Consider the following 56,174-nt stretch of genomic DNA (forward strand, 5'->3'; position numbering starts at 1 on the left):
CGCTGGAAACAATCGGCTCGGTGAGCCATAACCCAATCGTCAGCCTGCCAGCTCTGGCCGCCTGACCCGAACCCGATCCTGCCGTGGATCGACGGTTCCTACACCACCCCGTGGGACACGACCGAAATATCAACTCACGATTTGCAGATTGAACTGCAGAAACTTGAAGAAAAACTAGGGATTTTGAGGCGGCTTGAGCTTTTGAAGCAATTTGAGGACGAAGAAAGTCTCCAAAATCACAATGTCCTGAATATACATAGAAAAAATGATGGATCTTTAGAACTCGAAGTATTGCCTTTCAAAACGGCGGCCTTAGCAATTGCGAAAGCGAGCGAACTTGAAGCACGCGACGATAGTGTCAATGCCGTTTATGTTCGCTCAGATAATCCCAAGCAGCTTAGGTCAGCTTACCGAAACTACTTCTATGACCCCGTGGATTTCGTGAAAATAATTCAGGCAGAAGGAGGCCTTTAGAATAAATATGGAGAATTGGGTACGGCATCTCTCTAATGCCGCACCTCAATCCCGCTCTCTGTCCCCAGCGCCCATATACAGCTCGCTGCCGGTTTCCCTGAACACCCGGCTCATTTCCGCCATGCCCTGTTCGGCGGCGACTGCGTCCAGCGGCGCACCCCCTCCACCGTTCGGCTGCGCCGATCGGTCCCCCTCCCCGTGCCGGGGAGGATTGGCCGCGATGAACGAATCGGCGTCCTGATTCTGCTTTGCGGCGAAATCGCGCACTTCCTGCGTGATCTTCATCGAGCAGAATTTCGGGCCGCACATCGAGCAGAAATGCGCCGACTTCGCGCCTTCGGCGGGGAGCGTCTGGTCGTGATATTGTTCGGCCGTGTCGGGATCGAGGCTCAAGTTGAACTGGTCGCGCCAGCGGAATTCGAAGCGGGCGCGGCTCAGTGCGTCGTCGCGGACCTTGGCGGCGGGGTAGCCCTTGGCCAGATCAGCCGCGTGGGCGGCCAGTTTGTAGGTGACCACGCCGACCTTTACGTCGTCGCGGTCGGGCAGGCCCAGATGCTCCTTGGGCGTGACATAGCAAAGCATCGCCGTGCCATACCAGCCGATCATGGCTGCGCCGATGCCGCTGGTGATATGGTCGTAGCCTGGCGCGATGTCGGTGGTGAGCGGCCCCAGCGTGTAGAAGGGGGCTTCGCCGCAGGCCTCGAGCTGCTTGTCCATATTCTGCTTGATCTTGTGCATGGGGACATGGCCCGGCCCCTCGATCATCACCTGCACATCCTGCGCCCAGGCGCGCTTGGTGAGTTCGCCCAGCGTGTAAAGTTCGCTGAACTGCGCTTCGTCATTGGCGTCGGCGATCGAGCCGGGGCGCAGGCCGTCGCCCAGGCTGTAGGCGATGTCATAGGCTTTGCAGATTTCGGTGATCTCGTCGAAATGCTCGTAGAGGAAGCTTTCCTTGTGATGGCTGAGGCACCATTTCGCCATGATGGAGCCACCGCGCGAGACGATGCCGGTGACGCGCTTGGCGGTCATCGGAATATAGGCCAGCCGCACGCCCGCATGGATGGTGAAATAGTCGACGCCCTGTTCGGCCTGCTCGATCAGCGTGTCGCGGAAAATGTCCCAGGTCAGATCCTCGGCCACGCCGCCGACCTTTTCCAGTGCCTGATAGATGGGAACGGTGCCGATCGGTACGGGCGAGTTGCGCAAGATCCATTCGCGCGTGTCGTGGATGTTGCGGCCGGTGGACAGGTCCATCACCGTGTCCGCGCCCCAACGGATCGACCAGACCAGCTTGTCGACTTCGGACGCGACGTCGCTGGCGACGGCGGAGTTGCCGATATTGGCGTTGATCTTGACCAGGAAATTGCGACCGATCGCCATCGGTTCGGATTCGGGGTGGTTGATGTTGCTGGGGATGATCGCCCGGCCGCGCGCCACTTCGTCACGGACGAATTCGGGCGTCACATAATCGGGAATTTCCGCGCCCCAATCCTGCCCGTCGCGGATATATTCGGCAAGGCGCGCGCGGCCGAGATTTTCACGCTCGGCGACATATTCCATTTCCGGGGTGATGATGCCGCGGCGGGCATAATGCATCTGGCTGACATTCGCGCCGGGCTTGGCGCGCAGGGGGCGACGGTGATGGCCGGGAAATTGCGCGACACCGCCCGAACGATCCGGGCCTTTGAGGCCGTTATCTTCGGGCTTTACTGCGCGCGGATCATATTCCTCCACATCGCCGCGCGCCATAATCCAGTCGCGGCGCAGTTGCGGCAGGCCCGCCATGATGTCGATCTGCGCATCGGGATCAGTATAGGGACCGGACGTGTCGTATACTCGCACCGGCGGTTCACCGCTGCCCGGCTCCAGCGTGATTTCGCGCATCGCGACCTTGAGCGGGCCGACATGGATTTTCTTCGATCCACGGATGGGACCGGTAGTCACGCGCATTTCGGTACGGGCGGGGACGTCTGCCATAAGTCACTCTCCTTGCAGCGAAAGAGAGAGAATGCGGGCGGTGTGAGTGCGCGCTTGCCCTCCCTACGCCGGTGTTAGCCGGATCAGGTTCAGCGGGTCGCGGCCACAAAGCCGCCTCTCAACCGTCTGCGGACGGTCCCCCGGGGATGGCGGGGACGGTAAGGACTTTGGCGCGCGGGGTCCAGTGGCTTGTCGCTGCATCGCCGGGGCGGGCCGTGTCCGCGCAGATTCTTTGTCCGCCAAACCATTTGCATATTGCATTGCAACAGGGGGTAGCGTTTGATCCGCGCCATGCTCAAAGCCGCGCTCCACCACCGCACCGCCTATCGCTACAGCCGTCCGATCCGGCTTGGCCCACAGGTTATCCGCCTGCGCCCCGCGCCGCACAGCCGGACCAAGGTGCCCAATTATGCGCTGAAGATCGAGCCGGCGGGGCATTTCCTGAACTGGCAGCAGGACCCGCACGGCAACTGGCTGGCGCGGGTCGTCTTTCCCGATCCGGTCGATCATTTCAGTATTGAGGTCGACCTGCTGGCCGATCTGGACATCATCAACCCGTTCGATTTCTTCGTGGAGCCCTATGCGGAAAATTATCCCTTCGCCTATGACGATCAGCTGAAAACCGATCTGGCCGCCTATTTCGATGTGGAGCCGCAAGGGCCGCTGTTCGAGACGATGGTGGATCAATATGCCGGTTACCAGAGCCGCACCGTGGACTTTCTGGTCGAGGTGAACCGCCGCCTGCAACAACAGGTCGGCTATGTCATCCGCATGGAGGCGGGCGTGCAGACGCCAGAGGAGACGCTGGAAATCGGGACGGGATCGTGCCGCGATTCGGCCTGGCTGTTGGTGCAGTTGCTGCGGCGGCTGGGCTTTGCCGCACGCTTCGTATCGGGATACTCGATCCAGCTGGTCGCGGACGTCGAGCCGATCGAGGGGCCGAAGGGCGTGACGCAGGACGTCGTTGACCTGCACGCCTGGGCGGAGGCCTATGTGCCGGGCGCGGGCTGGGTGGCGCTGGACGCGACCAGCGGCATGTTTGCAGGCGAAGGGCATATCCCGCTCTGCGCGACGCCGCACTACAAGTCCGCGGCGCCGATCAGCGGCATGGCCGAACCCGCCGAGGTCGATTTCGATTTCGCGATGACGGTGTCCCGCATTGCCGAGGCGGTGCGGATCACCAAACCCTTCACCGACAAGCGCTGGGACGCGGTGATGGCGCTGGGGGCGAAGGTCGACGCCGATTTGGCCGCGCAGGATATGCGGCTGACCATTGGTGGCGAGCCGACCTTCGTGGCGGTGGATGGCGGCGATGCGGGCGAGTGGAATGGCGATGCGGTCGGCCCGACCAAGGCCGCCTATGCCGACCGGCTGATCCGCAAGCTGCGCGCGTCCTTTGCGCCGGGCGGCCTGCTGCATCATGGGCAGGGCAAATGGTATCCGGGCGAAAGCCTGCCGCGCTGGGCCTATGCGGTTTATTGGCGGACCGATGGCACGCCGATCTGGCACGATGAAAGCCTGATCGCGCCAGACGATGCGCCCGATGGCGCGCGCGCCGTCACACCGGACGACGCCCGCGCGTTCCTGGGCCATATGGCCGCCAATATGGGCTTTTCCGACGAATATACCCATGCGGTGTTCGAGGATCCGGCGGTCTGGTCGATCAAGGAATCGGAACTGCCGATCAACGCCACCACCGACGATCCCAAGATCAGCGACCCCGAAGCGCGCGCGCGGATGGTCAAGACGTTCGAGCGTGGGCTGGACCAGCCAGTCGGCTATGTGCTGCCGGTGCAGCGCTGGCAGTCGCAGGTCGCAAAGCCGCGCTGGCAGAGCGAAATCTGGCAATTGCGGCGCGGCAAGCTGTTCGCGGTGCCGGGTGATTCGGCGCTGGGATACCGCCTGCCGCTCGGCTCCCTGCCCTATGTGCCGCCATCGGACTATCCCTATATCCACCCGCGCGACACCAGCGAACCGCGCGAGCCGCTGCCCGATTTTCGCGCGCAGGTGGTGCAGCAGGCCAATGTCGAGGAAGTGCGCGCGCAACAGTCGCAACGGGTCGCGGGGCCAGAGGGCGGCGTGGCCGCGCAGGACCGGGTCGAGCAGGTCATCATCGAAGGCGCCGTCCGCACCGCCGTAACGGTCGAGCCGCGCGGCCATTATCTGTCGGTATTCCTGCCGCCGGTGCAGGCGCTGGAAGATTATCTGGAGCTGATCGCGGAGGTTGAGGCGGCAGCAGAAGCACTGCGGATTCCGGTACGGATCGAAGGCTATTCGCCCCCGCCCGACCCGCGCATCGCGGTGCTCAAGGCCACGCCCGACCCCGGCGTGATCGAGGTGAACGTCCATCCCGCCTCCAGCTGGGACGAGACGGTCGCGATCACCGAACAGCTTTACGCCTATGCCCGCGAATGTGATCTGACCGCCGACAAATTCATGGTCGATGGTCGATCGGTCGGCACCGGCGGGGGCAATCATATCGTGCTGGGCGGGCCGACATTGACCGATTCGCCCTTCATCCGGCGGCCCGACCTGCTCAAAAGCTTCGTCCTCTACTGGCAGCGGCACCCCTCGCTCTCCTACCTCTTCTCCGGCTTGTGCATCGGCCCGACGAGCCAGGCACCGCGCATCGACGAGGCGCGGCATGATGGCCTCTATGAGCTGGAGATCGCACTGGCGCAGGTGCCCAACCCGATCCGCGAGGGCGAGGACAAGCTGCCGCCCCCATGGCTGGTCGACCGGCTGTTCCGCAACCTGCTGGTCGATGTGACGGGCAACACCCACCGCACCGAAATCTGCATCGACAAGATGTTTTCGCCCGATGGCCCGACCGGGCGACTGGGCCTGCTGGAGTTTCGCGGCTTTGAAATGCCGCCCGAAGCGCGGATGAGCCTGGCGCAGCAATTGCTGATCCGGGCGCTGGCGGCATGGTTCTGGCGGCAACCGCAGCAGGGCAATCTGGTGCGCTGGGGGACGACGCTGCATGACCGATTCATGCTGCCCCATTTCGTCTGGGCCGATTTCCTCGAAATCCTGTCCGACCTGCGTGGCGCGGGCTATGATTTCGACCCCAACTGGTTCGAGGCGCAGCGGCAGTTCCGCTTCCCCATCCATGGCACGGTCGATGCCGGTGGCGTTGCACTGGAGATCAGCCATGCACTCGAACCCTGGAATGTGCTGGGCGAAACCGGGGCGATCGGCGGCACGGTGCGTTATGTCGACAGTTCGACCGAGCGGTTGCAGGTCCGCGCCACCGGCCTGGTCGCCGGGCGGCATATCATCGCGTGCAACGGGCGGCAGGTGCCGATGACGGCGACGTCGGTGCCGGGCGAAGGCGTCGGCGGTGTGCGCTACAAGGCATGGGCACCGGCCAATTGTATGCACCCCAACCTGCCCGCCAATGCGCCGCTGACCTTCGACGTGCTGGACAGCTGGAGCGGACGGTCGCTGGGCGGCTGCGTCTATCATGTCGCGCATCCGGGCGGACGCAATTATGACACGCTGCCGATCAACGGCTATGAAGCCGAAGCGCGGCGCAAGGCGCGCTTTCAGGACCATGGCCACACCCCCGGCCCGGTCGACATGCCCGCCGCCGAACCGGCGGGCGAGTTCCCGATGACGCTGGACCTGCGCTTCAGGCATCCGGGCGCATAAGGGCGTTCGGGTGGACGCTGACACACAATTGAGCTGGGCCGACGCCTATCTGGCCGCGGCTCCGGCGGGCGATCTGTTTGCCGGTGCGGCGCCCGCCATGCAGACACGCTGGCGCGCCATGCTGGACCGGCTGTCGGCGCAGGCGCAGGGCAATCCAGCGATGCTGGCGGACAATGTCGCGCGACAGGCGATTGACCTGGGCATGGCGTTCCGCCTGACCGGGGACGAGCAGGAACGCTCCTGGCCGCTGGGGCCGATCCCGATGCTGATCGATGCGGACGAATGGGCGCATATCGAACAGGGTCTGGCCCAGCGCGCCGAACTGCTGGAACAGGTGATCGGCGACATTTACGGGGCCGGATCGCTGGTGCGCGATGGCAAGCTGCCCGCCAGCGTCATCACCGGCAGTCCGCATTATTGGCGGGTGATGACCAGCACGCCGCCACCGCGCGGCCATCATCTCCATTTCTACGCTGCCGATATCGGGCGTGGCCCGGCGGGCGAATGGCGCGTGCTGGCCGATCGGGTGCGGACCCCGGTGGGCGTGGGCTATGCGCTGGAAAACCGCCTCGCTCTGTCGCGCGCGACCGGCGATCTGCTCGGCGCAATGAACACGCGGCGGCTCGCGCCCTTTTTCGACGATCTGCGCCGGGGCTTGGCCGCCGATTGCGAACGATCCGATCCGCGCATCGGCCTGCTGACGCCGGGCCGTTTCAACCAAAGCTATGCCGAACAGGCGCATCTGGCCCGTTATTTGGGCCTGCTGCTGGTCGAGGGCGAGGATCTGATCGTCACCGACGGGCAATTGTTCGTCCGCACGATCCAAGGTTTGAAGCGCATCGACGGGCTGTGGCGCTGGATGGACAGCCGCTTCATCGATCCGCTGGCGTTTGACAGCAAGTCGCGCATTGGCGTGCCGGACCTGTTCGATGCCTGTGCGCGCGGCGGGCTGGTCCTGTCCAACTGGCCGGGCGCGGGCGTGATCGAATCGCGCGCCTTTGCCGCCTTCCTGCCGCAGTTGAGCAAGGCGCTGCTGGGCGCGGACCTGATCCTGCCCAATATCGCGACCTGGTGGTGCGGCCAAGGCGAAGAGCGCGCCTATGTGCGTGAGCGGCTGGACAGGCTGGTGGTTGGGTCCGCCTTCGATCAGGATGTGGCGGGCCTGCCCGACGCGCGCTTCATGCCGGGATCGGCGCTGGACGACCGGCAGCGCGCCACGCTGGCCGCGGCGATGGCGCGGCGGCCGATGGATTATGTCGGGCAGGAGGTGGTGAAACTCTCCACCACCCCGGCGGTGGTCGACGGGCAGATCACCCCCCTGCCCTTCACGCTGCGCGTGTTTGTGGCGCGCGACGCGCAGGGCCAGTGGCGGGTCATGCCTGGCGCCTTTGCGCGGCTGGCGGGCCATGGTGACATTCGCGCCGCGCTGATGGGCAAGGGCGACATGTCCGCCGACATGTGCGTGGTCGATAGTCAGCCAGTGCCGCCCGACACATTATTGGGCGGCGGCGCGCCCGCGATCCGGCGGATCGGCGGGATGCTGCCGGCCAAGGCGGCGGACAATCTGTATTGGCTGGGCCGCTATATCGAGCGGACGGAAATGACGCTGCGGCTGATCCGTGCCATCGTCGGCGGTTCGATCGAGGCGGACCTTGGCCCCTCAGTCGCGTCGCCGACGATGAACCGGCTGGTGGGGCAATTGGTGCTGTGGGGCGCGATCGCCCGCGACGGCGGTGGCCCGGTCGGCCCGCTCTGCGCCACCGCGCTGGGCGATGCGCGCCAGTCGGGCAGCGTCCGCGCGCTGATGGCCAGCGTCGGCAATATCGGCGAAGGGCTGCGCGACCGGCTGGCGAGCGATTTCTGGCGGCTGGTGCGCCTGCCGCTGCCCACATTCGATGGCGCGGTGACCGAAACCCTGCTCGATGCCTCGTCCCGCATGATCGAGCGGATTTCGGCGCTGTCGGGGCTGGCGGCGGAAAATATGGGCAGGACCGAAGGATGGCGCTTTCACGATATGGGCCGACGGATGGAGCGCGCAATCAATGGCTGCCGCCTGCTCGGCCTGTTCGGTGGCGATGGCGCGAGTGCGGATGACCTCACCGTGTTGCTGGACCTCAATGACAGCCAGATCAGCTATCGCACCCGCTATCTGACCGGCCCGGCGCTGCCCCCGGTGCGCGATCTGGTTGCGCTGGAGCCGCATAATCCGCGCGCCATCGTCTATCAGGCGCAGCGACTGGCCGATCATATTGCGGCGCTGCCGACCCTGCGCGCGGACGGGATGCCGGAAGAACCCAAGCGCCTGGCCGATGCGCTGGTCGCGCGGCTCAGCCCGCTGACCGGGGATATGCTGACCATCGCCGACATCAACGACGTCGAAAACCGCCTGCTCGGCCTGTCCGACGCCATCGGCCAGCGCTATTTCCTGCAAGTGCGCAAGGCGGAAAAGGCCGATGGAGCGGACCTTTTGTCATGATCTACCATGTCCGCCACCAGACCATCTTGCGCTACGCAGCGCCGATGCGGCTCGCCCGCTTCAACCTGCGCCTGCGCCCCGCACCCTGGGCCGGACAATGGACGTCGGACTATGCGCTGGTCGTCGATCCGGTTCCCTCCACCATCGCGTCGCGCCCCGGTGCCTGGCCGGTCCATGTCGCGCGGCTGGTGATCGAAAGCCCGATCCGGCAGCTGACGATCGAAAGCCGATTCCGCATCGGCGTGGCTGACAGCGCGCCGCCCGACCCCCAGCCCGATGACCCGACCATCGGCGCGGTGGCCAAGGCGGCGCTGGTCGATCGCGACATGAGCGCGTCGGCCCCCGCCCTCTATCTCTACGCCTCGACCCGCGCGCCGTTGCTGGCCGACATCGGCGACTGGGTCGGCGACGGACTGGACCCGGACCGGCCGGTGGTCGCCGCCGCGCTGGCGCTGGCGCTGCGCATCCGCGCCGAGTTCGCCTATGATCCGGGCGCGACCGACGCAAGCACGCCGGTCGCCGATGCCTTTGCCGCGCGTCATGGCGTGTGCCAGGATTTCGCCCATGTCATGGTCGTCGCGCTGCGGCTGGCGGGACTGCCCGCCGCCTATGTCAGCGGCTATCTGCGCACCGATCCACCGCCCGGTCGCCCCCGGCTGATCGGCGCGGACGCGATGCACGCCTGGATCATGCTATGGTGCGGGCCGACGCGCGGCTGGATCGGCTTTGATCCCACCAATGGCTGCATCACCGGCAACGGCCATCTCTTCGTCGCCATGGGCCGCGACTATGCCGATGTCGCGCCGATGGACGGCCTGTTCGTGGGCGGCGCGGGCCAGAGCATCCAGGCGATGGTGGATGTCGTGCCGGAGGAGGAGATGGCGTGAGGCCTACTTCGGGTCAGTTCGCTAGCTTCTCGAACATCAACCACATCCCCTTGCGCGGGCGGACGGTCAGGCGGCTGATCGGTTCGGGCTTGTAGCCGGGTCTTACCGACAGGCGATATTGGCGCAGTATGTCGGCGATCACCGTCATCACCTCCTGCTGGGCAAAGCCTGCGCCAACGCAGACGCGCGGGCCGCGGCTGAAGGGCAGCCAGGCCTGCTTGATCATGTCGGCATTGGCCGGATCGTCGAATCGGTCGGGATCGAAACTGTGGGGGCAGGCCCAATTATCCTTGTTGCGCTGGGTCAGCCAGGGGGCGACCACCAGCATTGCGCCGGGCACCAGGTCCTTGTCGCGCATCCGCATCGGGCATGGCACTTCGCGCGGGAAGAAGGCAAGCGGGGGATAGAGGCGCAGCGTTTCCTTGAACACGTTGCGCACCACGCCCATCTCCTTGAGCATCGCCGGGGTCAGTTGCGCGTCGCCCGCCACCGCCATCACTTCGGCCCGCGCGCGCTCTTGAATATGGGCGCATTCCGACAGAAGGTAGAGCGCCCAGGTCATGGTGCTGGCGGAGGTTTCATGGCCCGCCAGGAAGATGGTCGCGACCTGATCCATCACCTCTTTCAAGGTGAAATGCGCCCCCGTCTGGGGATGCTGCGCCTCGATCAGCGACTGGAGGATGTCCTTGTGCGGTGCGGGGTCCCCGGCATGGAACCCGTTATAGCGTTCCTCGACAATCGGCGCGAACACGCCGCGAATGGCATTGGCCGGTCGTTCCGACCAGCGTTCAAACCAGCGGCTCGGCAGGCCATAGAGGCCCAGCATGGAGGCGGAATGGGAATAGCGCTGGAACCGCCCGAACGCCTGATGGATGATGAAAGACCGCTTGATATCGAGCGTCTGGGAAAACAGCGTGCGAAAAATGATGTCGGCGGCCACATGGGTCATCATCGCATCGATGTTGATCGGCTTGGTTCGATCCATCCCGTCGACCCGCGCGAGGAAGGCCGCGACCGCGTCCACCATCATCGGCATCGTCTTGTTCATCGCGGTATGGGCAAAGGCGGGGTTGATCATCGCCCGCTGATGTTCCCAATCCTCGCCATTGGCGGAAAAGACGCTGTTGCCGATCAGCGGCGACAATCCTTTCACCAGCTCCCGATGTTTTGGAAATTCCGTCCCCCCTTTCAGGATACGATCCACCAGCGGCAGTTCATTGGCGATATACATGAGCTGCCCGCGCCCGCGCACCTCGCCCATCTTCATCGTATAGCTTTTTTCAAACAACACATGAATCCAGCTGTGCCAGCCGATGAAGAAGCGTCGCAGCATCGTGCGCTTGTTGCGCGTGGGCTGCGGGAAGGGTGGGGTGAAGAGCGGTTCTGTCATGGAATCGTCCTGAAAGCGGCGATGGCGTCATCCAGAGTGCGGCGGCCGGCGGTCAGGCTCAGAAAATCGACCGGCGACAGGCGATCGCCCACCCGCAAATAGTCGAAATGCGCCTCATATTTGTTCGACCAGCCGCCATGATAATTTTCAGGATCGTAGAAGAGGTGGAAGCGCGGCGAGAGCATGTCGACCCGCGCGGCATAATTGTCGCTTTCCAGCAGCAGCGGATTGACGTTGAAATAGGCCGCGCCATCGGGCGGGAAGCTCAGGTCAACATAGCGGAAATGCTTGTCGGCCAGCGCGCGCAAATCGGCATGATACCAGCGCGCATCGGTGCGGAGCGCCACCACCGGGACCACCTGCCCCATGCCGACCATCGCGAAATGATCCGGCAGTCGCGTGCCGCGCAGGTCGAACAGGCGCCGCATCACCGACATGCCCAGAATCGTGCCAGCGCTATGGGTCAGGAACAGGATTTCGTCCCACGGCTCGTCCAGCTCGTCAGCGATTCGCCGGGCAAAGGCATCAAGCCGCGCGTCGAGCGCTTCCCCCGGTCCCCCGGCGGCGAGCGTGTGGTGATAATAGGTAAAACGCAGCAGCCATGGCACGACCAGCTTGTTCAGCCATTTGCCCGACGCCACCGCGCTGATGACAATCCCGGCCAGCGCCGCCGCCCAGAAGGGCAGCACTGTCCACAGCAGCAGGGCAGGGAGCAGCGCGAACAGCAGCGGGATCATCACTGCCAGAAAAGGCGGGTAGCAGATGGTCAGCACCGGGCCGGGGCGCAGCTTTTTCATGCGGCTAAACTGCATGAAGCGGCCATGGCCGACATAGGTGGCGATGGAGCGCCAGGCGAGTTTGAGCGGATTGCGAATCCACACCTTGCCGACCAGATCCTCCCAGCGGAGAAATTCATAGTCGGTCTCGACCCCGGCCTGCGCGTTCTCGACAGACCAGACCGTCGAGACGACCGACCCCGCAGGACCGGCCCGCCTGCCGCTCACAATGACGTCCTCGCCGCTCAGCCGGTCATAGCGTCCGGCCTGGTCGCGATAGAGCTGGTGGTAAAAACGCACGCCGCGCGGATCGAAACCGCCAAGATAAAAGACTTTACGCTTGAATTTTTGCACTGCCCCGGCCCTAATCGGGTCATGAACACGCCCGAACGCGATTACTGCTATTTCATAGACCACCGTAAATACAACCGAAACATCGGTTGCAGGAAGCATGACAATGCCTATGGCATCAACGGTGGTGGCAGCGAGCGTGACCGGTGGCGCGCGGACATGGCTTTCTATCGCCATATGAAAAGCAATGGCGATCCGATGGCGCTGCCCTCGCTGATCGCCTGCCTTTGCTTTGGCTGGTTCTGCTGGAACTATCATCCGGGCAAAGGGCTGTGGCGCGGCCAGCTCTTGCGGCGCTTTGCCAAAGCGCCCAAGTGACCGGCATGACTGATCCCAAACATGTGCGTGTCGGCCCGATCACCTTCGGCAACGACCTCCCCTTCGTCCTCATTTCCGGTCCCTGCCAGATCGAAAGCCGCGACCATGCGCTGTTCATGGCTGACGCGCTGGCGCAGATCGCGCGGCAAGCGGGCGTGCCGTTCATCTTCAAATCCTCCTTCGACAAGGCGAACCGGACGTCGGTGTCGGGCCAGCGCGGCGTCGGCATCGACGCGGGGCTGGCGATCCTGGCGGAGGTGAAGGCGATATTGGGCTGCCCGGTGCTGACCGACGTGCATGATGCAGGGCAAGTCGAGGCCGCGGCGCAGGCGGTCGATATCCTCCAGATTCCGGCGTTCCTCTGCCGCCAGACCGACCTTCTGCTCGCCGCCGGACGCACCGGCGCGGTCATCAACGTCAAGAAGGGCCAGTTCATGGCCCCGTGGGACATGGCAGCGGTCGCGCAAAAGGTCGCCTCGACCGGCAATGACCGCATCCTGCTGACCGAACGCGGCGCGAGCTTCGGTTACAACACGCTCGTCAGCGACATGCGCGCGCTGCCGGTGATGGGTGAGACCGGCTATCCGGTGATATTCGACGCCACCCACTCGGTCCAGCAGCCCGGCGGCCTCGGCTCAGCCTCCGGCGGCCAGCGCGAATATGCCCCCCTCCTTGCCCGCAGCGCGGTGGCGGCAGGCGTCGCCGCCATCTTCGCCGAAGCGCATCAGGACCCGGACAATGCCCCGTCCGATGGCCCGGTCATGCTGCCGCTGGACTGGGTCGCGCCGATGCTGGCGAAGCTGACGGCGATTGATGCGGTGGTGAAGGGGTAGATAACCGCGTGTTCCCGCGCAGGCGGGAACCCAGTTCTGACGGTGGGACTGGGTTCCCGCCTGCGCGGGAACACCCAGAGCTTATGGCCGAACCTGCCCCGTCCCGCGCACAATCCATTTATAGGTCGTCAGCCCCTCCAGCGCGACCGGCCCGCGCGCGTGGAGGCGGCCGGTCGAAATGCCGATCTCCGCGCCCAGCCCGAATTCGCCGCCATCGGCAAACTGGGTGGAGGCGTTCCACATCACGATGGCGCTATCCACCGCGTTCAGGAACCGCTCTGCGACCTCGGCATCGTCGGTGATGATCGCGTCGGTATGGTGGCTGGCATGGGCGGCGATATGGGCGATCGCATCCTCTACGCCATCGACCAGCCGGATCGATACGATCGCTTCGAGATATTCGGTGTCCCAGTCCTGCTCGCTCGCCGCGATGACGCGCGCATCCATCGCCTGCACCGCATCGTCGCCGCGCACTTCGCATTTCGCGTCGAGCAAAGCCTTTACCAGCGCGGGCGCGTCGCCAAAGGCGCGATCGATCAGCACCGTTTCGGTCGAACCGCATACGCCCGTCCGCCGCATCTTGGCATTGACCACCAATTGCCGCGCCATCGCCGGATCGGCCGCGCCATCGACATAGCTGTGGTTGATGCCGTCCAGATGCGCCAGCACCGGCACCCGCGCTTCTTCCTGCACCCGCGCGACCAGGCTCTTGCCCCCGCGCGGCACGATCAGGTCGATAAATTCGGTGGCGCGCAGCAAGGCGCCCACGACCGCGCGGTCGGTGGTGGGGATGAGTTGCACGACATCGGCGGGCAGGCCAGCGGCCACGATCCCCTCGACCATCGCGGTCAGGATCGCGCGGTTGCTCTCCTTCGCCTCGCTGCCGCCGCGCAGGATGACGGCATTGCCAGCGCGCAGGCAGAGCGCCGCGGCATCGGCCGTCACATTGGGGCGGCTTTCATAGATGATGCCGATCACGCCCAGCGGCACGCGCACGCGGCTGAGTTCCAGCCCGTTGGGGCGGACGCTCTGGTCGATGATGCTGCCCAGCGGATTGGGCAGGCTGGCGACCTGCTCCACCCCATCGGCGGTGGCCGCGACCCGGCCCGCGTCCAGCTTCAGCCGGTCGAGCATCGCAGGCGACAGGCCGTTGGCGGCGGCATTGTCCATGTCGCGCGCATTGGCGGCGATGATCGCCGGCGCCTGATCCCGCAGCGCTTGGGCGGCGCGGCGCAGCGCATCGGCCTTTTGCGCGTCGCTTGCCTGCGCGAGGGCCAGCGCCGCACGACGGGCGCGTGCGCCCATCATCGCGATCAGCATTTCAGGGGTCTGGGTCAGGTCGTTCATCATGGGTCTCGCCAGTGTGTTGGCGGCGACCTAGCATGAAAGCGGGATGAAGCGAAGGCGGGACGTGAACGACCAAACATCGGTCACCGCACCGGCCCAAACCTTGCGAACCAAGGGCCGATGACCGGATCATGGGTCGCGAATGATCCGGTCATCGGCGGGCGGTCAGACCGCCTTGTTTCTTGCTATGCAGCCGACGGCACGCCCGCATACCCCATATGGGGTATGCTAGTAATTATACTTAACTGACGATCTTGCAGCCTTTATTCGCCGCCAGCCCGCGCAGATAACCGCGCCGGGCGATCCCCGCCGTCACCGCTGCCTGCAAACGCCGTTCCTGCGGCGCGGCACCGCTGATTTCGCGCACCAAGCCGCGGAAGGGGATGAGCGAGTTAACGATGGTCTTGCCGACCGCCTCGGCAATCTTGCCGGTGCGATTTTCGTTCGCCTTGGCACCGACCGTGAAATCCTCGCCCAGCACGGCGTTGAGTTCGCCCAGTGAGCCTTTCAGCCCCTTGCAGGTCCGCGACGCCGGGGTCGCATAGGGATTTTCCACCGCCTTCAGCAGCACAGGCGGAATCTCGTCCTTGTCCAGGCCGATGTCGCGCACCGGCTGGCTGGCGATATTCCCCGCTTTCTTGAGCGTCTCGTCCTTGGGCTTTTCCGCCTCCTGCGCCAGCGCCGAAGTGGAACAGAGTAATAGTGCGGCGATTGCGTATATTTTCATGATCATGTCTCCCGCCTGCCAAACCAGCGATGCAATCTTTCGGTTCCCTTGCGAAACGAGCGCGCGTCGGGGCAAGACAGGCGGCTGCCTCCGCGCTAAAGGCAGGCGCGCATCATCAGGAGGATAGCAGGACGTGACAGACGCACCGGTCAGCATCGCTTCGGACCAGTTGAGCGCCACCATCCACCGCCATGGCGCGGAACTCTGGTCGCTCCGCGACGCACAGGGACGCGAGTTGATGACCGACGCCGATCCGCGCTGGTGGACCGGCCATGCGCCGTTGCTCTTCCCCTTTGTCGGCCGGTCGCGCGGGGACGTCTATCGGCTCGACGGGTGTGACTATCCGATGCCCCAGCATGGCTTTGCCCGCCGCAGCGCCTTTGCGCTCATCGACCATAGCGAGGATGCCGCGACCTTCCGGCTGGAAGCAGACGCGGCCAGCCTTGCCGTCTATCCCTTCACCTTCCGGCTCGACATGGATTTCGCGATCGACGGGGTGAGCCTGCGCATGACCGCGACCGTGACCAACCGGGGGGAGGCGGTCATGCCCTTCTCCTTCGGCTACCACCCCGCCTTCGCCTGGCCCCTGCCCTATGGCGGCGCATCGGAGGATCACCGGATCGTCTTTGAAAAGCCCGAACCCGCGCCGATCCGCAAGGTAGGCGAGGAACCGGGCCTGAGCGCGCGGGAGTCTGTAGCCTCACCGGTCGATGGCGACACGCTCGTCCCCAGTCACGCCATGTTCGCTGGCGACGCGCTGATCTGGGACGAACTCAATAGCCGCTCGCTGCTCTGGGGCGTGCCGGGCCAGCCGCGCCTGAAAATCGACTTTCCCGACACGCCATGGCTGGGCCTGTGGCAGAAGCCGGGTGCCCATTATCTGTGCATCGAACCCTGGGCGGGCATGGCCGATCTGGTCGGGTTCGAGGGGGACGTGTGGGACAAGCAGGGCATCATCGCGCTGCCACCGGGGCAGAGCCGCGCCTTCCGCATGGACGTCAGCCTTGTGGACGTGTAACGGCGCTTCCTAGATTCCGTTCGGGCTGAGCGAAGTCGAAGCCCTCCACTGAGCGAAGCCGAAGTGCCTCGCCTCCGCTCGGCATGGCCCTTCGACTTCGCTCAGGGCGAACGGCTTTATTACTCCCGACCCAGAAAATCATCATGACCATCCCATCCCGCCGCACCTTCGCGATCATTTCCCACCCCGACGCCGGTAAGACCACGCTGACCGAGAAGCTGCTGCTGGAGGGCGGCGCGATCCATCTGGCGGGGGAGGTCAAGGCGCGCGGGGCGAACCGGCGTGCGCGGTCGGACTGGATGAAGATCGAGCAGCAGCGCGGCATTTCCGTCACATCCTCGGTCATGACGTTCGAGCGGACGCGCGATGGCGAGACGATCACCTTCAACCTGCTCGACACGCCGGGGCATGAGGATTTTTCCGAGGATACCTATCGCACCCTGACCGCGGTGGACTCCGCCGTCATGGTGATCGACGCGGCCAAGGGCATCGAGCCGCAGACCCGCAAATTGTTCGAGGTGTGCCGTCTGCGCAACCTGCCGATCATCACCTTCGTCAACAAGGTGGACCGCGAGGGCCGCGAGACGTTCGGCCTGCTGGACGAAGTGGCCGACCAGTTGCAGCTGGACGTCTGCCCGATGAGCTGGCCGGTCGGCATGGGTGGTGAGTTTGAAGGCATTTACGATTTCGCCACCAACCGGCTGATGCAGCCAACCGGGCCGTCGAAGGAATTTGACGGCACGCGGCACCAGTTTACCGGGCTGGACGACCCGAAACTGGCTGATTTCCTCTCTCCCGATGGCCTGACCAAGCTGCGCGAGGAGGCCGAGCTGTCGCAGGGCGGCTATGCCGAATTTGATCTCGACCGCTATCGTCAGGGTGACCTGACCCCGGTCTATTTCGGTTCCGCGCTCAAATTGTTCGGCGTGACCGAACTGATCGACGCGCTGGCCGCCCACGCCCCGCCGCCGCGCGCCCAGCCCGCCGAACCCGCTGCGGTCGAGCCGGAGGGCAGCGAGGTGACCGGCTTCATCTTCAAGGTGCAGGCCAATATGGACCCGATGCACCGCGACCGCATCGCCTTCATGCGGCTGGTGTCGGGCAAGTTCCGGCGCGGCATGAAGCTGACGCCCAGCGGGTCGGGCAAGGCGCTGGCGGTCCATTCGCCGATCCTCTTCTTCGCGCAGGACCGCGAGCTGGCGGATGAGGCCTATCCGGGCGACATTATCGGCATCCCCAACCATGGCGCGCTGCGCGTGGGCGATACGCTGAGCGAGAAACCGGGCCTGCGCTTCACCGGCCTGCCCAACTTTGCGCCGGAAATCTTGCGCCGGGTGCAGCTGAAGGACCCGACCAAGACCAAGCAGTTGCGCAAGGCGCTGGACGACCTGTCCGAAGAGGGGGTGATCCAGGTATTCTACCCCGAAATCGGCAGCAACTGGATCGTCGGCGTCGTGGGCCAGCTCCAGCTGGAAGTGCTGATTTCCCGGCTGGACGCGGAATATAAGGTCGCGGCGGGCCTTGAACCCTCACCCTTCGACACCGCCCGCTGGATCAGTGGCGACGAGGCCGCGATCAAGGATTTCATCGGCTTCAACGCTGCCAACATGGCCAAGGACCGCGACGGCGCGCTCGTGTTCATGGCCCGCAGCGCCTGGGACATCGGCTACCAGCAGGAACGCCACCCCAAGATCAAGTTCAGCGCGACCAAGGAGCGGTAGAACGCCCCGTGTTCCCGCGAAGGCGGGAACCCAGTTGAGACGTTGGAACTGGATTCCCGCCTTCGCGGGAACACGGGGTGGCTATGCGCTAACCCAATCCTTGCGCAGCGCCCTGCCCCCCAGCGCCATGAACAGTCCCGCCAGCAGATAGAAGCCCAGCGCCGCGACGATCGCGTAGCGCAACGCCTCCACCCCATAGGCGGGCGTCAGCGCATCGGACAGCGCGCCCACGCTCCAGCTGCCCAGTCCCAGCCCGACCAGATTGTTGATCAGCAGGAAACTCGCCGCCGCGCTGGCGCGCATATGGGCGGGGACGAGGTGCTGAACGGCGGTCAGCACCGGGCCAAGCCAGACATAGACAAGCGCCTGCGGGATCAGGAACAGCGCGAAGGCCAAGCCCACGCTGTCGGACAGCACGCCCACCACGAACAGGGGCATCCCCACGACATAGCTGACCGCAGGCACCCAGGCATAATAGGCCTTGTCCTTGCCGCCCATCGCGTCGCCCAGCCAGCCGCCGAGCAGCACGCCTGCCACTCCGCCGATCAACAGCAGCGCGCCCAGAAACTGCCCCGCGCCCATCAGGTCGAGGCCAAAGCTGCGCATCAACAGGCTGGGCAGCCAGAAGGCGACGCCATAGCCGCACATCGAACTACACGCCGCGCCCAGCGCCAGGAACCAGAAGCCACGCTTGGCCGCCAATATGCCGAACACCGCGCTCACTGGCACGGCATCGTTCGCCAGCACCGGGCGCGCGGGTTCGCGCACCACCAGCCGGAACAAGGGCGCGATCAGCAGGCCCGCCAGCCCCACCGCGATAAAGGCGGTGCGCCACTCGACTGCCTGCGCAATATAGCCGCCCAGCAGCACGCCACCGGCTGATCCCAACGGAATGCCGAGCGAATAGATGGAGAGCGCCCGCGCCCGCTGATGCGCCGGGAAATAATCGGAAATCACGGCATAGGAGGGGGCGACGCCGCCCGCCTCCCCCACGCCCACGCCGACGCGGAACGCGAACATCTGCCAAAAACTGCCCGCCATCCCGCACAAGGCGGTAAAGCCGCTCCACACGGCGAGGGAGACGGTGATCACCCAGGTTCGGCTGGTCCGGTCGGCCAGCAACGCCAGCGGAATGGCCAGCGTCGAATAGAGCAAGGCAAAGGCGATCCCGCCCAGCGCGCCCAACTGCCCGTCGGTGAGACCCAGTTCCGCCTTGATCGGGCCAGCCAGGATGCCAAGAATCTGCCGGTCGAGGAAATTGAACGTATAGACCAGCAGCAGCATCACCAGCACGACGCCGCGATAGGCGGGGGAAACGGGTGCCGGGGTGGCGGGTGTTGGGTCGGTCATGCTTGCTTCTTACGCTCCCTACCGCCCAGCAACAGCGTATTCCCGCGCAGGCGGGAACCCAGTCCCGCCGTGGAACTGGATTCCCGCCTGCGCGGGAATACCAAACCTAGAACTTCACCGTCCCGGTCACGAACACCTGCCGCGGATTGCCGTAAAAGGCGGTCAGCGTGCCTTCGCGGCCCAGCGACGGCGTGGGGAAACCGGCGGCATTGTTGATGATCGCGCCGGTCGTCGCATTGGCCGCGACGAAGGTGTAGCCCGACGTCTTATATTCCTTGTCGAGCAGGTTCTTGCCATGCAGCCCCAGCGTCCAGCGATCGTCCGGCGCGGTATAGACGATGCTGGCATCCCACAGGGCAAAGCCCTTCTGGTCGATATAGGGGTTGGGCACTTCAAACTGATAGGTCTTGCTGCGCCACGACACGGTGCTGCCCGCGTACAGGCTGCCGTCGCCCACCGGCGTGGTGTAGCCCAGCGTGCCGCTAGCGGTCCATTTGGGGGTGTTCTGCACTTGCCGGAAGGCAGCGACATCGGTCGGGACGCCACCGATATTGGTGACATATTCGCGATATTCCGCGTCGATGAAACCCACCGCCGTAGCCAGGCTCAGCCGGTCGCCGCCGGTCAGGAAATCCTGCGCCAGCCGGGCGTTGCTTTCAAATTCCAGCCCCTTGAACCGCGCCTTGCCCGCATTGGACACGACACCGCAGAAGGAGGGGATGCCGCCGACCGAGCAGGCGACGGAACCCGGAATCTGCACGTCGGTATAATCGGCATAGAAGCCCGCGACCGCGACATAGAGCGCGCCGTTCATGAAATTGCCCTTATAGCCCACTTCATAGCTTTCGACGCTTTCGGGACGGAAGCTCAGGAAAGACGCAATCTCGCTATCCTCGCGGATGCCGTTGCTGTTGAGGTCGGGCGCATTGACGCCCACGCCGCGCGGGTCGAACCCGCCACCCTTGAAGCCCTGCGAATAGCTGGCGTAGACATTATGATCGGGCGTCGGCTTGTAGCTGATCGACACGCGGGGGGTGAATTTCTTATATTCTGCTGCGCCATTGAAATTGGTGCCGGGCGCGCCGAACGCCACGCCCGCGCCGCCGAACAGAGGCGATCCGCCACCCAGATAATTTTGCCGCAAAATGTCGGCCCGGCGCTTGTCCCAGGTATAGCGACCGCCCGCCGAAATGCTCAGCTGCTGCGAAATGTCGAAGGTGAAATCGCCGAACACGGCATAGGTTTCGGTATCGACATCGGCCTGGGTGAAGGCGGTCAGGCCGGGGACGGTGGTAAACAGGCGCACGTCGAACGCCGTGTCCGCCTTGGCATCCAGATAGTAGAAGCCCAGCAGGCCATGCAGCGGGCCGCTGTCATAAAGAAGCTGGAATTCCTGGCTCAGCTGCTCGTTAAAGTAGAAGGCCGGCACATCAACATCGACCGCAGGCAGCGCATCGAAATCAATCGGCGATGCGCTGTCATCCTTGCGCCACGCGCTGATCGACCGCAGCGTCACCGCGTCGGACAGTTCCGCCGTGATGTTCATCGAAAGCCCGTAGGACTTCACATATTGTTTGGGGTCGGTGAGGCCACCGCGCGTGTCGAACACGTCGCCCAGCACCGGCGCGCCCGACAATTGGCCGGGGATCAGGCGATGGCCGCCGCGCGCGCTGCTATTATCCTTGGTATAGTCGCCGGTGATCCGCATCAGCACTGGCTGCCCATAGCCGCCCATCTCGAACGTCGCGCGCCCGGCCCAGACATCCTTGTTATAGTTTTCATCGCCAGTCGTGAGATTGTCGCCAAAGCCGCCGCGCGACAGGCGGGCCAGCGCGCCGCCAACCCGGATCATGTCGCCGATCGGGGCCGACACGCTGATGATGCCATCGGCCTGATCATAGGTGCCATAGCTGCCCTTGATCTTCAGCGCGAAATCCTGCGGCAGCATCTTGGTCACATATTTTACCGCGCCGCCTATGGTGTTGCGGCCATAAAGCGTCCCCTGCGGCCCGCGCAGCACCTCGATCCGCTCGACATCGTAAATGTCCAGAATCGCGCCCTGCGGCCGATTCAGATAGACATCGTCCAGATAGATGCCCACGCCCTGCTCGAAACCCGATACCGGGTCCTGCTGGCCCACGCCGCGGATGAAGGCGGTCAGCGTCGAATTGGTGCCGCGCGATGCTTCCAGCGTGGTGTTGGGAGTGAGGTTCGCCAGATCGGTAATGTCGATCGCGCCCTGGCTTTCCAGCTTGTCGCCGGAAAAGGCGCTGACCGCGATCGGCACGCTCACCAATGTTTCCTCGCGGCGGCGGGCGGTGACGACAATGGCGCCCTCGCTGTCGTCGACGGCGGCCTGCGGCGCGTCCTGGGCTATGACGGGCAGGGCCAGCGCGCCGGTCCAGGCGGCAGACGCAAGGGCTAGAGCGCGGATGCTGTGATAGGCCTTCATGAGCGGTCCTCTCCTGAATATGAGCGCCCGGTTGGCGGGTCGCCATGTGTCTTGGTCGATTCGATAATGAAAGTTGAACCATCTTTCAACTTGAAATAGAGAGCGGGCTATCGACGCGGCCAGATTGCGCTAAAAAGAACACAGCGACGGGGGAGAGACTATGACCGATCAGGGGCTTGGCAGGGACGACAAGACACCCCGCACGGCGCGCGGCGAACGCACCCGCCGCGCGCTGCTGGCGGCGGCTGCGCAGGAATTTGGCGAAAAGGGTTTTCACGAAGGCTCGATCAGCGGCATCACCCGCCGCGCCGGCTGTGCGCTCGGCAGTTTCTACACCTATTTCGATACCAAGGACGATATTTTCCGCGCGCTGGTGGCCGACATGTCGGGACAGGTGCGCGACTATGTGTCACCCCGCATCGCGACGGCGCGCGACGGCATCGACGCCGAACGGATCGGCCTGCTCAGCTTTCTGGAGTTCGCCCGGTCGCACAAGGAACTCTATCGCATCATCGACGAATCGGAATTTGTCGATGCCGCCGCTTACCGCGCCCATTATCAAAATACCGCCGCCCGCATGACCGCCCGCCTCGCCAAAGCCGCAGAGCGCGGCGACGTGCGCGCCGATGTGGAGGAGGTCCATGCCTGGGCGATCATGGGCATGAACGTGTTTCTGGGGCTGCGCTATGGCATCTGGGACGACAGTCGCCCGGCGGAGGAAATTGCCGCCATCGCCAATGCCTTGATCGAAAAGGGAATCGGGACGCAGCGATAGCGCCGGGCAATCCTATTTCCGCAGCAGAAACACCGCATGTTCGGCAAACAGATTGGCATTGGCGTGGGTGGTTTCCTTGTCGCCCTTCAGGAACCATTGCCCGTCGATGGTCCAGCCGCGATCCTTCACCAGCGCGCGGAAATCGTCCACCGTCACATGATGGATGTTGAGCGTGTCATACCAGGTGTCGGGCAACAGCCGCGTCACCGGCATCCGCCCGCCCCACAGCAGCGAAATCCGCCCGCGCCAATGCGCGAAATTGGGGAAGGACACGAAGGCCTGCCTGCCGATCCGCAGCAATTCCTCCACCACCAGATCGGGCCGCCGCGTCGTCTGGAGCGTCTGGCTCAATATCGCATAGTCGAAACTGGCGTCGGGATAATAGCGCAAGTCGGTGTCGGCATCGCCCTGCACCACCGACAGGCCGCGCCCAACCGCATCGGCGACGTTGGACCCGTCAATCTCCAGCCCGCGCGCATCGACGCCAGCATTGTCGCGCAGCGCCGCCATCAGCGCGCCGTCGCCACAGCCCACGTCCAGCACCCGCGCGCCCTGCCGCACCGTGCGCGCGATCAGCGCCAGATCGGGCCGCAACTGCTCGCTCACGCCCGGCCGCCCTTCAGGAAGCCGTCGACGACGCGGTTCAATTCAGGACATTCCAGCAGGAAGGCGTCATGGCCGAACGGGCTGGAGAGTTCGACGAAACTCGCCTGCGCACCCCCGGCGTTTAGCGCATGGACGATGATCCGCGATTCCGCCGTCGGATAGAGCCAGTCGGTATCGAAACTGACGAGGCAGAAGCGCGCCTGGCTGGCGGTAAACGCCCTGGCCAGCGACCCGCCATGATCCTCGGCAATGTCATAATAGTCCATGGCGCGGGTGATGTAGAGGTAGCTGTTCGCATCGAACCGCTCGACAAAGCTCAACCCCTGATGACGCAAATAGCTTTCCACCTGGAAATCCGCGTCGAAGCCGAACGTCTTGGCGTCGCGTCCCTGCAAACGCCGCCCGAATTTCTCGGTCAGCCCGGCTTCGGACAGGTAGGTGATATGCGCGGCCATCCGCGCGACCGCCAGGCCCGCGCTTGGCACCTGCCCGTCGGCATAATAATCTCCCCCGCGCCAGTGCGGATCGGCCATGATCGCCTGCCGCCCGACCTCGTGAAAGGCGATATTCTGCGCGCTATGCCGCGCGGTCGACGCAATGACGACACAGCTTTCCACCCGGTCGGCAAACAAAGTCGGCCAGGTCAGCGCCTGCATCCCCCCCATCGACCCGCCAATCACAGCGGACAGCCGATCCACCCCCAGATGGTCGAGCAGCATCGCCTGCGCCCGCACCATGTCGGCAATGGTCAGCACCGGAAAGCGCATGGCAAAGGGCGCACCGGTGGCCGCGTCCAGGCTGGCCGGACCGCTCGATCCCATGCAACTGCCGATGACATTGGCGCAGACGATGAAATGGCGCGCCGGATCGACCGGCTTCCCCTCGCCCACCAGCCGCCACCACCAGCCGGGCTTGCCCGTCACCGGATGGTCGGACGCGACATATTGGTCGCCAGTTAGCGCATGGCAGATCAGGATCGCGTTGGACCGGTCGGCATTGAGCGTGCCATAGGTTTCATAGGCGATATCGACCGGCCCCAGCGCCGCGCCGCTATCGAGCGGCAACGGCCCGGCAAGCCGAACCTGTCGGCGCAGGCCGAAACGGCTGTCATCTGTCATAGAGAGGCTGGCCATGGTCGCGCCGGGCTAGGACCACGGTGGAGCGCTGTCAATCTGGACTGCCGCTTTGCCTTTGGCGCGGAAGCCGCTAAAGCGCGTCGCCATGACAGAGACACTTGTAAAACCCGCGCCCAAGGACTGGATTCTCGGCATTTCGCCCTATGTGCCGGGCAAGTCCGCGACCGATGATGGCCGTCCGCTGATCAAGCTGTCGGCCAATGAAAATCCGCTGGGCACTGGCGCTGCCGCGCGCGCCGCGCTGGTCGCCGCCACCGCCGACCTTGCCACCTATCCCGATCCGGGTGCCACGAAACTGCGTGAAGCGATCGGCGCGGTGCATGGGCTGGACCCGGCGCGGATCATCTACGGCACCGGTTCGGACGAACTGCTGCACATCGCCGCCAGCGCCTATGCCGGGCCGGGCGATGAAGTGCTGTATGTGCGCTATGGCTTTGCGGTCTATGACATTGCCGCCCGCCGCGTCGGCGCGACCCCGGTGATCGCGCCGGACAAGGACTATGCGACCGATGTGGACGCGCTGCTGGCCGCGGTGACGGACAAGACCAAGGTCGTGTTCCTCGCCAACCCCAACAACCCGACCGGCACGATGACCAGCCGGGAGGAGATTGCGCGCCTGCACGCGGGCCTGCGCCCCGACATATTGTTCGTGCTGGATCAGGCCTATGCCGAATATCTGGACGCTGACGAGGATGATGGAGGCCTGGAACTGACCAAAACCGCCAGCAATGTTTTTGTCACCCGCACATTCTCGAAAATTTACGGGCTGGCCGCCGAACGGATCGGCTGGGGCTATGCCAGCGCGGAGGTGATTGACATTCTCCACCGCATCCGCGCGCCGTTCAACGTCACGACCGCAGGCCAGGCTGCCGCCATCGCCGCGATCAATGACAGCGGCTGGGTAGAATCGAGCCGCACCCATAATGCGCGCTGGCGCGAGTGGCTGGCGGGCGAAATCGGTGCGCTGTCCAACCACGGCCTGCGCGTGGTGCCGAGCAAGACCAACTTCCTGCTGATCCTGTTCGACGGCAAGCTGACCGCCGAGGCGGCGATGAAGGGATTGTGGGAAGAAGGTTACGCCACCCGCTGGCTGCCCGGACAGGGGCTGCCCAACGGCCTGCGCATCACCATCGGCACCAAGGCGCAGACCCGCGCGGTCGCGAACACACTGCGCGCCATGGCGGAATCGGTCTGACGCGATGCTCCCTTTCGCCCGCATCACCATCATCGGCCTTGGCCTGATCGGCTCCTCGCTCGCCCGCGCGATCCGGGCGGAGATGCCGACCGTGCGGGTCACCGGCCATGATGCCGATCCTGCAGTGCGGGACACCGCGCGGCGGATCGACCTGTGCGACGACATCACCGACACGGCGGGGGCTTCAGTCACCGACGCCGATCTGGTGATATTGTGCGTGCCGGTGCGGGCGATGGGCGCGGCGGCCGCGGAACTGGCCGATGATCTGCCCGCCGACGCGATCATCAGCGATGTCGGATCGTGCAAAGCGGACGTGCTGGCCCAGTTGGTCGCGGCGCTCCCAGGACGCACGATCATCCCGGCGCATCCGGTGGCGGGGACCGAAAATAGCGGGCCGGAAGCGGGCTTCGCCACCCTGTTCAAGGGCCGCTGGTGCATCGTCACCCCGCCCGCTGATGCCGATCCGGTGGCGGTCGAGCGCGTCGCAGAGCTATGGCGGCGGGTCGGCGCGGACGTGGAGATGATGGACCCGGCGCATCATGATCTGGTGCTGGCGGTGACCAGCCATTTGCCGCATCTCATCGCCTACACCATCGTCGGAACGGCGAGCGATCTGGAAAATGTGACGCAATCGGAAGTCATCAAATATTCCGCCGGTGGCTTTCGCGATTTCACCCGCATCGCGGCGTCCGATCCGACCATGTGGCGCGACGTGTTTCTGGCCAACAAGGATGCGGTGCTGGAAATGCTCCAGCGCTTTTCGGAGGATCTGTCAGCGCTCCAGCGGGCGATCCGCTGGAATGATGGCGACGCGCTGTTCAACCTCTTCACCCACACCCGCGCCATCCGCCGATCGATCATCGAACAGGGTCAGGACGATGCCAAGCCAGATTTTGGCCGGGCGCATTAAAGCTTTGGGTTCAGCGCGTTGATCGCGGCATGGACCCGCACTTCCGCCTCGCGCCGGTCCAGTCCGGCGGGGACGATCTCGCCAACCTTGTACGTGATGACGCCCGCTTTTTTCAGGAAACTGCCCTTGGGCGATACCAGCCCGCTGTTGAGCGCGATCGGCACCACCGGCAGCCCCAGCAGCGCATAGAGGCCGGCAAAGCCCGACCGCAGCGCGGGCGCTTCGCCATGGGGAACGCGGGTGCCTTCGGGGAAGATGCAGACCGCCCTTCCGGCTTCATTGGCTTCCTTGGCGCGGGTCCGCAATGTCCGCATCGCACTTGCCCCGGCGGTGCGTTCGATCGGGATCAGGCCGTAACGGTCGGCAATGGTCCCCCATAGCGGAATATCGAACAGCTCCCGCTTGGCGGCGATCACCGGTCGGTCGAACACGCACAGCATGTCGATCGTTTCGAACATCGATTCATGCTTGACGATATAGAGATAGGGACCAAGCGGCAGATCGCCCTCTATCACCACCTTCTGCCCCAGCAGCCAGCGGGCGCAATAGCGGTGGAACCAGCCCCACACTGTCGACACACGCTGCACGGTGGGCGGCGAAAAACTGCTGGATATCAAGGCAGCCAGCACCAGCAGCAGGCTGCCGGGATAGAAGATGAGCGAAAAGACGATGGAGCGCAGCAAGGTGATCATCGGAGCGCTATGCCATCAAATGCCAAGAAGTGCAGCGGCCCGGCGCAGCAGATATTTATTATATTCGCGCGCCAGCATCGTCAGGCTGGGACGGCTGGGCACCGCGTCATAGACGATGGCGACCCGGCCGGGCAGCGCCTGCCGCAGTTCCAGCGCGGCGCGGCGCATATGCCAGTCGGTGGTGATCAGCCGCACCGTCTTATAATCGCGCCGTTCCAGCCATCGTGCGGTTTCGATGGCGTTGGACCGGGTGTCGATCGCTTCGCGGCCCAAGGTGATGCAGCAGGTGAACAAGGCTTCGGGCGTCTGATATTGCGCCGCCAGTTCCCCCGGACGGACCGACCGATCGACGCCGGAAATCAGCATCCGCTTCGCCGCGCCGCCCTGCAACAGGGAGATGCCCCGGTCGATCCGCCCCGCGCCGCCGGTCAGCACGACGATCGCGTCGGTCTGGCGCCCGTCGAGCGGCTGGGGCAGGAAAATCGCAAACCAGACAAAGCCCAGCATCCAGCCGAGCAGCGAGACAGCGAGCAGCCGGACGATCACAGCGCTCGCCCCAGCGCCCGCAACACCGTCCAGCGCGCCGCCAAAGTCGCCAATATAACCCCCGCCACCGGCAGCAACGCCAGCACCGCCCAACTGAAGGGGGGCAGACTCACAGCGCCGAGCAATTCAGAGCCGGTCGCCGAGAGGCGCAGGCCGATCAGCAGGATGACGAAGGCAGCGAAGGCAAAACCCAGCGCACTGCCCAGCATGGCATCCAGGCCAATGCGCCGCTGGAACAGCCGGGCGATCTGGACGTCGGTGGACCCCATCAGGTGCAGCACCTCTATCGTGCCGCGATGGCTGTCATGCGCGCCGCGTGCCGCGAGCACCACGACCGCGCCGGTCGCCAGTGTCATCAGCAGCACGACCCCGGCGGCCAGCCAGCCCAGCGCCGAGAGCAATCCGGCAAGCGGCAGCAGGAAGGCGGCGTGAGGTTCGATCCGCAAGGCAGGCGACAGGCTGCCGAGCAGGCGGCGCAGCCGCGCGACCTTTGCATCGGCATCGCCGGGCGTCAGCGTCACGTCGATCAGAGCGGGCAGCGGCAGGTCGCCGCTCGTCGCTTCCTCGCCCAACCAGGGGCGGATCTGGTCGGCCAGCAGCGCGGGATCGACCGCCGCGGCAGCCTGCACCCCGTCCGCGCCGCGCAAGGCGGTCAGCGCCCGTGCCGCCAGCTGGTCGCGCTGTTGCGGGTTGGCTTCGACCACCTGCACGCTCGCGCGTCCGGCAAGGTCCGCGCTCATCGACTGGACCGCCGCGCCAAGGCCAAGGCCAGCGGCGGCGGCCAGCACGGTCAGGAACATCATGATCGCGATGATCCACAGCATCGGCCCGGCCACCCGCCCGCCGGGTAGCAGGCGATGGCGCGCGGCGGCGGCGGCGCGGCGATCCGCGCGCGACGCCATCACTCGCTGCCCTGCTGACGCGGCGGATAGCGTAGCGATCCGGTCGGGTCGGCCAGCCGTCCCTTGTCCAGCCGCATCATCTGCGCGCCCGATACCTGCGCGATCAGCGGCAGGTCGTGGGTGGCGACGACGATCGTGGTGCCAAGGCGATTGAGCGCCTCGAACAGGGTCATGAGGCGACGGGCCATGTCAGCATCGACGTTGCCGGTCGGTTCGTCCGCCACCAAAATTTCGGGCCGCCCGATCACCGCACGGGCGATGGCGACGCGCTGCTGCTCCCCACCGGACAGGGTCGCGGGCCGTGCCTGCCCACGATCGCCAAGCCCGACCCAATTGAGCATTTCGGTGACGGGGGCGTCTATTTCGCTTTCTTCCATGCCCGAAACGCGCAGCGGCAAGGCGATATTGTCATAGGCGGACAGATGCGGGACCAGCCGGAAATCCTGAAACACCACGCCGATACGACGGCGGAAGCCGGGCAGGCGTTTGCGCGGCAGGGTCACGACATCCTCGCCGAACAGGCGGATGACGCCGCGACTGGGCCGCTGGGCGAGGTAGAGCAATTTGAGCAGCGAGGTCTTGCCCGCGCCCGATGCGCCGGTCAGGAAATAGAAGCCGCCGCCCGCCAGCGTGAAACTGACGTCGGACAGGGTTTCACTGTCCAGACCATAGCGCAGGCCGACATTCTCGAACTGGACGATGGCCGACATGTCTTGAAATATGGCGCTCGCGCGCTCCCTGTTCCCCGGAAGCACAGCCATGGCACAGCGGGCAGGCAGCCGTAAAGCCCGGCCCGCATCTGACCACGAGTCGCGACGGAATGACGCCAACACAAGTTGACCGCTTGCGCGCGAGTCCCTGCCATGCCTATGAAGCAACATGATCCTGGTGTGCCCCAATTGCGCGACGCGCTATGTCGTGCCGGACAGCGCCGTCGGTCCGGCCGGCCGCCAGGTCCGCTGTGCCGCGTGCAAGCATAGCTGGTTCCAGCAACCAGCCGCCCTGCCGCCGCGCGAGAGCGCGCCGGTCGAAGCACCGGTCGTCGTGTCGCCCGTCGAACCGGTGGCTGCACCAGCGCCCATCCCAGTACCCCAAGCCCCCGAAGCCGCGCCTGCGGTGCCGGAGGAAGCAGCCCCCGTTGCGCCGCCGATCGCGGCCCCTGCGGACAATCGCTTCGATGATATTTACGCCGGTGCGCCAGTGGATGCCGCGCCGGACAGCCAGTTTGCACCCGCCCCGCCGTTCAAGCCGCGCCGCAATCCGGTCAAGCTGTGGACCTATGCCGCGATCGCCTTTGCCGCGCTTGTCGCGGCGGCGGGCGGGGCCTTCTATTATTTCGGCCCGCCGGGATGGGCCGTCAGCATGGGGCTGGTCGCCGAAGAAGGCGATCCTGACCTGCTCTTCTATCTGTCCAAGCCCGCCGAACGGCGCAAGCTGCCGACGGGCGAGGAATATTTCGCGTTCGGCGCGCGGATCGTCAACAGCGGGACGCAGGCGCTGCCGGTGCCGCCGGTGCTGGTGCAATTGCGCGACCGGCAAAACCGGCTGGTGTTCAGCTGGACGACCAAGGCGGACAAGAACCGCCTGAAGCCGGGCGAGGAAGCGTCGATCAACGAAAGCCGGATCGACATTCCCAAAAATGCCGAGAATCTGTCGCTGACTTTTGTGCAGTAGGGCATGGGCGCGTCCAGCCGCCCACCCCCTCCACCATCGGCTGCGCCGACGGTCCCCCTCCCCGAAACGGGGAGGAATTATGGATAGCTGACCGTCTTGGGCCTACCCTGCGGGATCGGGATGAACTCCTGATCGTCGCCGGGGATCAGCGGGAAGCGCAGCGCTTCCCAATCCTCGCGCGCCTGCATCAGCCGGTCCTGGCGGGACGAGACGAAATTCCACCAGACATGGCGCGGCGTTTTGAAGGCTTCGCCGCCGCACAGGACGACGCGGCCACCATCGACGCTCATCAGCGTCGCGCTGGTGCCGGGGCGCAGGACGTAGAGGGTCTGGGGGGCCAGCAGCATCCCGTCGAGCGCGGCGTCGCCGCCCGACACATAAATCGCGCGTTCGTCGGTGGACGGGTCGATCGGCACGCGGCCACCGGGCGACAGCTGGATATCGGCATAGATGGTGTCGGCATAGGTGGTGACGGGTGAGCGTTCGCCCCAGAGCGACCCCATGATCACGCGGGCGCGCACCCCATGCGCCTCGATCACCGGCAGGCCGCCTTCGCCGACATGCTCGAACGCCGGGTCCATTTCCTCCAGAGCGTCGGGCAGCGCCAGCCAGGTCTGGATGGCGGACAGCTTGGAGAGCTTGGCCCGCTCTTCATCGGGCGATCGTTCGCTATGGACGATGCCCTTGCCCGCCGTCATCAGATTGACCGCGCCCGCCTCGACAATCTGCTCCGTCCCCAGCGAATCGCGATGGAAGAAGGCCCCTTCATACATGTAGGTGACGGTGGCGAGGTTGATGTGCGGGTGGGGGCGGACATCAATGCCCTGCCCCGCGCCGATTTTCGCCGGGCCAGCCTGATCGAAAAAGATGAACGGGCCGACCATCGTGCGGCCCTTGGCGGGGAGCGACCGGTGCACCTTGAAATCGCCCAGATCATGGGTGGTGGGCGTGATCGTCTGGATGATGAGATCGTCCATCGTCATCAGGCTTCTCCGGGTGCGTGCGCCTTGATGGCCAACGCATGGACCTTGTCGCGCAGCAGGTCGGCCAGCGCCGCGTTGACCATGCGCTGGCGGGCGACGCGGTTCTGCCCGGTGAAGCGATCCGACACGATGTCCACGGTGAAATGGCTTTCGCCAGAGCCATCATGCCCGGCATGGCCGCGATGCTTTTCGCTGTCGTCGATTACGGCCAGCTGTTGCGGGGTCAGGGCATTTTGCAGCCGCGTTTCGATTTCGGTGGCCACTGGGCCTTTCAGAATCTGGGTCATGCCGCCTATATAGACGCTTTGCCGCCACTTGCATCAGGACAGTTTTGTCGACCGACCCTTTCTCGACCCGCCGCTTCAACCGCTTTCATGGCCGGGTGGAGGGCGACCGCCCCTGCTGGGTCAGCGGCTGCCCCGAAGCGGGCGAGTTCCGCGCGCCGCCGCTGGAGGGCAGCGCCCGCCCCGGTGACGAGGGGCCGCGCTGGCGCTGGCTGTGTCTGGACCATGTGCGCGAATTCAACCAGGGCTATAATTTCTTCACCGGCATGTCGCCGGAGGAAATTGCCGCCGCCCAGCGCCCCTTTGCCGGATGGGAGCGGGAGACGCGCGCTTTCTCCTCCAACGCGCACAGCCCGCCGCCCAAATGGTCGGATTTCTCCGATCCGCTCGACGCCATTGGCGCGAAGTTCAAGGAACGGGTGGCCAAGGCACGGGCCGATGCGCAGATGCGGCAGGACGGGAAATTCCTGTCGGCGGAGGACCGGAAGGCGCTGCGCGTCATGGAACTGGAGATCGACGCCGACCGCAAAGCGCTGCGCACCCGCTACACCCAGTTGCTGCGCCGCTATCACCCCGACCATAATGGCGGCGACCGCAGCCATGAGAGTGCTTTGCAGGCGGTGATCGAAGCCTATGGCCATTTGAAGAAGGCGGCAGTGTTCGCCTAAAGTTTCCGTGATGGTCAAAAGTGTTCCCGCGCAGGCGGGAACCCAGTTCAGACGGCGGGACTGGGTTCCCGCCTGCGCGGGAACACGGATACCTTAACTTCGCATATTTCCCGGTAAATGCGACATTTTCGTGCGACGTGGCGTAATTTCATTACGTGCCGTTTGTCGCGATCGACGATGGGAAAGAGCAGGTCTGAGCATGGCAGCAAAGGCCCGTGTAGGACAGCCTTGTCCTGATGCGGCGGCGATGCCATAGGGCGCGGCCCCTTCCCCGGAGACACAATCATGCAGGACGTGCCGCGCGCGCTGGGCCTAGATTTCGGCACGACCAACAGCGTCGTCGCCATCGCCACGGGCCAGCAGTCCGATCTGGTCGAATTTGCGGGTAGCCAAGCGACCGGCGCGGTGTTCCGATCGGCGCTGTGCTTCTGGCATGAGGAAGGCGTCAAGGGCGGGCTGGCGCATGAGGCGGGGCCGTGGGCGATCGCGGAATATATGGAATATCCAGAGGATAGCCGCTTCCTCCAGTCGTTCAAGTCGGTCGCCGCCAGCCCGATCTTCGAGAGCGCAAACGTGTTCGAGAAACGCTATCGCTTCGAGGAACTGGGGGCGATGTTCTTGAACCGCATGGTCGGCCATGCAGGCGGCGCTTTGGACCAGAGGCCGGAGCGGATCATCGTCGGGCGGCCGGTGACCTATGCCGGGTCGCGGCCTGACGAGGCGCTGGCGCGCAAACGCTATGACGCGATGTTCGCCGGGTTCGGCACCGACATTCATTATGTTTACGAACCGCTGGGCGCCGCGTTCAGCTATGCCAGCCGTTTGACCCAGGCCGCGACAATCCTGGTCGCGGATTTTGGCGGCGGCACCAGCGATTTTTCCATCGTGCGGGTGGAAGCGCCGGGCGCGGCGCGACGGGCGACGCCATTGGGATCGGCGGGTATCGGTATTGCGGGCGACCGGTTCGACTATCGGATCATGGACCATCTGGTGCTGCCGATGCTGGGCAAGGGCGGCAGTTACCAGTCGTTCGGCAAGACGCTGGAGATACCCCGCAGCTATTTCGCCGACTTTGCCGACTGGTCGCGCCTCGCGCTGATGCGCAACCGGCGGACGATGGACGAACTGGCGCGGTTGCAGAAATCCGCCGATGAACCCGCCGCGATCGGGCGGATGATGACGGTGATCGAGAAGGAACTGGGCTATCCGCTCTATGATGCGGTGGGGAGTTTGAAGCGAGCTTTGTCGGCGGATGAGAGCGCGGCATTCCGCTTTGCCGGCGGCGAGCTGGAGATTGAGACGCAGGTCAGCCGCGCTGATTTCGAGCGCTGGATCGCGCCCGATATCGCCCGGATCGAGGCTACAGTGGACAAGGCGCTGGCAACCGCCGGGGTGACGCCGGATGCCATCGACCGGGTGTTCCTGACCGGCGGATCGTCGCTGATCCCGGCAATACGGGGGATATTCGATGCGCGCTTCGGGGCGGATCGGATTGCGACCGGGGGCGAACTCACATCGATCGCGCATGGGCTGGCACTGATCGGGCAGGAGGCCAATCTGGCCGAATGGGCCGCTTGATCCGGCGTATCCTTGCCCCCACTCTATCGACATAGCCGCGATGGATCGGTTAGGGCTGGCGTGACTCGCAGGAAGATGATGACCCGATGACTGATATTTCCAACGTTCAGCCCGACACGCGCGCCGAAACGCTGATGGATGCCCCCGACCGGTTCGTGGACGCCCGCGATGTGTTCGGCATTGATGTCGATATGCAGATCCCGGCCTTTAGCGAAGCCGACGAGCGGGTGCCGGACCTGGACCCCGCTTATGTGTTCGACCCGGACACCACGCTGGCGATCCTGGCAGGGTTCGCGTTCAACCGCCGCGTCATGGTGCAGGGCTATCATGGCACCGGCAAGTCGAGCCATATCGAGCAGGTCGCCGCGCGCCTGAAATGGCCGTGCATCCGCATCAATCTGGACGCACATATCAGCCGCATCGACCTGGTCGGGCGCGACGCCATCGTCCTGAAAGACGGGCAGCAGGTTACCGAATTCAAGGAAGGCTTGCTCCCCTGGTCGTTGCAGCGGCCGGTCGCTTTGGTGTTCGACGAATATGATGCGGGCCGCCCCGACGTGATGTTCGTGATCCAGCGCGTGCTGGAGACGGACGGCAAGATGACGTTGCTCGACCAGAATCGCGTGATCCGCCCCAACCCCTATTTCCGCCTGTTCGCGACCGCCAATACGGTGGGTCTGGGCGATACGACCGGCCTGTATCACGGCACGCAGCAGATCAACCAGGGCCAGATGGACCGGTGGAATCTGGTGGTGGCGCTCAACTATCTACCCGCCGCGACCGAGGCACAGGTGGTGCTGGCCAAGTCCGGCGAATATGATCATGAGGGCGGCCGCAAGGAAGTCGACAATATGATCAAGGTCGCCGAACTGACGCGGCAAGGCTTCATCAACGGCGATATTTCGACCGTCATGTCGCCCCGCACCGTGATCAGCTGGGCGCAAAATGCGCTGATCTTCAAAAATGTCGGCTTCGCGTTCCGCCTGAGCTTCCTCAACAAATGCGACGAGGCGGAACGGGCGCTGGTGGCCGAATATTATCAGCGCGTGTTCGGCAAGGATCTGCCGGAAAGCGTTGTGGGGAAGGCGGGGTAGAAGCCGCAGGAGCGTCATGGACAAGCAGACAGCCATTGCCCGCCTGAAAGCCCGTGAAGCAGAATTGCGGGCCATGGGTGTCGTGAGCCTGTCGCTGTTCGGATCGACCGCGCGCGGCGATGCGCGGTCGGATTCGGACGTGGACGTCGCCGTGACCATTGACGAAGCTGCGCGCATGGACCTGTTCCGCTTTGCAGCCATGTCCAGCTGGTTGGGAGACTGGCTGGACGTTCCGGTCGATCTGGTCAGCGAACCGGCGCGAAAAGCGCGCTTCCAGGCGGAAATCGACAAGGATCGGGTGCGTGTCTTCTAGTCGGGAACAGCATCGGCTGCTGGACATCGTGGAAAATTGCGATGCGATAGCGATCTATATCGACGGGCTGGACTATGCGCGCTTCGCTGCCGATCGAAAGACGATCGATGCATCGGAACGCTGTTTGCAACGGATTACAGAAGCGGTGATCAAGATCGGCAAGGACCGGATGGGCGCGATTGCCCCGTCCATCCCGGCTGACGCCATCCGGGGACTGGGGAATATGTTGCGTCACCATTATGATGCGCTGGACTTGAGGATCATCTTCGCCACGATGACCGACATCCTGCCTGTTTTGCGCGCGGCCTGCGTCGCAGCGCTCAAGGATCTGCCATGACCGAACGCTCACCCCTCGACGCTTTCAAGGACGTGCTGTCGGGCGCGGCGCGGTCTATGGCGCGTGATGCCGAGGTGGAGGTGGGCTTTACCGCCGATCCGCCGCATCTGGCGGGCAAGGCGATCAAGGTGCCGACGCCGGCACGGACCCTGCCCGCCGATCAGGTGGCGCTGGCGCGGGGCTTTGCCGACGCCAATGCGCTGAAATTGCGGTATCATAGCGCGAAAATCCATGCGGCGTCCGCACCGGGCGAGGCGGTAGCGCGCGCGGTGTTCGACGCGGTCGAGCAGGCGCGGGTCGAGGCGATCGGATCGCGGCAAATGGAAGGGGTGCGGGCCAACCTCAACCATGCGCTCGACCTGCGGCTGAAATCCGATGCGATCCGCCGGGCGCGGTCGGCGGACGAGGTGCCGCTGTCCACCGCGCTGGCGCTCAAGGTCCGCGAGCGGCTGACCGGACAGGCGATCCCGAAGGACGTCGCGGCGGGCGTGGCGATGGTGGAGCAGTGGATCGAGGACAAGGCCGGGCATGATCTGGACGCGCTGGCGCTGGCCATCGACGATCAGCGCGCCTTCCAGAAGCTGACCACCGCGATGCTGGAACATCTCCAGTTGATCGACGCCGATGTGCCGCCCGATACCGACGAACCCGAAGCCCAGGATGAGGGCGACGAGGATGAGGAGCAGTCAGAGGACGGCGATTCGGGACAGGACGAGTCCGGCGACAGCGACGTAAACGCCGAAACCCGCGCCGAGGATCAGGGCGGCGACACTGAGGACGGCGAGACCGAATATAGCGATGAGTTCGACGCCGACAGCGATGCGGGCGCGGACGATATGGGCGAGGAAGGCATGATGCCCGTCCGCCCCAACCGGCCGATGTCCGACCTGCCGCCGGGCTTCGATTATAAGGCCTATACGCTCAAACATGACGAGATCGTCACCGCCGACGAGCTGTGCGACGAGGAGGAGCTGGTGCGGTTGCGCGGCTTCCTCGACCAGCAGCTCGTCAGCCTGCAGGGGGCGGTGACGAAGCTTGCCAACCGGCTGCAACGGCGGTTGATGGCGCAGCAGTCGCGATCCTGGGATTTCGACCAGGATGAAGGGATGCTGGATGCGGCGCGGCTGGCGCGGGTCATCATCGACCCCACCCGGTCGCTGACCTACAAGATCGAGCGCGATACCGAATTTCGCGACACGGTGGTGACGCTGCTGATCGACAATTCAGGCTCCATGCGCGGGCGGCCGATCAGCATTGCGGCGATTAGCGCCGACATCATGGCGCGTACACTGGAACGGTGCGGGGTCAAGACCGAGATTCTGGGCTTTACCACGCGGGCGTGGAAGGGCGGACAGGCGCGCGAGGAGTGGCTGGCCGCCGGGCGACCGCCGATGCCGGGGCGGCTCAACGACCTGCGCCATATCGTCTATAAAAAGGCGGACGAGCCGTGGCGGCGGGCGCGCAAAAATCTGGGCCTGATGATGCGCGAAGGGCTGTTGAAGGAAAATATCGACGGTGAGGCGCTGCTCTGGGCGCATAGCCGGTTGATCGCCCGCCATGAGGAGCGGCGCATCCTGATGGTGATTTCGGACGGCGCGCCGGTGGATGACAGCACCCTGTCGGTCAACAGCGGCACCTATCTGGAACGGCATTTGCGGCAGGTGATCGACTGGATCGAGAACCGATCACCCGTGCAGCTGGTCGCGATCGGCATCGGCCATGACGTGACCCGCTATTACAAGCGCGCGGTGACGATCATGGACGCCGAGCAACTTGGTGGGACGATGGTGGAGCAGCTGGCCGGGTTGTTCGATGAGGATTAGGCCATGAGTGTCGCCTTTCGTCGCGAGGGCGATGATGAGCATATGGAACCCAAGTTCGAGCTGCCGATCCCGGCGGGGCCGAACTGGGTGACAGTGCGCGGCTTGCGGCTGACGCGGGAGAAGGTCGCGGCGCTGGAGGCGGTCGATCTGAGCGGCATGACCGAAGAGGATGCCAAGAAGCATAGCCGTGTGCTGCGCTACTGGCGCACGCGGCTGGCGACGGCGGAGTTGCGGCCGGTCGCGGCGGGGGATGTCGTGGCGTTCGGATGCCGGGTGACCTATCGGCTGAATGGGCGGGACAAGACGGTCGGACTGGTCGGCGATGATGAGGCTGACCCGGCGGACGGGCGGATCAGCTTTTCCGCCCCGCTGGCGCGCGCGATGATGGACGCGGCGGTTGGCGAGTTGGTCGATTTTGCCGGGAAGCCGGATGCGGTGGAGATAGTGGCGATCGCGATAGTGAGCGAAGATTGATCCCGCGTATCGGGCGACGCCAATAAAGAGATTCGCGCAGAGGCGCAGCGGCCGCCGAGTTTTAGCTATTCTAGCTCAGCGTCCTCTGCGCCTCTGCGCGAAAAATTTATGCCTGCCGCGGCTTAAGCGCCCCGGCCAGCCTCGAACAGGAACCAGGCGCGCTGTTCGGCCTGATCGGTCCAGTCATCGACAATGCCTTCGGTGGCATTGTCGCCCGCTTCGGTCGCGGCGGCCTTGACCGCGCGGAAGGATTCGACCAGCGCCAGATTGTCGTTGCGCAATTCCATCAGCATGTCGGCGGGGCTGACAAATTCGGCGTCATTGTCGGTCAGGCTCTGATGGCGTGAAATGTCGCCGATCGAGCGCAGCGTGACATTGCCGGTCTTGCGCACGCGCTCGGCAATCAGGTCGGTGGTGGCGAGGATTTCGGCAGCCTGTTCATCGAACATGAGATGATAGTCGCGGAAATGCGGGCCTGACACGTGCCAGTGAAAATTCTTGGTCTTGAGGTACAGCGCATAGCTGTCCGCCAGCGCGCCGTTGAGCGCCTGCGCCACGGACTTGGTGGCGTTGCTTTTAAGGTCAGTGGGGGTCTTGAGATCGGCGGCGGTCATCTATGTCCTCCTGGGCAGTGCGATATTGGTTTCGGACATATAATGATCGACGGCGCATAAGGTGCCACCGAAAAACGCGATCAGCCTGATGAAAGAAAGCGATCAGAAAAGCACCAACGCCGACAGCGCCATGATCCCGCCCGCGATCAGCAGCAGCACGCCGCCGCCCAGCCGGATCGCGCGGGTGGGCAGGACAGCGAATATCCGGTCACGCAGCAGCACGACCGGCACGGACGCTGCAATCACGCCGATCGCGCCGCCGACCGCCGCCAGCACCGGATTGCCGCTATGGGTAGTGATCCCCAGGATCAGAAATTGCGGGCCATCGCCAAAGCCCAGGATGAAAAGGCCCAGCATCGTGGTGAGGAACGCGCCGGTCGGCCAGTTGGCCAGCGGATCGGGCGGGGTGACTGGCCAGAAAATGCCGATCCCCAGAAACAGGACGGAGAGCGAGAGGAAGAGGAGGCGGGCGTCCGCCCCCAGCATCGGGCCGATCCACGCGCCCGCCGTGGCGGAAATGGCGGCGTTGGCGATGGCGGCGACGATGATGCCGGCGATCACAGCCCCATTGCGCTGATAACGGGCAGCGAGCGCGAGGACGAGCAACTGGCTCTTGTCACCGATTTCGCCAAGCAGGCAGCCGAGCAGGGCAAGCAGCAGGGCGTCCATCGGCGGCGCTGGTTCAGGCGCGCAGGGTGGGACGTGCGGCGGCGGGCGGGCGGTGCGCGATGATCGGCACGATGTCGGCCACGGGCATGTCGCTGGCGATCGCGTCGCGCATCAGGTCGAGATAGGAGAGGACCACCGGGCCAAGGCCGTGGAGCGAGAGCGCCGATTCGAGCGTCCCGGCCAATCCTTCGACGTCATCCAGGTGAAAGGCGCGGGCGATATGGCGAATCTGGTCGACTTCATCATGCAGCCGGGCGACCGACAGATGGCCGCGCTGGCCCGCCAGCCCATCGACCCGTCGCATCAGGTCGGCCAATATCGCCAGCATCGGATCATGTCGCATGGGAAAGCCCCTTCCCTGTCCTGTCGTCCCATTGGCATGATGCGCCTGTCTGGTTAAGACCGGGTAAACCGGCCAAGACGGGCGCGCCAAACTTGACAGCGACGCGAATCTGCCCCATGGGCCACCGCTGAAACGGGGCGGTCCTGACATTTGGCGGGCCGCTCTTACTTTTTTATATTCACGTCCGGGGATAAGGCCATGGCCAAGCCAGCAACTGTCAAGATTCGCCTCGTCAGCACCGCTGACACCGGCTTCTTCTACGTCACCAAGAAGAACCCGCGCACCAAGACCGAAAAGCTGAGCTTCAGCAAGTATGACCCGGTCGTGCGCAAGCATGTCGAGTTCAAGGAAGCCAAGATCAAGTAAGCCGTAGCGGGGTTGACGCCCCGCGCGCCTGATCGGTTTTTTAGATAGCCAAAAGGCCCGTTCCAATGCTGGAACGGGCCTTTTGCTGTTGGTTGTCTCTCGCTCCCCCTCCCCGGCGGGGAGGGGGAGCAAGGCGAAGCCGAGCGTCCACGCTGGCGGCAGCACACCCCCACCCAACCTCCCCCTCAAGGGGGAGGGGCCGTATGATCGCAGCTTGGCGCTTAGTTGCCGACCGGCTTGGCATCCGTGCGGCGGACCACGATGGTCGAGGAGCGCGGCTGTTGCCCGGCGACCGGCCAGTTGCCGGTGGGATGCTGGATGTTGATGAAGAAGGTCTTGAGGTCCGGCGTATAGGCGAGACCCGTGATTTCGCAACCAGTTGGGCCGACCAGGAAGCGGGTCGACTTCTTCGTGACCTGATCGACATAATACATCGAATTATTGCCGAACACCGACGTGGTCGCACTGCTGGTGCTGGCATCGGTCTGGACCCACAGGCGCCCCTTGGGGTCGATGCGCAGGCCGTCCGGGCTGGAGAAGGGATCGCCGTTGATATTGCCCTTGAGATTGTCCTCGGTCAGGGTCGGGCTGCCCGCCAGCAGGAAGATTTCCCAGCTGAACTTGGTGGCGAGCGGCGAATTGCCCTCTTCCTTGAACTTGACGATATGGCCGTGGCGGTTGGTGACGCGCGGGTTGGGCGCGTCGGTGACGCGGCGACCGCTATTGTTGGTCAGGGTGACGAACACGGCGCTGTTGTCGGGCGCAACCGTGATCCATTCGGGACGGTCCATGATGGTGCCGCCCGCGACGCGCGCTGCCGACTGGCAGTTGATCAGCACGTCGGCCTGATTGGCGAAATTGACCGTGGCGGGGGCAGGCGGCGTCGTGAACTGGCTGACGTCGCCCGGATCGGACGCGCCGACGATCAGGCCGTTCTGGCCCTGCACCAGCGCGCGCCATTCGCCCGTGCCGTCGCCATTGAAACGCGCGACATAGAGCGTGCCATAGTCGAGCAGATCGATATTGGCCGCCCGGTTGGCGGTGGAGAGAGCCCGGTCGGGGATGAATTTATAGATGCAGCCCGGCGTCGTGTCGTCACCCATATAGATGGCGACGCGATTGTCGCTATTGGCCATATAGGCCGTGTTTTCGTGACTGAAGCGGCCGAGCGCGGTGCGCTTGGTCGGGGCGGCCAGTTCCTGATAGGGATCGATTTCGACCACCCAGCCATAATCTTCGGCAGGCTGGGTCGGATCGAGATAATTATCGGTGGTTTCCTCGCAGGTGAGGTAGGTGCCCCAGGGCGTGCGGCCCGACGCGCAATTGTTGAGCATTCCCTTGATCGAACTGGACAACAGGCCCGCGGCGGGACCACCCGCGCGATAGAGGTCGTTGCCGGTATAGCGCTTGTTGAAGCGCGATCCGGCCTTGACCGCCCATTTGCCATCGCTGCCCTTGGCGATTTCGACCACGGAGATGCCGACCGCCGACAGGGCCAGCGCCTTTTGATCGGCAGTGGCGGTGGCGGCATTGTAGCTGCCGGACATCAATATGCCGAAGTCGGGATATTCATGGTTCAGCGCCAGCAGCCCGCCGCTATTGGCGTCGACGCCCGACAGGTCGAAATATTCCATGCCGTCATGATTGCCGCCGGCCCATTTCTCAGCATCGGCAGGGGTCGGGAAGCTGCCCGAATAAGGCGTGCCGCTTTCCACCGAATCGCCCGCCTTCAGCAACACGTCGACGGTGTAACCGGTCGGCACGGTGACGGTGTCATTCTGGTTGGCGGCAACCCCGGCGAAGGTGATGGCATAGCTGTCGGTCGGCGTCGGGGTCGGCGTGGGGGTGGGCGTCGGGCTTGCCCCGCCATCATCGTCGTCGCCACAGGCAGACAGCGCGCCCAGCATCGGCAGGATCGACAGGCCCAGCAGGCCATTTTTCAGGATCGTGCGGCGCGCAGGATTGGCTGCAACGATCGCTTCCAGGCTATTGTCGCCCATGGAAATGGTCGGCTGCGCATCACGATAGGGCGCGCGCGCTTCGTCGGTCAGATGGGACATGGTTGATTACCCTTATAGCGTTTCCGGGCCGTCGGCAGAGCGCCGCGCCCCTGTGGCCGTGGCGCAGTGCCAGCAAGGGATGACAAGCGGACGGCGGGACCGGGTCAGGGTGATGAAAGACGCATGACAGGGCTGTTACAGCAGGCTGTTCACCTGTTCGACAAAACGCAGCACCGAAATGGGTTTGGACACATAGGCCTGCGCGCCCGCGGCGCGAATACGGTCCTCGTCGCCCTTCCCGGCATAAGCGGTCACCGCCATGATCGGCACGGCAGACAGGCGATCATCGGCTTTCAGGGAAATGATCAGGTCCAGCCCGCTGACATGGGGCAGGTGAATGTCGGTTATCACAAGGTCGGGCAGAAAGTCGCGCGCCTGCACCAGCACGTCGCGCCCGTCGCGCATCGGCAACACGTCATGGCCATGGGCCCGCAGCAAATCGCAAAAAAGTTTCAGATTAAGTTCGTTGTCCTCGACAACAAGCACGCGCTTTGCCACCAGTCACCCATAATTTCCAAGCAGCCCATGAAGCGCGCCATCCCCTGGCCGCACCCCCGCCGAGAGCCGATCATGCGACCCGACACCCATAATGGCAAGCAAGATAGCGGCGCGGACCCGGCCACGCTGGCGCTGATGGCGCTGGGCTGGATATTGGCCGACGGACAGCGGGCCGACCGGCTGCTGGCGCTGACGGGCCTCGACAGTGACGCGCTGCGCGCCGGGATCGACAATCCGGCAATATTGAGCGCGGTGCTGGCTTTTCTGGCCGATCATGAGCCGGACCTGATCGCCTGTGCCGAGGCGATCGACACGCGCCCCGACCTATTGATCGCCGCGCAGGAGAGTTTGAGCCGATGAGCCGCCCGCTGATCATCACCGATTGCGACGAGGTGCTGTTGCACATGGTCGTGCCGTTCCGCGCCTGGCTGGACGAGACGCATGATGTGCATTTCAACATGCACGATCGCGGTTTTGCCGAAGCGCTGCGGCACAAGGATAGCGGCCTGGTTGTCGAGCGCGACCGGGTATGGGCGTTGCTGGTGGAATTTTTCGACACGGAAATGCACCGGCAGACGCCAATTGCAGGCGCGGTCGCAGCGCTGGGGCGGCTGGCGCAGGTGGCCGACATCGTCGTGCTGACCAATATTGGCGAGCGCCATCACCAGTTGCGGGTCGAGCAGTTGGCGGCGTTCGGCCTCAACTTTCCGGTCCACTGGAATCATGGGCCAAAGGGCGAACCGCTGTCCGCGATCGTCACGGCGCATGATGCCAGCGTCGCGCTGTTCATCGACGATCTGGCCGAACATCATGCGTCGGTCGCGCGTCATGCGCCCGGCGTATGGCGGCTGCATATGGTGGGCGAGCCGGAAATTGCCGCAACGGTGCCCGCCGCTCGCCATGCCCATGCGCGGATCGACGACTGGGTGGCGGCCGAACGCTGGATCATGGAAAAGCTGGCCGCCGGGCCGGCCCCGACCGAAACATTGACTACAGACGGAGCCTTATCATGAGCATCGACGCCCGCCTTGCCGAACTCGGCATCACCCTGCCCCAGGCCGCCGCCCCGGTCGCCGCCTATGTGTCGAGCGTGCAGGCCGGTAACCTGCTGCATATTTCCGGGCAGATTTCGCTCGCCCCCGACGGGCTGATGACCGGGCGTCTGGGGGAGGACCGGGAACTGGATTATGGCGTTGCGGCAGCGCGCATCTGCGGCCTCAACCTGATCGCGCAGATGAAGGCGGCGCTCGGCAGCCTTGATCGCGTCGAGCGGGTGGTGAAGCTGGGCGCCTTCATCGCCAGCGCGCCCTCCTTCACCGACCAGCCCAAGGTCGCCAATGGCGCGTCCGAACTGATGGTCGAGGTGTTTGGCGAGGCAGGCAAGCACGCCCGCAGCGCGGTGGGTGTCCCCGTGCTGCCGCTGGGCGCAGTGGTGGAAATCGACGCGATCGTGCTGGTCCGCGCGGCTGGCTGACCGGCGGACCTTGCGCAATAGCGGGCGCGACCCAATTTTCCGGGCTGTGACCCATGCCGCCCGACCCCAACGCCTGAAGGCCCGCCGATGAGCGATGTCGTCGCGCGCATCGCCGCGGGGGTGGCTTACCTGCCGCGCGACCAGTGGGATGCCTGCGCGGGGGCCGACAATCCCTTTGTCAGCTGGGATTTCCTGAGCGCGCTCGAACGGTCGGGCAGCGTGGGCGAAGGGACGGGCTGGCAACCGCTGCCGCTGCTGATCGACGGGGCGGATGGGCAGATTGCCGCCGCTGCGCCGCTCTATGCCAAGAGCCACAGCCAGGGCGAATATGTGTTCGACCATGGCTGGGCCGATGCCTGGCACCGGGCGGGCAGGCGCTATTATCCCAAGATCCAGATCGCCGCGCCCTTCTCCCCCGTGCCTGGTCCCCGGCTGCTGCTGCGCGACCGGAGCCTTGCCCCGGCACTGATTGCGGGGATCGAGACAGTGGTGGAGCGCAACGGCCTGTCGTCGGCCCATGCGACTTTCGTGGCACCCGATCAGATGGCGCATTTCGAGGCGGCGGGCTGGCTGATCCGCGAGGACAGCCAGTTTCATTGGTCCAATCGCGGCTATGGCTGTTTCGATGATTTTCTGGCCGACCTGTCGAGCGCCAAGCGCAAGAATATCCGCAAGGAACGGGCGCGGGCGGTGGAAGGGCTGGAGATCGTCCACCTGACTGGAGACGATCTGACCGAGGCGCATTGGGACATATTCTGGGATTTCTATCAGGATACCGGCGCGCGCAAATGGGGAACGCCCTATCTGACACGGTCCTTCTTCTCGCTACTGGGCGAGACGATGGCGAACCGGGTGCTGCTGATGCTGGCGCTGCGCCAGGGCCAAGCGATTGCGGGCGCGCTCAACATGATCGGCGCGGATACGCTTTATGGCCGCTATTGGGGCTGTAGCGAGGAGGTGCCGAACCTCCATTTCGAACTCTGCTATTATCAGGCGATCGACGTCGCGATCGCGCGCGGTCTTGCTCGCGTGGAGGCGGGCGCGCAGGGCGGACACAAGCTGGCGCGGGGCTATGCCCCCGAACCGACCTTTTCCGCACATTTTATTCCCGATCCGGGTTTTCGGCGCGCGGTGGCCGATTTCCTGGCTGCAGAGCGGGCAGGCGTGCAGCAGGACCGCCAATGGCTGGCCGAACGGACGCCGTTCAGGAAAGCCGATTAAGCGGCGCGCACTTGCGTGAGGGCGATCCAGGCGCGGGCCTGACGCTGGGCCTCGGCGATTTCGCGGGCGGTCATTTCCTCGGCAATTTCGGCGCGCATCGCCTGGCCCTCTTCGCTGCCGCCAAGGGCCGCCAGATTGAACCATTTATGTGCCTCGATCAGGTCGATCGGCATATCACCGGTGCCGCAGCTATAGGCGACGCCCAGATCGAAACAGGCCTCTGCCGATCCGCCGGCTGCCCGCGCCATACGGCTGTCGATTAGAAATTGCGCACTTTTGATACTATTGCCCATGACCCTGTTCCCTTTTCCAACACTAACCCAATGGACGACAACCCTTGTTCTTTTTCCACGAAGATCAGGTTGGACCGGCAGCTGCTAAAAAATGGTTAACGGCTTTGGCCGCATAGCAGGCCGGACTCGCGCTATTCCGGGGGCAGGCAAGGTTAATGCGCGCCGAGCCGTGCGATGAACAGTGGCAGATAAGGACTGGCATCGACGCGTCATTATCCCCATAGCCGCACGCATGGCCCAAACTCCCCCTTCCGCCAGCACGCCCTTGGGCAAGGACATGCAGTTCCGCGAATTCGTGGCTCTATGCGCCTGTCTGATGGCGATGAACGCATTGTCGATCGACCCGATGCTGCCTGCCTTGCCCGCCATCGGCCGCGATCTGGCGATCGCGCAGCCCAATGACCGGCAGTTGATCATCAGCGTCTATTTTCTGGGGCTGGGCGTCGGATCACTGCTGTTTGGCGTCCTGTCCGACCGCTATGGTCGCAAGCGGGTGCTGGGCTGGGCGATGGTGCTGTTCATCCTCTCGTCCATGGCCTGCGCCGCGGCGCAAAGCTTTCCCATGATGCTGATCGGCCGCGCCTGCGCCGGCTTTTTTGCCGGGGCAAGCCGCGTCATCACCGTGGGGATCGTGCGCGACCGTTTCCGCGGCGATGCCATGGCGCGGGTGATGTCGCTGATCTTTGCGGTATTCATGCTGATCCCGGTGATAGCCCCCAGTTTCGGGCAGGCCATATTGTGGATCGCGCCATGGCGCTGGATCTTCTGGGCGCTGACGATATTGGCGAGCCTGGTCCTGCTATGGATGATCGTGCGGCTGCCCGAAACCTTGCGCCCCGAAAACCGGATGCGGATCACGGTCGGCGCGCTGCTGCACACTGTCGGCACGATCATGCGCACGCGCAGCTCGATCGGCTATATGCTGGCCAGCGGCGTGGTGATGGGCGGACTGATCGGCTTCATCCTGTCGGTGCAGCAAATTTTCTTCGACGTGTTCAAGGCCGAACATATTTTTCCGATCGCTTTTGCCATCATTGCAGGATGTATGGGGGTCGGCAGCCTGCTCAACAGCCGGCTGGTGTCGCGCTTTGGCGCGCGACGCATGAGTCAGGGGGCGTTGATCGCTTTCATCCTGATCGCCATCGTCCATCTGGCCGTGATCCTGTCCGGGCGGGAGACGATCGTCACCTTCATGCTCTTGCAATCGATGACGATGATCACCGTCGCCTTCACCGCCTCCAATTTCAGCGCGATCTCGATGGAGCCATTCTCGAAGGGCGCAGGCGTCGCTTCTTCCTTTCAGGCGTTCCTGACCACCGCCCTGTCCGCCGCACTGGGCAGCATCGTTGGCCGTGCCTTCAACGGCACCACCCTGCCGCTGACCATGGGGCTGCTGGTGTTCGGATCGATCAGCTTTCTGATCGTGATTTGGGCGGAGCGGGGCAAGCTGTTCACCCGGCCCAATCATGGCGGGCTGCGGGACATCGAGTTCGAGGTCATGCACTGAACGAAAAAACGGGGCGGTGTTACCCGCCCCGTTTTATTTTCGATCAGGCGTTCTGCTTGATCAGGCGTCCTGCCCGCCCGGCGTATGCGCGCCCGGCAGCGGTGGCACGGGCTGGGGCGGGATGCCCGCATCCAGTTCCGGCACATCGCTCACCCCGCGCCCGACATGGCTGCGGCTGCGGCTATAGGCGAAATAGACGATCAGGCCGACCGCCGCCCAACCCACGAACATCAGCTTGGTTTCGACGCCCAGGCTCCAGAACAGATACATGCAGCCCAGGATCGCGATCGGCGCGGTGAACATGATCGCCGGGGTGCGGAAGGGCCGCTTGCGCGACGGGTCAGTGCGGCGCAGCACCAGCACCGCGATCGACACGGCGGCAAAGGCAAACAAGGTGCCGGAGTTGGAAATGTCTGCGAGGATGCCGACCGGGAAGAAAGCGGCGAACAGCGCGACGAAGATGCCGGTCAGGATGGTGATGACATAGGGCGTCTTGTAGGTCGGATGGACCTTCGAGAACATGGCGGGCAACAGGCCGTCGCGGCTCATGACGAAGAAGATGCGGGTCTGGCCGAACATCATCATCAGGATGACCGACGGCAGAGCGAGGCCGGCAGCCAGGCCGAGCAGATTGCCGATCTGGGGCCAGCCGATTTCACGCAGGGTCCAGGCCAGCGCTTCCTTCGAGCAGGTGACAGCTTCGGTGCCGGCAGCCGCCAGCGCGGCGCATTGTTGCGACAGCGCGGTCGAACCGGGCGCGAGGGCAATGCCGCCTTCGCTAATCGGGATACCCCCGCCCGTAACCGGCTGCGCGCCGACGGTGCCGATGACGCCAGCTGCCACGAGCATGTAGAAGATGGTGCAGATGCCAAGCGAACCGATCAGGCCGATCGGCATGTTACGCTGGGGGTTCTTGGTTTCTTCGGCCGCGGTGGAAACGGCGTCAAAGCCGACATAGGCGAAGAAGATCGACGCGGCGGCTGCGGAAATACCCGAAAAGCCGAGCGGCGCGAAGGGGGTGAACTTGTCCATATTCATGACCGGCAGCGCCAGCACGATGAACAGGGTGAGCGCTGCGACCTTGATCAGCACCAGCACGGCATTGACCGAGGCGCTTTCCTTCGTGCCGATGACCAGCAGCCACGTAACCAGACCGGCGATCAGCATCGCGGGCAGGTTGACCATGCCGCCGTCAAACGGCCCCCGCGTCAGCAGATCGGGAATGTCGAGATGGAATGTATGCTCGATCAACCCAACGACATAGCCGGACCAGCCGACCGATACCGCGCCCGCCGCGACCGCATATTCCAATATCAGGGCCCAGCCGACCATCCAGGCGATCAGTTCGCCCATCACCGCATAGCTATAGGTGTAGGCGGACCCGGACACAGGCACCATCGCTGCCATTTCCGCATAGCAGAGCGCCGCCACGGCGCAGACGAAGCCGGCGATGACGAAAGCCAGCATCATGCCCGGCCCCGCCTTTTGCGCAGCTTCGGCGGTCAGCACGAAAATGCCGGTGCCGATGACGGCGCCAATGCCGAGCATGGTGAGCTGGAATGCGCCCAGCGAACGATGCAGCGATTTCTTCTCTGCCGTCGCCAATATGGCGTCGAGAGATTTTACGCGCCCGAATATCATGAATGGAACCCTTTATCTTGCGATGTCTTGCCCCGGCGGCCGGATCACCCGCCCCCTTTTGCTATGGGAGCGGAGACTATCGCCTAATCGCGCGCGCGCAAGTATGTTGCGTCACCGCGACATGGCCATCCCTGGTTGGGGCAGGGTCGGATGATGAGGAGTGATGATGATCGACCTGCTGACGGCGCCCGGCCTGCACGACGTCCCCCATGGTTTTGCCGGGCGGCGCGGCGGGGTATCGCTGGGCATTCATGCCGGCCTGAATGTCGGTCTGGGGTCGCAGGATGATCGCGCGGCGGTGTTGCGCAACCGGGACCTGGCGCGCGACGCGGTGATGCCCGGCGGGCAGCTGGTGACGGTGCATCAGGTCCATTCGCCCGATGTCGTGACGGTCGGCAGCGCCATATCGGATGCCGATCGCCCTGCCGCCGACGCGATGGTGACGGATCGACCGGGGCTGCTGCTGGGGATATTGACCGCCGACTGCGTGCCGGTGCTGTTTGCCGATACGGCGGCGGGCGTGGTCGGTGCAGCCCATGCGGGATGGAAGGGGGCGATTGGCGGGGTCACGGACCAGACGATTGCGGCGATGGAGGCGCTGGGGGCGCAGCGTGACCGCATGGCTTGTGCGATCGGCCCCTGCATCGGGCGGGCTTCCTATGAAGTGACGCTCGATTTTGCCGAACGGTTCGAGCGGGACGATGCGGACAATGTACGCTTCTTTACTGCGGGTCGTCTGGGCCATGTCCAGTTCGATATCGCCGCCTATGTCGCGTCGCGGCTTGCAAGAGCCGGAGTTGGGCGGATCGATTTGCTGGAGGAGGACACCTATAGCCAGCCGGATCGCTTCTTCAGCTATCGCCGGTCCTGCCATCGCGGCGAGGCGGATTATGGGCGGCAAGTGTCGATGATTGGCCTGTCGGGGTGATGCCTGAGGGGCAATAAGAAGCCCCGCTGATTGGGCAGGGTGTGTTCTGATTCACTGTTGATAGCAGATCACACGGCTTCTGGACTGGACGCCGATCGAAGCACTGTTGAAGCAGCTTCGTCCTAGGGTGCAGATCTGTAAATTATGAGGTCGAGATGGAGACGAAAATGGCTGGTGGGAAGGAGAGCGCGCAGCGAGATAGCGGGACTATCTTGCAAGCGTTCGACCGCTCCACCGGCCATTTTCGTCCCACCCCTTCCCGGGGCAGGATTGTTCGGGTCCTGTGGCGCGTCGAAGCCCTCGAACGGGCATCTTGCCCGCTCTTCGCGCTTCTCCTCCCACAGAATCCCGGACAATCCTGTCTCGATCCTCATAATTTATGGGTCTGCACCCTAGCCCGACCAGTTGACACTGCATGGCGGCGATGATCTTCCGCACGGCCAACGCCGTCACCGTCCGCATTGGTATGACGCAGGCAAATGCAGTAGGTGCCGACAGGTCAGACCCTCTGCATTCCCTGCAATCCACTCTATTCGTTGATCGAGCGCGCTGTGTAGGGTGTCAGGGCATAGATAGTGTTACCCACCCTCCATAAACACGCGCATTCTCGATTAATGGCGTAATAATCGAGCCATTCGCGGCTGCCTTACGGCAGAAGCCTTGAAAAATGTGAGCTGAAGTCAAGATGCCCGAGCGGCCGAGCGAGATTGATCAGCCTGCTGAATGACTGACGGGCTGACGCCGGTAGGATCATGGGGCGGGGCTGAAGCCGTTTTTGTGTCCATGTTTGTCGAGGTAGCGCAGGATAGTGTCATCGGTGATGTTGCCGGATGTGGTCGAGAAGTAACCGCGTTGCCAGAAGCGTTGGCCCCAGTAGCGCTTGCGGATATGCTCGAACTCCTGCTGGATTTTACGCGATGACCGCCCCTTGGCCCGGCGCACAAAGTCGCTGACTGATACATGCGGGGGTATCTCGACGAACATGTGGACGTGATCGCGCGAAAGCACACCGTGGACGATCGTCACGCCCATTTCGGCACAGACCTGCCGGATAATCTCGCGCACCCGCAGACGCACCTCGCCATGCAGCACCTTGAACCGATACTTCGGTGCCCAGACGAGATGATAGTGATGGTGAAATGTTGTGTGACAACCGCTGCTGTAGCCCATAGCCGAGTCTGAGGCTGAAGCCAGTAGCCGACTGAAGTCGGAGGGGTTTCTCCTTATGGAGGACTCTAAAAAGCCGCACGCTGCGGCACCGCTTTGCAGACCATGACGAAAGTTTCCGAGCCGTTTTCGAGTTCATCTCAAACCCTTGGAAACTATGGGCAAATGGCACCTGTCGGACAAGAACATAGCTCTTAAGCTGCCCCTCAATTCCCATCTGGAACATGACTGGAATGATGGTGTTCGAACGCCCGTTCAATTCTTGCCGTTCCAAGTGTTAGGGGCAGATTCTGACCGAGAAAAATTTGGCGGAGAGGCAGGGATTAATAACCGTGAATAAAAGCGGCAGAAATCCAAACTTTACTTCCACGTTACCTGAGGCTTTCCCACACCAGTTCCCACAGGCGCCTCTACTGATCATAAAATCACCAGCTTGATAGCATGATGACGGACGATCTTGGATGTGTCCAGACACTTTTAATCACGCATGATTGGCCGTTGGTGAATGTCCCCTTAGGAGCCGGGATGCGGGAATAGCTGCTGTTCTCGCGGTGTCGCCTCGCGACCAGATTGCGACGTTGGCTCTGGCCGACGCGAACGTCCTAATCTGAATAAAAGCAGTCTTCACGCCTCGTGTAACAGCCGGTGATTGGCCCCTCCCAGGTAACCCTAAGATCAACGCGCGATCCGGGTCTCGGCGCCAGGAGAAACTGCCACAAAAGTATGGGCAGAGTCGCTTGCCGGTACTGGCCTGCCATAGGAATAACCCTGAAGGGATCAGAAGCTCGCCGTGACGTTGAACGAACCATAGCGAGTCCAATTTCCGGGCGGTGCATTAGGTGTGTCAAGAAGGAAGCGTCCCTTGGCCAGCAGCAGTCCGTCAAATTCAAACCGCAGCTGCGCCGGCACGAGCCAATAACGGATGCGTGCCTCGATCTGATGACCGGCAAAATCGCCCGACCGGCCCGAAGCGTCGCGCACGCCGGTCGACGAAAAGCTGTCCTGATCGGCCGCCAGCCACATCGGCCGATAGGCCGCGAACCAGTCGACGCGCTTGCTTGGCGTCGCCTCAAGCCGAACGCCGGGTGTCACGATGTTGGTTCGGGCGATGGCGTTATAAAGTCCGGCCGGTGCGAGATCGGCGCGGCGCATGCCAAACAGAGTGTCGAAGCGGCCGAACCGGCCGCCCGGCTTGTCGCCGCTCGCCCGGTCGAACTCGATCGATAGACGCGGCTTCCAGGGGCCGGGGAAGCTGTAGCCCATATCGGCATGGATGAAGTTCGCGCCGACACTCTGCCTCGCCGCTGTTGGGACCAGCGAGGCGCTGACATGCCCCGTCTGGTAAAAGGCTTCTATCTCATAGTCGAACTTGCCGACCCGCGGCTCGGCGATGATCCGTCCGCCGAAGGTGTCGAGCGAGCGGTCTCGCGTGGGCCGTCCGGGCGCATCCCGCTCCCCAAGGTGGAAATAGCTCAGTTCCGCCATGGCCGGCCCGAGCGCCCTGGCCTTGCTGATCTGCCCGCCCCACAGCACGAGGTCGAAGCTTTCTCGATCAAGCCGGACCTTGGCGTCGCGAACATCCTCATTATTGTCGGGCAGGCGCAGCTGCGGGAGCGTATAGATCAGGGTCGCCTTCCAGCCGTGAGGCGCAGCAATGTCGGCGCGGAGGCCAGTGTAGCCGTTGGTCGTGTTGCGATAGTCGTCCGCGGCGACCAGCCGGCGCGATCCCAGGTTGAGCGTCATGCGTCCGGCGGTGAGCGTCAGTTTCGTCGCCTTGCCGAAGGCACCGTCGAAATCCGCGGCGATATAGGCCTGCACGGGCTCGAATGCGTTGACCTCGTTGGTAGTCACCGGTGTTCCGGCTTTATCGCCCCAAACGCGGCTGTCGAACAGCTCGACACCGATGCGAATATTGTCCTTCCGATATTCGGCAAGGATATTGGTCCGCAAATTCACCAGTTCGTCATTCTTGTTGAAGCCGGCGCGGGCCTGGCCGTCGATCGCCTCGTAGCGCAGGCGCATGGCGCCAGTGACTGTGAGGCCATCCTTGTCCTGCGCGAATGCGGGCGTGGCGCAGAGGAGCGCCATACTGGAACACGCGAAACAGACGGGACGGAAGGGCAGCTTCGATCGGCGCATATGATATAGGTATTCCTTGATTCGAAATCAGTGATATATATGCTCTATCATGACTGCAACTCCTCGATCCGACTGGCTGGCGCTGCTGCATCAATTGCCGACGAAGCCGCCCTATCTGCGTGTCAAAATCTGGCGACGCCTCCAGGCAATCGGAGCAGTTCCGCTCAAGAATGCGGCTCATGTCTTGCCAAGAAGCGAGGCGAACGAAGCAACTTTGCTGGAGCTGCTGAGCGAGATTGTCGCGAGCGGCGGCGAGGCCATTCTGCTCGATGCACAGCTGATAGCCGGGCAGAACGATGGCGATGTTCGCGCGCTCTTCGACGCCGCGCGCGACGCAGACTATGATGAAATCGCCCAGACGGCGCGCCGGCTGCTGGATACCGGGCCGGCGAGCGGCGCAGATATCGCTAAGCTCCAGAAGCGCTTCGCCGAGGTCGCCGCACTCGACTTCTTCGGTGCCCATGGACGCCAGGAAGCCGAGGCCGCGCTCGCTGAACTCGACCGGCAGCGCTACCAGCACCCCGATGTCAGCCGGTCTGAGCCGGCGGCGGCGGACGAGCCAATCGAACTCCAAGGCAGGACCTGGGTCACGCGCAGCGGGGTCCATGTCGATCGGATCGCCTGTGCCTGGCTGATCCGGCGCTTCATTGATGTCGACGCCCGCTTCAAGTTCGTCGACGGGCGCAGCTACGCGCCCGCGCCGGGCGAACTGCGGTTCGACATGGTCGATGCTGAATTCACCCACGAGGGCGACCGGTGCAGCTTCGAGACGCTGCTGTTGCGCGCCAGTTTAACTAACGACGGCGCGCTCGTGGCGATCGGGGAAATCATCCATGACCTCGACATTGGCGATGCCAAGTTCAACCGGCCGGAAACCTCCGGGCTGGGCGCAATGCTGTCGGGCGTGTGCGCCTCGACCGACGACGACTTGCAGCGCATCGCGCAGGCCAGCAACGCACTCAACCAGTTCCATGCCTTCTTCAGCACGAGAAAGACAGACCGATGACAGTGGCCGCGACCGAACTTGCCGAAACCCCATTCCTTGCCGCGCGGGAGCATGGAATAGCTTTCGGCGATGCGGTCCGGGTCTGGGCGCGGATCGCGGCGCTTAGCTTTGGCGGACCGGCCGGGCAGATCGCGGTCATGCACCGCATCCTGGTGGAGGAGAAGAAATGGATCGGCGAAGAGCGCTTCCTGCACGCGCTCAACTATTGTATGCTTCTGCCTGGCCCGGAGGCGCAACAACTCGCCGCCTATATTGGCTGGTTGCTCCACAAGACCAAGGGCGGGCTGGTTGCCGGAGGCCTGTTCGTATTGCCCGGCTTCCTCGCGATCTTGGGACTGAGCTACATCTACGTGCTGCTGGGCCATGCCCCGCTGATCGAGGGCCTGTTCTTCGGTCTCAAGGCGGCGGTCCTCGCGGTGGTGATCCAGGCCGTCGTTCGCGTGGGCTCGCGTGCGCTCAAGAATAACGTACTGCGCGGAATCGCTGCAGCCGCGTTTGTGGCGATTTTCTTCCTCGACGCTCCATTCCCGCTCATCGTGCTGGCCGCTGCGCTCGGCGGGTATGTCGGGGGTCCCGCCGGTATTGCAGCGTTCAAGGGCGGCGGTGGGCATGGACCGGCTGGCGGCAAGATCGTGCATGATTCCGAGACCGCGCTCGGAGAGGGACTGCCAGATCATGCCCGGCCCAATCTCGCCTGGTCGCTCAAGATTTCCGGTACGCTGCTCTTCCTCTGGCTGGCTCCGGTCGTGCTGCTGTTCGCACTCGCCGGACCCGATAATGTCTTCTCGCAGATCGCAGCCTTCTTCAGCCAGATGGCGGTAGTGACCTTCGGCGGCGCCTATGCGGTGCTCGCCTATGTCGCGCAGGAGGCGGTCGGCACCTATGGTTGGCTCCAGCCGGGCGAAATGCTCGACGGCCTCGGCCTTGCCGAGACAACGCCCGGACCGCTGATCATGGTCACGCAGTTCGTCGGTTTCCTCGCAGCCTTCCGCGAGGCAACCGGGCTGCCGCCGCTGGTCGCAGCGACGCTCGGCGCCATCCTCACCACCTGGGTGACCTTCGTGCCCTGCTTCCTGTGGATCTTCGCGGGTGCGCCTTTCGTCGAGCGGCTGCGCGGCAATCGCGCGCTTTCGGCCGCGCTCAGCGCGATCACCGCAGCCGTCGTGGGCGTCATTCTCAACCTTGCCGTCTGGTTTGCCATCCACACGCTGTTCCGCAAGGTCGCGGAGATCAGGATCGGCGGCGCCGGGTTCGAAGTGCCGGTCCTCGCTTCCCTGAACTTACCTGCGCTCGTTCTTGCCGCCACCGCGGCGATCGCGGTGTTCCGCTTCAAAGCCGGTATGATCCCGGTTCTCCTCGTAAGCGCCGGGCTGGGCGCGGTCTATGTTCTCATCGCCTGAAGGAGGCCGAACCCGACGGAAGTATCCGGCGGATGGCAGTCAGAACGTTAGGAGCACGCGAGCGTCTCGGCGCACCAAAGCTCGTCTGAGTTCCGCCGGCCGCCGCTCGACGCATGGCGGCCCCCCATTCGACCTCGACATCACCCGTCGGGTACCAAAATCACGTAATTCCGGCCGATGATCATACCGCGCCTATGGATCAGTGGGCCGATTTCACATGGTTTTAGGCGGCTAGTTGGATCGCCTGAGGGCGGGAGGCGAAAGGGCGGGCCAACCGAAAAAATGCCTCTTGAAACCCGTTTTGTGATTCCTAATTTTCTCTCGCCGGACGCTGAAAACCGGGTCCGGTGGACATTGAGAGCGCCGGCTCTCTCCGGCGCGTCTCATGCCCGAATTGCTCAATCAGGAGGATTTGGAAATGAGAACTGCATTTGACTTTACGCCCTATCGGCGCTCGACCGTGGGCTTCGATCGGTTGTTCAACCTGCTCGAAGCCGGCACGCGCGAAGACGACGGCTATCCACCCTTCGACATTCTGAAAGAAGGCGAAGACAGCTATCGCATCACGCTGGCGGTCGCCGGCTTCCGCCCCGAGGACATCGAGGTGGTGGCCCAGCAGAACCTGCTCATCGTTACCGGCAACCGTGCCGAGGACAACGGCCAGGGCGAGTATCTGCACCGGGGCATCGCCACGCGCACGTTCGAGCGGCGCTTCCAGCTTGCTGACTTCGTGGAAGCTGGCGATGCCCGCTTCGAGAACGGCCTGCTGAGCATCGCGCTCAAGCGCGTCGTGCCCGAGGCTATGAAGCCGCGCCGGATCGAGATCGCTGCCGGCAAGGCTGCCCAGGATCAGATCGAGGCACCGAGGGATGAAGCCCGCGAAGCGGCCTGATCCTTGGTTTAACTGGTTTGCCGCACCGCCCTCGGCGGGCCGGCAGGCCTGGCCCCTTCCAGCCAGAAAAGGAGATGACCATCATGGCTTTTCGTGATCTCATTCCCTGGAGCCGGCAGGAAAACCGGCTCCCCGTCCCGGTCAGCGCCGAGCGCGACCGCGACAATGATACCCACCCGCTTCTCTCGCTCCACCGCGAGGTGAACCGTCTGTTT

General features: G+C 64.1%; 54 protein-coding genes and 1 riboswitch (1 of these 55 running past the window's edge). Of the genes, 30 read left to right on the forward strand and 24 right to left on the reverse strand.

Translation table 11 applies throughout. The annotated features are described in order from the left end of the window. Positions 1-141: 141 nt before the first annotated feature. Entirely contained in the window at positions 142-474 is a 333-nt protein-coding gene (locus tag D0Z70_RS24670; RefSeq protein ID WP_147418792.1) for a hypothetical protein, read from the forward strand. A 45-nt stretch (positions 475-519) separates the two neighbouring features. On the opposite strand, the gene thiC is transcribed toward D0Z70_RS24670, so the two are convergent. Next, positions 520-2,451, reverse strand: a complete 1,932-nt coding sequence (gene thiC, locus D0Z70_RS18270) for a phosphomethylpyrimidine synthase ThiC (RefSeq protein WP_119748909.1) — start codon at positions 2,449-2,451, stop codon at positions 520-522. 43 nt (positions 2,452-2,494) lie between these two features. Then, positions 2,495-2,604, reverse strand: a riboswitch (TPP riboswitch). Between the two features lie 138 nt (positions 2,605-2,742). On the opposite strand from thiC, the gene D0Z70_RS18275 reads away from it, so the two are divergent. The 3 genes from D0Z70_RS18275 (at position 2,743) to D0Z70_RS18285 (ending at position 9,468) form a co-directional block, all read left to right on the forward strand. Further along, the gene (locus D0Z70_RS18275) at positions 2,743-6,105 is read left to right on the forward strand and encodes a transglutaminase family protein (RefSeq protein ID WP_119748911.1); all 3,363 of its coding nucleotides are present in this window, start codon (positions 2,743-2,745) and stop codon (positions 6,103-6,105) included. A 97-nt stretch (positions 6,106-6,202) separates the two neighbouring features. Beyond that, the gene (locus D0Z70_RS18280; protein ID WP_420820392.1) at positions 6,203-8,581 is read left to right on the forward strand and encodes a circularly permuted type 2 ATP-grasp protein; all 2,379 of its coding nucleotides are present in this window, start codon (positions 6,203-6,205) and stop codon (positions 8,579-8,581) included. After that, complete coding sequence (locus tag D0Z70_RS18285) at positions 8,578-9,468, forward strand: transglutaminase family protein (protein ID WP_119748915.1); 891 nt, start codon at positions 8,578-8,580, stop codon at positions 9,466-9,468. Before D0Z70_RS18280 ends, D0Z70_RS18285 begins: the two co-directional genes overlap by 4 nt. Positions 9,469-9,481: 13 nt before the next feature. Here the strand turns inward: D0Z70_RS18285 and D0Z70_RS18290 are convergent, their stop codons facing one another. Continuing rightward, positions 9,482-10,858, reverse strand: coding sequence for a cytochrome P450 (locus D0Z70_RS18290; RefSeq protein ID WP_119748917.1), 1,377 nt, complete (start codon positions 10,856-10,858; stop codon positions 9,482-9,484). Next, positions 10,855-11,988, reverse strand: coding sequence for a hypothetical protein (locus tag D0Z70_RS18295; RefSeq protein WP_119748919.1), 1,134 nt, complete (start codon positions 11,986-11,988; stop codon positions 10,855-10,857). The genes D0Z70_RS18290 and D0Z70_RS18295 overlap by 4 nt, the downstream gene beginning before the upstream one ends. 21 nt (positions 11,989-12,009) lie before the next feature. On the opposite strand from D0Z70_RS18295, the gene D0Z70_RS18300 reads away from it, so the two are divergent. Next, a complete protein-coding gene (locus D0Z70_RS18300; RefSeq protein ID WP_119748921.1) occupies positions 12,010-12,303 on the forward strand; it encodes a hypothetical protein in 294 nt (97 codons plus the stop codon). Between the two features lie 5 nt (positions 12,304-12,308). Continuing rightward, positions 12,309-13,136: a 3-deoxy-8-phosphooctulonate synthase gene (kdsA, locus tag D0Z70_RS18305; RefSeq protein WP_119749020.1), complete on the forward strand. Its 828-nt coding sequence runs from the start codon at positions 12,309-12,311 to the stop codon at positions 13,134-13,136. Between the two features lie 81 nt (positions 13,137-13,217). On the opposite strand, the gene D0Z70_RS18310 is transcribed toward kdsA, so the two are convergent. After that, complete coding sequence (locus D0Z70_RS18310; RefSeq protein WP_119749022.1) at positions 13,218-14,483, reverse strand: glutamate-5-semialdehyde dehydrogenase; 1,266 nt, start codon at positions 14,481-14,483, stop codon at positions 13,218-13,220. Positions 14,484-14,724: 241 nt separating this feature from the next. Beyond that, positions 14,725-15,210 (reverse strand): hypothetical protein, encoded by a 486-nt coding sequence (locus D0Z70_RS18315; protein ID WP_119749024.1) that lies wholly within the window; start codon positions 15,208-15,210, stop codon positions 14,725-14,727. Between the two features lie 133 nt (positions 15,211-15,343). Here D0Z70_RS18315 and D0Z70_RS18320 point away from each other — a divergent pair, with 133 nt between their 5' ends. Both D0Z70_RS18320 and D0Z70_RS18325 read left to right on the forward strand, forming a co-directional pair. After that, complete coding sequence (locus D0Z70_RS18320; protein ID WP_119748923.1) at positions 15,344-16,228, forward strand: aldose 1-epimerase family protein; 885 nt, start codon at positions 15,344-15,346, stop codon at positions 16,226-16,228. A gap of 143 nt (positions 16,229-16,371) precedes the next feature. After that, complete coding sequence (locus D0Z70_RS18325) at positions 16,372-17,949, forward strand: peptide chain release factor 3 (RefSeq protein WP_119748925.1); 1,578 nt, start codon at positions 16,372-16,374, stop codon at positions 17,947-17,949. Between the two features lie 81 nt (positions 17,950-18,030). Here the strand turns inward: D0Z70_RS18325 and D0Z70_RS18330 are convergent, their stop codons facing one another. Further along, positions 18,031-19,299 (reverse strand): spinster family MFS transporter, encoded by a 1,269-nt coding sequence (locus D0Z70_RS18330; RefSeq protein ID WP_119748927.1) that lies wholly within the window; start codon positions 19,297-19,299, stop codon positions 18,031-18,033. Positions 19,300-19,405: 106 nt separating this feature from the next. Then, positions 19,406-21,751: a TonB-dependent receptor gene (locus D0Z70_RS18335; RefSeq protein WP_119748929.1), complete on the reverse strand. Its 2,346-nt coding sequence runs from the start codon at positions 21,749-21,751 to the stop codon at positions 19,406-19,408. A gap of 160 nt (positions 21,752-21,911) precedes the next feature. Here D0Z70_RS18335 and D0Z70_RS18340 point away from each other — a divergent pair, with 160 nt between their 5' ends. Continuing rightward, positions 21,912-22,526, forward strand: coding sequence for a TetR/AcrR family transcriptional regulator (locus tag D0Z70_RS18340; RefSeq protein ID WP_119748931.1), 615 nt, complete (start codon positions 21,912-21,914; stop codon positions 22,524-22,526). 12 nt (positions 22,527-22,538) lie between these two features. On the opposite strand, the gene metW is transcribed toward D0Z70_RS18340, so the two are convergent. Together metW and metX are read right to left on the reverse strand one after the other, a co-directional pair. Next, a complete protein-coding gene (gene metW, locus D0Z70_RS18345; RefSeq protein WP_119748933.1) occupies positions 22,539-23,132 on the reverse strand; it encodes a methionine biosynthesis protein MetW in 594 nt (197 codons plus the stop codon). Continuing rightward, on the reverse strand, positions 23,129-24,265 hold the full coding sequence (gene metX, locus D0Z70_RS18350; protein ID WP_119748935.1) for a homoserine O-acetyltransferase MetX: 1,137 nt from the start codon (positions 24,263-24,265) through the stop codon (positions 23,129-23,131). The genes metW and metX overlap by 4 nt, the downstream gene beginning before the upstream one ends. Before the next feature lie 88 nt (positions 24,266-24,353). Between metX and hisC the strand changes: the two genes are divergently transcribed. Both hisC and D0Z70_RS18360 read left to right on the forward strand, forming a co-directional pair. Further along, on the forward strand, positions 24,354-25,463 hold the full coding sequence (gene hisC, locus D0Z70_RS18355; RefSeq protein ID WP_119748937.1) for a histidinol-phosphate transaminase: 1,110 nt from the start codon (positions 24,354-24,356) through the stop codon (positions 25,461-25,463). 4 nt (positions 25,464-25,467) lie between these two features. Continuing rightward, positions 25,468-26,373, forward strand: coding sequence for a prephenate/arogenate dehydrogenase family protein (locus D0Z70_RS18360; RefSeq protein ID WP_119748939.1), 906 nt, complete (start codon positions 25,468-25,470; stop codon positions 26,371-26,373). On the opposite strand, the gene D0Z70_RS18365 is transcribed toward D0Z70_RS18360, so the two are convergent. Genes D0Z70_RS18365 through ftsE form a run of 4 tightly spaced genes read right to left on the reverse strand, consistent with a single transcriptional unit; the run spans position 26,370 to position 29,223 of the window. Then, on the reverse strand, positions 26,370-27,065 hold the full coding sequence (locus tag D0Z70_RS18365; RefSeq protein ID WP_119748941.1) for a lysophospholipid acyltransferase family protein: 696 nt from the start codon (positions 27,063-27,065) through the stop codon (positions 26,370-26,372). The two genes, D0Z70_RS18360 and D0Z70_RS18365, sit on opposite strands and share 4 nt — an antisense overlap. A 15-nt stretch (positions 27,066-27,080) precedes the next feature. After that, positions 27,081-27,611 (reverse strand): YdcF family protein, encoded by a 531-nt coding sequence (locus tag D0Z70_RS18370; RefSeq protein ID WP_119748943.1) that lies wholly within the window; start codon positions 27,609-27,611, stop codon positions 27,081-27,083. Then, positions 27,608-28,513 (reverse strand): cell division protein FtsX, encoded by a 906-nt coding sequence (locus tag D0Z70_RS18375; protein WP_119748945.1) that lies wholly within the window; start codon positions 28,511-28,513, stop codon positions 27,608-27,610. Before D0Z70_RS18375 ends, D0Z70_RS18370 begins: the two co-directional genes overlap by 4 nt. Continuing rightward, positions 28,513-29,223 (reverse strand): cell division ATP-binding protein FtsE, encoded by a 711-nt coding sequence (ftsE, locus tag D0Z70_RS18380; RefSeq protein WP_119748947.1) that lies wholly within the window; start codon positions 29,221-29,223, stop codon positions 28,513-28,515. Before ftsE ends, D0Z70_RS18375 begins: the two co-directional genes overlap by 1 nt. 169 nt (positions 29,224-29,392) lie before the next feature. On the opposite strand from ftsE, the gene D0Z70_RS18385 reads away from it, so the two are divergent. Then, complete coding sequence (locus tag D0Z70_RS18385) at positions 29,393-30,187, forward strand: zinc-ribbon domain-containing protein (protein ID WP_119748949.1); 795 nt, start codon at positions 29,393-29,395, stop codon at positions 30,185-30,187. 77 nt (positions 30,188-30,264) lie between these two features. On the opposite strand, the gene D0Z70_RS18390 is transcribed toward D0Z70_RS18385, so the two are convergent. Together D0Z70_RS18390 and D0Z70_RS18395 are read right to left on the reverse strand one after the other, a co-directional pair. Further along, the gene (locus tag D0Z70_RS18390; protein WP_119748951.1) at positions 30,265-31,170 is read right to left on the reverse strand and encodes a pirin family protein; all 906 of its coding nucleotides are present in this window, start codon (positions 31,168-31,170) and stop codon (positions 30,265-30,267) included. Beyond that, positions 31,170-31,457 carry a BolA family protein gene (locus D0Z70_RS18395; protein WP_119748953.1) on the reverse strand — a complete coding sequence of 96 codons (288 nt, stop codon included), beginning with the start codon at positions 31,455-31,457 and terminating at the stop codon, positions 31,170-31,172. The genes D0Z70_RS18390 and D0Z70_RS18395 overlap by 1 nt, the downstream gene beginning before the upstream one ends. 44 nt (positions 31,458-31,501) lie before the next feature. Between D0Z70_RS18395 and D0Z70_RS18400 the strand changes: the two genes are divergently transcribed. The 7 genes from D0Z70_RS18400 (at position 31,502) to D0Z70_RS18430 (ending at position 37,741) form a co-directional block, all read left to right on the forward strand. Further along, positions 31,502-32,122 carry a J domain-containing protein gene (locus D0Z70_RS18400; RefSeq protein WP_119748955.1) on the forward strand — a complete coding sequence of 207 codons (621 nt, stop codon included), beginning with the start codon at positions 31,502-31,504 and terminating at the stop codon, positions 32,120-32,122. A gap of 285 nt (positions 32,123-32,407) precedes the next feature. After that, the gene (locus tag D0Z70_RS18405) at positions 32,408-33,700 is read left to right on the forward strand and encodes an Hsp70 family protein (protein ID WP_119748957.1); all 1,293 of its coding nucleotides are present in this window, start codon (positions 32,408-32,410) and stop codon (positions 33,698-33,700) included. A gap of 86 nt (positions 33,701-33,786) precedes the next feature. Then, positions 33,787-34,794, forward strand: a complete 1,008-nt coding sequence (gene cobS, locus D0Z70_RS18410) for a cobaltochelatase subunit CobS (protein ID WP_119748959.1) — start codon at positions 33,787-33,789, stop codon at positions 34,792-34,794. A gap of 16 nt (positions 34,795-34,810) precedes the next feature. Continuing rightward, positions 34,811-35,107, forward strand: a complete 297-nt coding sequence (locus D0Z70_RS18415; RefSeq protein ID WP_119748961.1) for a nucleotidyltransferase family protein — start codon at positions 34,811-34,813, stop codon at positions 35,105-35,107. Beyond that, complete coding sequence (locus tag D0Z70_RS18420; protein ID WP_119748963.1) at positions 35,097-35,444, forward strand: HepT-like ribonuclease domain-containing protein; 348 nt, start codon at positions 35,097-35,099, stop codon at positions 35,442-35,444. The genes D0Z70_RS18415 and D0Z70_RS18420 overlap by 11 nt, the downstream gene beginning before the upstream one ends. Then, complete coding sequence (cobT, locus tag D0Z70_RS18425; protein ID WP_119748965.1) at positions 35,441-37,267, forward strand: cobaltochelatase subunit CobT; 1,827 nt, start codon at positions 35,441-35,443, stop codon at positions 37,265-37,267. Before D0Z70_RS18420 ends, cobT begins: the two co-directional genes overlap by 4 nt. Positions 37,268-37,270: 3 nt before the next feature. Beyond that, positions 37,271-37,741 (forward strand): GreA/GreB family elongation factor, encoded by a 471-nt coding sequence (locus tag D0Z70_RS18430; RefSeq protein WP_119748967.1) that lies wholly within the window; start codon positions 37,271-37,273, stop codon positions 37,739-37,741. 122 nt (positions 37,742-37,863) lie between these two features. Here D0Z70_RS18430 and D0Z70_RS18435 read toward each other — a convergent pair whose 3' ends face one another. The 3 genes from D0Z70_RS18435 to D0Z70_RS18445 form a co-directional block, all read right to left on the reverse strand. Further along, a complete protein-coding gene (locus tag D0Z70_RS18435) occupies positions 37,864-38,355 on the reverse strand; it encodes a Dps family protein (protein ID WP_119748969.1) in 492 nt (163 codons plus the stop codon). A 102-nt stretch (positions 38,356-38,457) separates the two neighbouring features. Further along, complete coding sequence (locus D0Z70_RS18440; protein WP_119748971.1) at positions 38,458-39,024, reverse strand: TMEM165/GDT1 family protein; 567 nt, start codon at positions 39,022-39,024, stop codon at positions 38,458-38,460. Between the two features lie 13 nt (positions 39,025-39,037). Then, positions 39,038-39,367: a hypothetical protein gene (locus tag D0Z70_RS18445; RefSeq protein ID WP_119748973.1), complete on the reverse strand. Its 330-nt coding sequence runs from the start codon at positions 39,365-39,367 to the stop codon at positions 39,038-39,040. A 198-nt stretch (positions 39,368-39,565) separates the two neighbouring features. On the opposite strand from D0Z70_RS18445, the gene rpmG reads away from it, so the two are divergent. Further along, positions 39,566-39,733, forward strand: a complete 168-nt coding sequence (gene rpmG, locus D0Z70_RS18450) for a 50S ribosomal protein L33 (protein ID WP_006959016.1) — start codon at positions 39,566-39,568, stop codon at positions 39,731-39,733. A gap of 221 nt (positions 39,734-39,954) precedes the next feature. Here rpmG and D0Z70_RS18455 read toward each other — a convergent pair whose 3' ends face one another. Both D0Z70_RS18455 and D0Z70_RS18460 read right to left on the reverse strand, forming a co-directional pair. Beyond that, entirely contained in the window at positions 39,955-41,793 is a 1,839-nt protein-coding gene (locus D0Z70_RS18455; protein WP_119748975.1) for a PhoX family protein, read from the reverse strand. A 135-nt stretch (positions 41,794-41,928) separates the two neighbouring features. Further along, complete coding sequence (locus D0Z70_RS18460; protein WP_182914028.1) at positions 41,929-42,291, reverse strand: response regulator; 363 nt, start codon at positions 42,289-42,291, stop codon at positions 41,929-41,931. 72 nt (positions 42,292-42,363) lie between these two features. On the opposite strand from D0Z70_RS18460, the gene D0Z70_RS18465 reads away from it, so the two are divergent. The 4 genes from D0Z70_RS18465 (at position 42,364) to D0Z70_RS18480 (ending at position 44,986) form a co-directional block, all read left to right on the forward strand. Beyond that, positions 42,364-42,651, forward strand: a complete 288-nt coding sequence (locus D0Z70_RS18465; protein ID WP_119749028.1) for a DUF3572 domain-containing protein — start codon at positions 42,364-42,366, stop codon at positions 42,649-42,651. Beyond that, the gene (locus D0Z70_RS18470; RefSeq protein WP_119748977.1) at positions 42,648-43,304 is read left to right on the forward strand and encodes an HAD family hydrolase; all 657 of its coding nucleotides are present in this window, start codon (positions 42,648-42,650) and stop codon (positions 43,302-43,304) included. Before D0Z70_RS18465 ends, D0Z70_RS18470 begins: the two co-directional genes overlap by 4 nt. After that, positions 43,301-43,765 carry a RidA family protein gene (locus D0Z70_RS18475; RefSeq protein ID WP_119748979.1) on the forward strand — a complete coding sequence of 155 codons (465 nt, stop codon included), beginning with the start codon at positions 43,301-43,303 and terminating at the stop codon, positions 43,763-43,765. Before D0Z70_RS18470 ends, D0Z70_RS18475 begins: the two co-directional genes overlap by 4 nt. A gap of 87 nt (positions 43,766-43,852) precedes the next feature. Then, entirely contained in the window at positions 43,853-44,986 is a 1,134-nt protein-coding gene (locus tag D0Z70_RS18480) for a GNAT family N-acetyltransferase (protein ID WP_119748981.1), read from the forward strand. On the opposite strand, the gene D0Z70_RS18485 is transcribed toward D0Z70_RS18480, so the two are convergent. Further along, positions 44,983-45,279 carry an SEL1-like repeat protein gene (locus D0Z70_RS18485; RefSeq protein ID WP_119748983.1) on the reverse strand — a complete coding sequence of 99 codons (297 nt, stop codon included), beginning with the start codon at positions 45,277-45,279 and terminating at the stop codon, positions 44,983-44,985. The two genes, D0Z70_RS18480 and D0Z70_RS18485, sit on opposite strands and share 4 nt — an antisense overlap. Before the next feature lie 232 nt (positions 45,280-45,511). Between D0Z70_RS18485 and D0Z70_RS18490 the strand changes: the two genes are divergently transcribed. Next, the gene (locus tag D0Z70_RS18490; protein WP_119748985.1) at positions 45,512-46,786 is read left to right on the forward strand and encodes a multidrug effflux MFS transporter; all 1,275 of its coding nucleotides are present in this window, start codon (positions 45,512-45,514) and stop codon (positions 46,784-46,786) included. Positions 46,787-46,846: 60 nt separating this feature from the next. On the opposite strand, the gene D0Z70_RS18495 is transcribed toward D0Z70_RS18490, so the two are convergent. Further along, positions 46,847-48,427: an amino acid permease gene (locus D0Z70_RS18495; RefSeq protein ID WP_119748987.1), complete on the reverse strand. Its 1,581-nt coding sequence runs from the start codon at positions 48,425-48,427 to the stop codon at positions 46,847-46,849. A gap of 166 nt (positions 48,428-48,593) precedes the next feature. On the opposite strand from D0Z70_RS18495, the gene pgeF reads away from it, so the two are divergent. Beyond that, positions 48,594-49,355, forward strand: a complete 762-nt coding sequence (pgeF, locus tag D0Z70_RS18500; RefSeq protein WP_119749030.1) for a peptidoglycan editing factor PgeF — start codon at positions 48,594-48,596, stop codon at positions 49,353-49,355. Positions 49,356-50,105: 750 nt separating this feature from the next. Here pgeF and tnpA read toward each other — a convergent pair. Beyond that, positions 50,106-50,525 (reverse strand): IS200/IS605 family transposase, encoded by a 420-nt coding sequence (gene tnpA, locus D0Z70_RS18505; protein ID WP_119748989.1) that lies wholly within the window; start codon positions 50,523-50,525, stop codon positions 50,106-50,108. Positions 50,526-51,299: 774 nt separating this feature from the next. Further along, a complete protein-coding gene (locus tag D0Z70_RS18510; protein ID WP_239019017.1) occupies positions 51,300-52,610 on the reverse strand; it encodes an alginate export family protein in 1,311 nt (436 codons plus the stop codon). A 100-nt stretch (positions 52,611-52,710) separates the two neighbouring features. On the opposite strand from D0Z70_RS18510, the gene D0Z70_RS18515 reads away from it, so the two are divergent. The 4 genes from D0Z70_RS18515 to D0Z70_RS18530 all read left to right on the forward strand — a co-directional run. Next, entirely contained in the window at positions 52,711-53,667 is a 957-nt protein-coding gene (locus tag D0Z70_RS18515) for a chromate resistance protein ChrB domain-containing protein (protein WP_119748993.1), read from the forward strand. After that, the gene (gene chrA / locus D0Z70_RS18520; RefSeq protein ID WP_119748995.1) at positions 53,664-55,067 is read left to right on the forward strand and encodes a chromate efflux transporter; all 1,404 of its coding nucleotides are present in this window, start codon (positions 53,664-53,666) and stop codon (positions 55,065-55,067) included. Before D0Z70_RS18515 ends, chrA begins: the two co-directional genes overlap by 4 nt. Before the next feature lie 418 nt (positions 55,068-55,485). Continuing rightward, on the forward strand, positions 55,486-55,959 hold the full coding sequence (locus tag D0Z70_RS18525; protein ID WP_119749032.1) for an Hsp20 family protein: 474 nt from the start codon (positions 55,486-55,488) through the stop codon (positions 55,957-55,959). An 83-nt stretch (positions 55,960-56,042) separates the two neighbouring features. Continuing rightward, positions 56,043-56,174: the 5' portion of an Hsp20/alpha crystallin family protein gene (locus D0Z70_RS18530; protein ID WP_119749034.1), read on the forward strand. 390 nt of this gene lie beyond the right edge of the window; the window shows 132 of its 522 coding nt (coding positions 1-132); its start codon is at positions 56,043-56,045; its stop codon lies beyond the right edge, outside the window.

This window comes from Sphingobium terrigena (genome assembly GCF_003591655.1).
GTDB lineage: Bacteria > Pseudomonadota > Alphaproteobacteria > Sphingomonadales > Sphingomonadaceae > Sphingobium > Sphingobium terrigena.

Excerpts from the sequence above, each read along its gene's own strand:
- thiC (WP_119748909.1), bottom strand. The coding sequence starts at position 2,451 with ATGGCAGACGTCCCCGCCCGTACCGAAATGCGCGTGACTACCGGTCCC.
- D0Z70_RS18275 (WP_119748911.1), top strand. The coding sequence starts at position 2,743 with ATGCTCAAAGCCGCGCTCCACCACCGCACCGCCTATCGCTACAGCCGT.
- D0Z70_RS18280 (WP_420820392.1), top strand. The coding sequence starts at position 6,203 with ATGCAGACACGCTGGCGCGCCATGCTGGACCGGCTGTCGGCGCAGGCG.
- D0Z70_RS18285 (WP_119748915.1), top strand. The coding sequence starts at position 8,578 with ATGATCTACCATGTCCGCCACCAGACCATCTTGCGCTACGCAGCGCCG.
- D0Z70_RS18290 (WP_119748917.1), bottom strand. The coding sequence starts at position 10,858 with ATGACAGAACCGCTCTTCACCCCACCCTTCCCGCAGCCCACGCGCAAC.
- D0Z70_RS18300 (WP_119748921.1), top strand. The coding sequence starts at position 12,010 with ATGAACACGCCCGAACGCGATTACTGCTATTTCATAGACCACCGTAAA.
- kdsA (WP_119749020.1), top strand. The coding sequence starts at position 12,309 with ATGACTGATCCCAAACATGTGCGTGTCGGCCCGATCACCTTCGGCAAC.
- D0Z70_RS18310 (WP_119749022.1), bottom strand. The coding sequence starts at position 14,483 with ATGAACGACCTGACCCAGACCCCTGAAATGCTGATCGCGATGATGGGC.
- D0Z70_RS18315 (WP_119749024.1), bottom strand. The coding sequence starts at position 15,210 with ATGAAAATATACGCAATCGCCGCACTATTACTCTGTTCCACTTCGGCG.
- D0Z70_RS18325 (WP_119748925.1), top strand. The coding sequence starts at position 16,372 with ATGACCATCCCATCCCGCCGCACCTTCGCGATCATTTCCCACCCCGAC.
- D0Z70_RS18330 (WP_119748927.1), bottom strand. The coding sequence starts at position 19,299 with ATGACCGACCCAACACCCGCCACCCCGGCACCCGTTTCCCCCGCCTAT.
- D0Z70_RS18335 (WP_119748929.1), bottom strand. The coding sequence starts at position 21,751 with ATGAAGGCCTATCACAGCATCCGCGCTCTAGCCCTTGCGTCTGCCGCC.
- D0Z70_RS18340 (WP_119748931.1), top strand. The coding sequence starts at position 21,912 with ATGACCGATCAGGGGCTTGGCAGGGACGACAAGACACCCCGCACGGCG.
- metX (WP_119748935.1), bottom strand. The coding sequence starts at position 24,265 with ATGGCCAGCCTCTCTATGACAGATGACAGCCGTTTCGGCCTGCGCCGA.
- hisC (WP_119748937.1), top strand. The coding sequence starts at position 24,354 with ATGACAGAGACACTTGTAAAACCCGCGCCCAAGGACTGGATTCTCGGC.
- D0Z70_RS18360 (WP_119748939.1), top strand. The coding sequence starts at position 25,468 with ATGCTCCCTTTCGCCCGCATCACCATCATCGGCCTTGGCCTGATCGGC.
- D0Z70_RS18365 (WP_119748941.1), bottom strand. The coding sequence starts at position 27,065 with ATGATCACCTTGCTGCGCTCCATCGTCTTTTCGCTCATCTTCTATCCC.
- D0Z70_RS18375 (WP_119748945.1), bottom strand. The coding sequence starts at position 28,513 with ATGGCGTCGCGCGCGGATCGCCGCGCCGCCGCCGCCGCGCGCCATCGC.
- ftsE (WP_119748947.1), bottom strand. The coding sequence starts at position 29,223 with ATGTCGGCCATCGTCCAGTTCGAGAATGTCGGCCTGCGCTATGGTCTG.
- D0Z70_RS18385 (WP_119748949.1), top strand. The coding sequence starts at position 29,393 with ATGATCCTGGTGTGCCCCAATTGCGCGACGCGCTATGTCGTGCCGGAC.
- D0Z70_RS18390 (WP_119748951.1), bottom strand. The coding sequence starts at position 31,170 with ATGACGATGGACGATCTCATCATCCAGACGATCACGCCCACCACCCAT.
- D0Z70_RS18395 (WP_119748953.1), bottom strand. The coding sequence starts at position 31,457 with ATGACCCAGATTCTGAAAGGCCCAGTGGCCACCGAAATCGAAACGCGG.
- D0Z70_RS18405 (WP_119748957.1), top strand. The coding sequence starts at position 32,408 with ATGCAGGACGTGCCGCGCGCGCTGGGCCTAGATTTCGGCACGACCAAC.
- cobS (WP_119748959.1), top strand. The coding sequence starts at position 33,787 with ATGACTGATATTTCCAACGTTCAGCCCGACACGCGCGCCGAAACGCTG.
- D0Z70_RS18415 (WP_119748961.1), top strand. The coding sequence starts at position 34,811 with ATGGACAAGCAGACAGCCATTGCCCGCCTGAAAGCCCGTGAAGCAGAA.
- cobT (WP_119748965.1), top strand. The coding sequence starts at position 35,441 with ATGACCGAACGCTCACCCCTCGACGCTTTCAAGGACGTGCTGTCGGGC.
- D0Z70_RS18430 (WP_119748967.1), top strand. The coding sequence starts at position 37,271 with ATGAGTGTCGCCTTTCGTCGCGAGGGCGATGATGAGCATATGGAACCC.
- D0Z70_RS18435 (WP_119748969.1), bottom strand. The coding sequence starts at position 38,355 with ATGACCGCCGCCGATCTCAAGACCCCCACTGACCTTAAAAGCAACGCC.
- D0Z70_RS18440 (WP_119748971.1), bottom strand. The coding sequence starts at position 39,024 with ATGGACGCCCTGCTGCTTGCCCTGCTCGGCTGCCTGCTTGGCGAAATC.
- D0Z70_RS18445 (WP_119748973.1), bottom strand. The coding sequence starts at position 39,367 with ATGCGACATGATCCGATGCTGGCGATATTGGCCGACCTGATGCGACGG.
- rpmG (WP_006959016.1), top strand. The coding sequence starts at position 39,566 with ATGGCCAAGCCAGCAACTGTCAAGATTCGCCTCGTCAGCACCGCTGAC.
- D0Z70_RS18455 (WP_119748975.1), bottom strand. The coding sequence starts at position 41,793 with ATGTCCCATCTGACCGACGAAGCGCGCGCGCCCTATCGTGATGCGCAG.
- D0Z70_RS18465 (WP_119749028.1), top strand. The coding sequence starts at position 42,364 with ATGCGACCCGACACCCATAATGGCAAGCAAGATAGCGGCGCGGACCCG.
- D0Z70_RS18470 (WP_119748977.1), top strand. The coding sequence starts at position 42,648 with ATGAGCCGCCCGCTGATCATCACCGATTGCGACGAGGTGCTGTTGCAC.
- D0Z70_RS18475 (WP_119748979.1), top strand. The coding sequence starts at position 43,301 with ATGAGCATCGACGCCCGCCTTGCCGAACTCGGCATCACCCTGCCCCAG.
- D0Z70_RS18480 (WP_119748981.1), top strand. The coding sequence starts at position 43,853 with ATGAGCGATGTCGTCGCGCGCATCGCCGCGGGGGTGGCTTACCTGCCG.
- D0Z70_RS18485 (WP_119748983.1), bottom strand. The coding sequence starts at position 45,279 with ATGGGCAATAGTATCAAAAGTGCGCAATTTCTAATCGACAGCCGTATG.
- D0Z70_RS18490 (WP_119748985.1), top strand. The coding sequence starts at position 45,512 with ATGGCCCAAACTCCCCCTTCCGCCAGCACGCCCTTGGGCAAGGACATG.
- D0Z70_RS18495 (WP_119748987.1), bottom strand. The coding sequence starts at position 48,427 with ATGATATTCGGGCGCGTAAAATCTCTCGACGCCATATTGGCGACGGCA.
- pgeF (WP_119749030.1), top strand. The coding sequence starts at position 48,594 with ATGATCGACCTGCTGACGGCGCCCGGCCTGCACGACGTCCCCCATGGT.
- tnpA (WP_119748989.1), bottom strand. The coding sequence starts at position 50,525 with ATGGGCTACAGCAGCGGTTGTCACACAACATTTCACCATCACTATCAT.
- D0Z70_RS18510 (WP_239019017.1), bottom strand. The coding sequence starts at position 52,610 with ATGGCGCTCCTCTGCGCCACGCCCGCATTCGCGCAGGACAAGGATGGC.
- D0Z70_RS18515 (WP_119748993.1), top strand. The coding sequence starts at position 52,711 with ATGACTGCAACTCCTCGATCCGACTGGCTGGCGCTGCTGCATCAATTG.
- chrA (WP_119748995.1), top strand. The coding sequence starts at position 53,664 with ATGACAGTGGCCGCGACCGAACTTGCCGAAACCCCATTCCTTGCCGCG.
- D0Z70_RS18525 (WP_119749032.1), top strand. The coding sequence starts at position 55,486 with ATGAGAACTGCATTTGACTTTACGCCCTATCGGCGCTCGACCGTGGGC.